Source organism: Paracoccus cavernae, assembly GCF_042430175.1.
GTDB classification, from domain to species: Bacteria; Pseudomonadota; Alphaproteobacteria; order Rhodobacterales; family Rhodobacteraceae; genus Paracoccus; species Paracoccus cavernae.
On sequence record NZ_JBHMDZ010000013.1, the window covers coordinates 55074 to 109451 of the forward strand.

Genomic DNA, 54378 nt, shown 5'->3' on the forward strand with positions numbered 1-54378 from the left:
GAGATCCCCCCCGCCCCCTCATCGCGTTTGTTGCGCTGGTACAGGATTGCGAAATCGGGGGGGCCGTCGGGGTTCGGCACCGCATCCACGGTGATCTTTCCCGCTCCGGCATCGAGAACCATGTCGAGAGGCTCGTCGCAAATCCCCTGCGCGCTCCCCATCCGCAGCGTGACCACCGCCCCGTCACCCGAGCCGCCCCCGGTGCGAAAGCGTGCCACCACCAGCAGATCGGCCTGACCATCGCCGCTGAAATCCTCGAGCCGGATCTGCTCTGGCGGGCTTTGATCGGGCGTGCCGCTTGAGGCCTCGTAGATCTGCGCGATCATCTGGGGCACCGGCAGCGCGGCGCACGCGCTTTCGGCCGCAGGCGTCTGCGCGCGCGCGGGTCCCGCAAGAACCAGACAGAAAGCGCAAAGCGCCAGCGCGCCATTGCCCGCGCGGCGCGGCAATTCAGCCGAAGGTCGAGCCGGTTTCATCACTGCTCCTTCAGGGCGGATCGAAGCGGAAGCTTCCGACAGTGCCGGAAATCGAGGGGTCGTCAAGGTTGAGCCGATAGGTCACGCCCAAAGCGATACCGTTGCGCTGCGGCAGATCGCTCCAGCCGCGGATGCTTTGGACATGGCCGACTGCAGGCCCGCTGGCGGCCCGTTCGATCGCTGTCATCGCCAGCTCTTCACGCGCCTGATTATGGGTCGGGTTGGCCCGCCCGATCGCGCCAAGCGCCGTGGTCAGGCGGTTGAGCGTGCTTGTCGTGTAAATATGCGCGCGATAGGCCATGGCGACCGCCTTTTCGCTGGTCAGGTAATCGCTGACCCTGCCGGTTCCGACGCGCGCCGCGAGAATGTTGGCGATCCTTTGGCGCGCGAATTTTCCGCAGGCGATCTGGAAGCGGTTGCTGGTCCGGTTCGCCATCTGCATCCGGTAGTAAAGCGGCCAGAGATGGCCGTAATGGTTGTCCTCGATCCCTTCCTTGCGGGTGGGATCGGCCCTGTAATTGGCTCCGCACAGCATAACCGGACCGCTTTCGCTCTCCATATGGATCGCCGAGAAATAGGCGCCGCCGCCCGCCGCAAGCGGCCAGGCCGAGGCCGCCGACATCCCGAACCGCCCGATGGTTTCGCGAAAAACCTGCGGCTCGACCGAGGCGATATAGGCAAAAAGCGCCCCCATTTCGCGCGCTTCCTCGACAGGGATCGTGCCCGAGCCGGAATGGCCGAGAACCGCCAGCGTCCAATGGCAAAGGCCGAAGGACAGGGTCACGCGGTCATAGGCGTTCAGGCTGTCGAAATGGCCCAGACATTCAAAATGGGAGGCCGCCCGCACCACTTTGAAGGTCGAGAGCTGCGCGGCCGAGAGCCCCGTGCCGGTATAGCCGCCGCTGCCGTAAATCGTCTGGGGCGTGACCTCGGTCGTCTCGAGGTTCCAGATATGCGAGCCGCCGGTCAGCTGGCCGCCATAGGTCACTCCACCCTGATTATAGCCCGTATAGCCGCCGATGGTGATCGGTTTGGGAATGGTCTGCCCGTCCATCTGGACCGTGGTGTTGATGGAGGCCGGCAAAGGATAGGTCGCGCTGAGATCGACCGCGAACATCCGCGGCGCATTGCTGTCGTAATCGTCGTACCGCCAGATGCCCTCCTGCACGACCGCCGCCGGATCCAGCGAGCGGGCAGCAGGACTGGCATAGACATGGACCGGACAGCGATAGGCCCGCTCGAGCCAGCTTTGCAACGCGCGGGCGGTTGCCGCATTCAGCCCGCCGCTGGCCAGACCGGCCTCGGGGTAGAGCGCATGGCCCGAAAGCACCTCGGGCGGGCGGCGGATGATGCGTTGGAGGTGGAGCTCGCCCGTCGAATGCAGATCCTCGACCGCGGCTTGCGGCAGTTTGGCGTGGCACTGGAATTCGCGCAAAGCCCATTGCGTGCTGCGCCCGAAAGCGCCGTCGAGCGTGCCGAAACGCCCGCCCGCCGCATTGGTCGCGCCGACTGCGGCGCTCGGGCCGAAAGCGGTAATCGTCCTGCCGCGCGCGCGTTTGCCTGCAATCAGCCAGAAGCCGGTCTCGAAGAGCGCGAATTGCAGCATATGGACCGGCTGCGGCAGGTTGACCCTGTTCTCGATCGGCGCCTCGCCCGAACCTTCGTTATAGGCACCAAGGCAAAGCTGGTAGCCAGGACGCGTGACCTTGATGCCCGGGTTCTTGCGACCTGCCCAGATGGCCTCGGGCCGGTCTGGTCTGGGGTCGCTGTCGTCGGTCCCGCCGGAAATGTCGTACGAGCCGCGTTGCAGCACCGCCGCGCCGAACATCCCTGCATCGGGCGCGCTCGAGGCGCCCCGCCGCAAGAGCGCCTCGGGCACTTCCAGCTCGGAAACCCGATCGGCGGGATGCGCACCATGCGCCTTGCGGACGGCCTCCATGACCTCGGCGGGAATACGGTAGGCCTGCCCGTCCAGAAGCTGGTCGTTCTCGCGCGCCGAGGCATTGCGGGTGAAGCGGTTCATGTGGATGCGTTTGAAAGCCCGCATGGCCCAAAGCGCGCGCCCGTCGAAAAACTCGGTAATCCCCGCGTAAAGCCCGAGATTGGTCAGGCGTCGCTGAAGGCCGGTCGGCTGATGGATCGCGGGCAGCTCGAAGGAGACATCGAAGGAATAGGTCGGACCGCTCTCGAGCGTGATCACCAGCTCGGCCTGCATGACCTGCGCCGGAACCTGCCGGTTGCTGGCGCGGTCCAGAACGATCTGGCCGTCCGCAGGTATGGGCTGGGGAGCCGTCATCCCCGGCACAAGCTGATAGCTGCCTTTGGGGACCTGATCGGGGTAAAAGGTCCAGCCGAGTTTCAGCCGAAGGCTACGCTCTGGACAGGTGGCGCAGCTCGCCGCGGGCGCATATTGGCTGCCCTGTCCCGTCGCTGCCGCCATCGCGGCCTGAACCGATCCGTTGGTCGTCGCGGAAGGCAGAGGGCCCGTCAGTTCGGCCGGTGTCTCGGGCATGTCCTCGATCGTTTCGCCGCCTTGCTGCTGTCCCAAAGTCATTTCTCGTCCTCCAGCCTGACGGCCGCGATCCTGCGCTGGTAGCTGTCGCGCAGCCCCTCGGTCAAAGCCCTGCGCCGCTCTTCGGAACGCGGCAATTGAAGGCTTTCCCGGATCCACGGGAAAAGGGGATCATGGCAAAGCCCGTGCCCCAATTGAAAAGACATACATGTCAGCAATGCGATCTCCGCGCGCGACAGATCCCATTGTGCTAATTGGTCTATCATGGCGTCGCAACAGTATTTCACCAGCTCCGGCCCCAGCCAGCGGGTACGCGCCGGCCAGACATGGCGGACCGCGTGATGGAGCACGGAACTGTCGGCCTGGCTCCAATCGTGGTCTCCCACATCCTCGAATGCCCAGAGAATGCGCGCGGCCTCGGTACGGTCATCGGCAACGGCTGCCTCGAACGCGTCGATCCCTTCGGCGAGATCGGCCAGCACAACCCCCAACTTTTGCGGCGCGGCGGGATAGGTTTCGGGCCAGCCGGCCTTGTTCAGGATCGCCCAATATTGCGGATCGGTGTCGAAATAGCTGCCCCAGCTGGCGACCATGACCAGATATTGAAGCTGGAGCCGGCTGCTGTTGGCCCCCGCCTCCTTGCCGCGTTCATGGGCCAAAGCGACCACCTCGCGGGTCCGCTCGTCGTCAAGTCCGGCAACGATCGGCGCGAAAATCTGGCGCAGAAATTCTACCGAGCGCAGGAAATGGCGGTGCAGCGCCTCGGCCTCGGCGGCGGCTTCTGCCTCCTTGCTGAAAAGACCGTCCCTAGTCAGCATGCCGCACACAAAGATCGAGGTAATCGCGCATCCGCACAAGATCGCGGCCGACCAGAACCGGCTGGGCCTCCCTCCCCTCGGTCAGCGCGAAAAGAAAGGGCGCGGAAAAGGCGGCAAAAGGAGCGGGTTTCATATGGGCGACCAATCCGCGCATCGCCTCGGGGGCATAAAAGCGGAAATAGTTCCAGCGCCCCTCGCCGGCATCGAAAATGCGCGTGAATTTGCGGAAATGGCGCAGAAGATCATCGAGCGAGGCCCTGCTGCGGATCAATGTGACCGAGCCCGAGCCCCAGAGCTGCCAATGCGCGTCATTGCCCGATTTCGGCGTGAGCAAGCGCCGCGCCAGCTGGTGGTCGGGCGGAAGCGCGATCAGATAGGGCGCGACATCGCGTAGATCCTCTGCCGCCTCGCCGCGCATCAAGGACGCATAGTCGAGCCCTGCCCCGTCCAGCTGTTCCGGAAAATCGGGAAAGCGCGCGGCTTCGAGCAACGCGAAACAGCCGGCCGGCGCTTCATCGCCGCCCCAAACCGCCGCTGGATCGCCGAATGCCAAGCTCGCGAGCACCCGCGAAAGACGGTCGCGGTCTTTTGCAACAGCGGCCTCCGCCTCGACCAGCCAGGAGCCGGCGGCGGGCAATCCTTCGGATAACGGCGCAATCATCGCCAAGCCCCCACCGGGCAGCACAAAACAAACAATCGAATCCCCGGCACGACGAGACAAGCCGTCCTTCCCGACAGCCGGCCCGTTGCGGGCCTGGGACGACAACGTGCAAACTCGCTTTTAGTTCAATATGATGGCGGGGGTCTTATGCTCTTTGACGCATGGCCGCAAAAGCCTGCGCGCGTAACGCCGAACGCCCGCAAGGATGCTGCTGCGCGGCCAATGAAAAAGGCCGACGCGGATGCGCCGGCCTCTCTTACATCGATTGTGACGGATCAGTTGCCTTTCGGCGACCCGAGGTCACGGAAATCGACATTGGCGCCTTCGGCACCCGATTTGCCGTTGAGGGTGATCAGCGTGCCGTCAGCCTCGTTATAGATCAGTTCCAGCGACTCGCCGTTGCGGGTACCGGTCGCGGTGATTTTGCCATCGGCACGGCTCACCGAGATATCCTGCATACCTTTTGTGGTCAGAAGGTCCTTGACCTGAACGTCGCTCAGGCCCTGCGCCGCAAGCGGGATCTGATCCGCCGGAACGGTAGTGGTGGTTGCAGTCTGCGCAAAAGCGGCTCCTGCCAGAAGCGCCGAAACGGCACCGGCTTTGACGACAGTGCCGACGATTGCAAATGCTTTGTTCATCATGGCTATCTCCATAACCTCATCACAGGGACGAAACGAGGAAACGAGACAACCGGTTCCAAACAAAACAAACCTTTTACGGCAACCTTTAGGTCGTAATCTCGACTCCCATATGCTTGGCGACCGTGAAAATGTCCTTGTCGCCACGCCCCGAGAGGTTGACGACCATCAGGTGATCCTTGGGCAGGGTCGGCGCGAGTTTGCGGACATGGGCCAAGGCGTGGCAAGGCTCCAGCGCGGGGATGATGCCCTCGGTCTCGCAGAGCAGCTGGAACGCACCGAGAGCCTCGGTATCGGTCGCGCTGACATATTCGGCGCGGCCCTGCTCCTTGAGCCAGGCATGTTCGGGACCGATGCCGGGATAATCGAGACCGGCCGAGATCGAATGGCCCTCGAGGATCTGGCCCTCCTCGTCCTGCAACAGATAGGTGCGGTTGCCGTGAAGGACACCCGGACGCCCGCCCGAGAGGCTCGCGCAATGCTCCATGCGGGCGTCGACGCCCTTGCCGCCCGCCTCGACCCCGATGATGCGCACCGAGCGGTCGTCGAGGAAGGGGTAGAAGAGGCCCATCGCATTCGAGCCGCCGCCGATCGCCGCGACAACGCTATCGGGCAAACGGCCCTCTTGAGCCATGAGCTGCGACTTGGTCTCGCGGCCGATTATGGCTTGGAAATCGCGGACCATTGCCGGATAGGGATGGGGGCCGGCCACAGTGCCGATGCAGTAGAACGTGTCGGCGACATTGGTCACCCAGTCGCGCAGCGCGTCGTTCATCGCATCTTTAAGCGTCCCGCGCCCCGAGGTGACCGGCACGACTTCGGCACCCAGGAGGCGCATGCGGAAGACGTTCGGCGCCTGACGCTCGACATCGGTCGCGCCCATATAGACGATGCATTTCAGGCCGAAGCGCGCGCAAACCGTCGCGGTCGCCACGCCATGCTGGCCCGCGCCGGTTTCGGCGATGATGCGGGTCTTGCCCATGCGGCGCGCCAGAAGGATCTGGCCCAGCACGTTGTTGATCTTGTGGCTGCCGGTATGGTTCAGTTCTTCGCGCTTGAGATAGACCTTGGCACCGCCGAGCTCGGCGGTCAGGCGCGGCGCGAAATAAAGCGGCGAGGGACGGCCGACGTAATGGGTCCACAGATCCTCCATCTCGGAGATGAAGGCCGGATCGACCTTCGCACGCTCGTATTCCTTTTCGAGGTCAAGGATCAGCGGCATCAGCGTTTCGGATACGAAACGGCCGCCGAAAATCCCGAAACGACCCTGTTCGTCGGGTCCGGTCATAAAACTATTCGCGAGATCTTCGGCCATGGCATTTCCTGTCTTGAATAGGGTCCCGCAACATCCTCGGGCCTAGAGTGTTTTCTTATATCCGATATGGGAGGGGGTAAAGCCAAGCCGCTCGTAGAAGCGGTGCGCCGCGCTACGGCTTTGGTTGGAGGTGAACTGCATCAGGCTGCATCCGGCAGCCCGCGCCCGCGCCTCGGCATCGGCGATCATCACCGCCCCGATCCCCTGCCCGCGCAACTCCGACGAGACGCGCAGGCTCTCGATCTGCGCGCGACGGCTGGCCGATAGCGACAGGCCCGTGATGAAGGTGATCTGGTAGCATGCGACCACCTGCCCCGCGCTTTCGCCGACGACCAGATGATTGGCCCCCTCGGCCTCCATCGCGCGAAAGGCCGCCTCGTAGCGAGCGGCATCCGCCAATTCGCGGCCCTGCCCCAGCACGTCGTCACGCAACAGGGCAACGACTGCTGGCACATCGGCCACCACGGCCTCTCGCCAGAGGATCACGCCCCGCCCTGTCCCGAGGCAGCCGCGACGAAGGCGCGGATCCGGTCGTGGTCCTTGACGCCCGGCGCGGATTCGACACCTGAGGAGACATCGACCCCCTGCGCTCCGGTCAGACGGATCGCCTCGGCGACATTGTCCGGAGTGAGCCCGCCGGCCAGCAACCAAGGCTTGAGCCAACGCCGCCCCACCAGCAGCCGCCAGTCAAAGGCAAGGCCATTGCCGCCCGGCAAAGCGGCATCCGGCGCGGCTTTGGCGTCGACCAAAAGCATATCGGCCACCAACCCGTAATCCCAAAGCTGGTCGAGATCCTCGGCTGCGGCGACGCCGACTGCCTTCATCACGGGCAAGCCGGTCAGGGCCTTGACCTCGGCCACGCGCCCGGGCGTCTCCCTGCCGTGAAGCTGGATGATGTCGAGCGGAACCGATTTGAGAACTTCGCCAAGCAAAGCATTGTCCGGATTGACGAATAGCCCGACCCGCGCAACACCCACCGGCACCTGCCCCGCCAGTTCGGCGGCTTGAGCGATGCCCACATGGCGCGGGGATTTCGGAAAGAAGACAAAGCCGACATAGCGTGCGCCTGCCGCAACCGCGGCCTCAACCGAGGCGGGATCGGAAAGGCCGCAGATTTTGACGGCTGCGGAATGGGCCGCGCTCACGACCGGCCTGCCGCTTTGCCGCGACCGGAAACCAGAGCTGTACCGGCAACCGCATTGCCGCTTTTGGCTTGTTCGAGAATGGCGAGAACTTCGTCCTGCGGACCGGAATGGGTAGTACGCAGATGACCGAGCTCACGCTCGAGCTTGGCCAGAGCCTGGGCGCGGCGGTTCGATTCCGCCCGCAGCCCCGCCTCGCGGAGCCATTCCCAGACCAGACCGATGACGACGCCGAACATGATCGCGCCGAAAAAAGCAATAAAGGCGGGCATGGTCAACGACCAAGACCCACCCAGAAACTGCCCGAACTGGGCAGGAAACAGACCGACAGTGATCAGCTGACGATTCGCCAAAGCTACGCCGATCAGGATGATGGCAAGCAGAACCACAAAAGCCAGTCTTATCGCACGCATGAAAAGTCCCTCAGTCCATTGCGCGCTTAATCTGACCTATTCGGCCAGCCCGTTCAACCTGTCGCGCAGCAATTTGCCCGTCTTGAAGAAAGGCACATGCTTTTCCTCGACACTGACGGAATCGCCGGTGCGCGGGTTCCGGCCGGTCCGCGCGTCGCGCTTCTTGACCGAAAAAGCACCAAAACCACGCAATTCGACCCGGTCGCCGCGTGCCATGGCATTTATGACCTCTTCGAAAACCGTGTTGACGATCCGCTCCACGTCGCGCTGGAACAGATGCGGGTTTTCTTCGGAAATTTTCTGGATCAGTTCAGAACGGATCATCTTCTACCCTGTGACTGGAACCAATGACGGAATGACCTAGGATCATGCCCAACCTCACAACACATTATGAACGCTTGGCGACTCATATAGTTGCAGAAATTTCACGCCAATTGAACAAATGTCTTACGAGAATGACAGAACCCGCCCCGGATGAGCCCAGAGCGGGTCCGCAAACGTCTGGCCGGACCCGAAAGGCTCCGGCCATCTGCATTAGTTGCGGCTCTTGAGAGCGGCGCCGAGGATGTCGCCGAGCGACGCACCCGATTCGGACGAACCGTACTGTTCGACGGCTTCCTTCTCTTCCGCGATTTCGCGTGCCTTGATCGACAGGCCCAGACGACGGGTCTTGGTGTCGATGTTGGTGACGCGCGCGTCGACATTGTCGCCGACCTGGAAGCGCTCGGGGCGCTGGTCCTGACGGTCGCGAGCAAGGTCCGAGCGACGGATGAAGGATTTCACGCCGTTGTACTCGACTTCGACGCCACCTTCTTCGATCGCGGTGATGGTGACGGTGACGACATCGCCACGTTTCACGCCATCAACAGCTTCGGTCATGGTGTCGTTTTCGAGAGCCTTGATCGAGAGCGAGATACGCTCTTTCTCGACGTCGACTTCCTGAACAACTGCGCGGACCATGTCGCCCTTGCGGAAGTCCTGGATGGCGTCTTCGCCACGGGCATCCCACGAGATGTCCGACAGGTGAACCATGCCGTCGATATCGCCTTCGAGGCCGATGAACAGACCGAATTCGGTGATGTTCTTGACTTCGCCTTCGATCTGCGTGCCGGTCGGATGGGTCTCTGCAAAGACTTCCCACGGGTTGCGCTGGGTCTGCTTGAGGCCAAGCGAAACGCGACGTTTCGCTTCGTCGATCTCGAGAACCATGACCTCAACCTCTTGCGAGGTGGACACGATTTTGCCGGGATGGACGTTTTTCTTGGTCCAGGACATCTCGGAGACGTGAACCAGACCCTCGACACCAGCTTCCAGCTCGACGAATGCGCCGTAGTCGGTGATGTTGGTGACGCGGCCGGTGTGAACCGAACCGATCGGGAACTTGTTCGCAACCGTATCCCACGGATCGGCCTGCAGCTGCTTCATGCCCAGGCTGATGCGGTGGGTGTCTTTGTTGATCTTGACGACCTGAACGTTGACGGTTTCGCCGATCGAGAGGATCTCGGACGGGTGGTTGACGCGACGCCATGCCATGTCGGTGACGTGCAGCAGGCCGTCGACACCGCCGAGGTCAACGAACGCACCGTATTCGGTGATGTTCTTGACGACGCCTTCGACTGCCTGGCCTTCGGTCAGGTTGGCGATGACTTCGGCGCGCTGTTCGGCGCGGCTTTCTTCGAGGATCGCACGGCGCGAGACAACGATGTTGCCACGGCGGCGGTCCATTTTCAGGATCTGGAACGGCTGCTTCAGACCCATGAGCGGGCCGGCGTCGCGCACGGGGCGAACGTCGACTTGCGAACCCGGAAGGAACGCAACAGCGCCGCCCAGATCGACCGTGAAGCCGCCTTTGACGCGGCCGAAAATGGCACCGTCGACGCGCTCTTCAGCTGCATATGCCTTTTCAAGGCGATCCCAAGCTTCTTCGCGGCGAGCTTTCTCGCGCGAGATCGATGCTTCGCCGCGGGCGTTCTCGACGCGGTCAAGGTAAACCTCGACTTCGTCGCCAACCGCGATTTTCGCATCTTCGCCGGGATTTGCGAATTCTTTCAGATCAACGCGGCCTTCCATTTTGTAGCCGACGTCGATGATGGCCTGGCCTGCCTCGATGGCGATGACCTTGCCTTTGACAACCGAACCCTCTTCGGGGGTGTCAATTTCGAAGCTTTCTTTAAGGAGGGCTTCGAATTCCTCCATTGCAGCTTTAGTGCTCATACGAACAGTTTTTCCTTTTCACGTGTTTTCTGGCCATGCGGTTGGCTCCGCCGGTCTTTATTCGCCACGCCGACAGTTGAACGGCAGATGCTCCAGCCCCCGAAAGGACCGGCCCACCAAGGCCCGTTCGCCGATTGACTTGCGCGGCGCTATAGCGCGCACTGACCATAAAGGCAAGTGTTTCCGCATGTCAGCCCCCGCCCGAGCAATCAGCGTAAAAGCGCCGGTCGCCCGTCGCGGCACGGTTGGCCCGTGCGGTTTCCCGTGTTTGGCCAAGCCGTTTCGCGGGCTTTGTCAGCGTGCGAGGCGCGTCCGGACCGTGGCGACGGCCTTCGCCACCGCTTCTTCGATCGAGAGATGCGAGGTGTCGATCAGAACGGCATCATCCGCCTGTTTCATCGGCGCGACATCGCGGACCGCGTCGCGGGCATCGCGTTCGCGGATCTGGGCAAGCATCTCGGCGGGATCGGCTCCAAGCTCGGCCGCGCGCCGCGCGGCGCGGGTTTCGTAATTGGCGACGACATAGAGCTTCACCTCGGCCTCGGGGCAAATCACCGTGCCGATATCGCGACCGTCGAGCACCGCGCCTGGCTCGGTTCGGGCGAATTTGCGCTGGAAGGCCAGCAAAGCGGCGCGCACTTCGGGGATCGAGGCCACGCGGGAGGCCGCCTGCCCCGCTTCGGCGCTGCGCAGATCATCCCGCAGAAGATCCTCCGGCTCGAGCCCCTGCGCCGTCGCCACCGGATCGCCGCCCTTCGCCCCGACCGCGCGGTAAAGCAGGCCGGTATCGAGATGGGCAAAGCCGAATTCGCTCGCGAGAGCACGGGCGATCGTCCCCTTGCCCGAGGCGGCAGGTCCGTCGATGGCGATGGTAAATGGCATATCCGTTCCGTTCCGTTGCCGCCAAGGCAGTCGGCGGTTGTCGCCGCATCTTTGCCACGCCCTTGCCCGACAGGTCCAGCCCCGTCTCGGCGCTGCGGCACGATCCCGCGAAGCCGATCACGCTCCACTCCCCACTCCGCGTTGCGCGGCAATGGGTCGCGCCCCTCGGCAAGACAATCAGACGAAATTGTGTGCATGAGGGGCATTTAGCCATTGCACTAGGCGGCCGGACGGGAAAAATGAAAAGGCAGGGAGCGGCCGGTGACAAGCGCCCTTCCCTCGCCGCAAAAGGGGCGCGGATGCTGAACGATGTCGAACGATTGATGTATGCGCCCTCGGTCGAGGATGTCTGGGCCTATCTGACCTCGGAGACGAAAAAGCTCGGCCTGCCCTATGTGCATTACACGATTTATCGCGTGCTCGAGGCCGACGGGCTGGATATGCCCAAAGAGGTCATGCTTTTGTCGAACCTCGACAAATCTCTGCTCGACCGCTTCGAAAACGAGGATTTCCTGATCGCGGCCCCGCTTAGCCGCTGGCTGCACAATAATGGCGGCACGATCTCTTGGGCCTGGGTTTTCGATCAATGGCAGCAAGGGCTTTTGTCGCAGCCCGAGGTCCGCGCGCTTCAGGCCTTCCTCGAAAAAGGCCATTTCGCGGGCTGGGGCATGAGCCTGCGCGGCATTGCGCCACGGCTGGCGGGCGGGATCGTCTTCGGCGGCCCGCTCGGAATGACGCAGCCGGAGCTTGACCGGATCTGGAACAAACATGCGCGCCGCCTGATCGCTTTGTCGGGCCTTGCACATATGCGCCTCGCCTCGCTGCCGAGCGAAAAACTGAGCGAGCAGCTTACGCCGCGCCAGCGCGAGGTGCTCGAATCCATTTCGGCGGGCAAGAGCAATGCCGAAGTGGCCGCGCGTCTCAACATCTCGCTGCCGACCGTCGAAAAGCACCTTCGGCTCGCACGGCAGGCCCTGGGGGTGCGCACCACTGCTCAGGCCATCGTGCTTGCGACCGTGCGCAACCAGATTTTCGTCACGCCGATCCGCCGCATCCACCGGCTCGCGGAGGCTGCCTGAGCTAAGAACCGCTCCCACCACAAGCGACCCCCATCACGCGCTCGGGCAACCCATGACTTCGAAAAAGCCCACTACGCCGCGCTACGGCAAAGCCTGCGGCATTTTCGACAATTCCAATGCAAAACGCCGGCCACAAGGGCCGGCGTTCCGTTTTTTCGGGATCGAAGCGGATTATGCGCTGCCGGCCATGGTTTTGGCGACTTCGGCTGCGAAATCTTCTTCTTTCTTCTCGATGCCTTCACCGACTTCGATGCGGGCATAGCCGGTGATTTCAACGCCTGCGTCTTTCGCGGCCTGAGCCACGGTGACATCGGGGTTGATGACGAATTTCTGGCCGAGAAGGGTCACTTCTTCCAGGAATTTGCCCATGCGGCCTTCGATCATTTTTTCGATCACGGCTTCCGGCTTGCCCGATTCACGAGCCTGCTCGGTGAGGACGTGCTTCTCGCGCTCGACCAGTGCCGGATCCAGATCGGCTTCCGACAGCGATGCCGGGTTGGTCGCGGCGATATGCATCGCGATCTGCTTGCCGATCTCTTCGGCTTTGTCCTTGCCGCCGTTCAGAGCGACCAGAACGCCAATTTTGCCCATGCCGGCAGCTGCAGCGTTATGGACGTAGGAAACGACGGTCTCGCCTTCCAGAACGTGCATGCGGCGCAGCGTCATGTTCTCGCCGATGCGGGCGATTGCTTCCGACAGAACCGTATCGACGGTTTTGCCGTTCAGCTCGGTCTGGCGCAGAACTTCGATGTCCTCGCCGGTGGTCAGAGCCAGATCGGAGATCTCGCGCACGATTTTCTGGAAATCGGCGTTTTTGGCGACGAAGTCGGTTTCCGAGTTCAGCTCGATCGCGACGCCGCGGCCGTCGACGACGGAGACGCCGATCAGGCCCTCTGCTGCAACGCGACCCGATTTCTTCGCAGCCTTTGCAAGGCCTTTCGTGCGAAGCCAGTCAACTGCTGCTTCCATGTCGCCGTTGGTTTCGGTCAGCGCCTTCTTGGCGTCCATCATGCCTGCGCCGGTCGTTTCGCGCAGTTCTTTCACCATCGCTGCGGTGATAGCCATCGGATGTCTCCTTGCTTCGCTTTGCAATGCGTCAGGCGGGGCTTATCCCCGCCTGATGTCAGTTCCGTGAATACCGTCGCGGTTGCGATCAGGCTTCAGCTTCGACTTCTGCTTCGTCGCCCAGCTCTTCGGCCGGAACGTCGGTCAGCGCGCCGAGGTCGACGCCAGCAGCGCCCATCTGAGCGGTCATGCCGTCCAGAGCCGCACGGCTGATCAGGTCGCAGTAGAGTGCGATCGCACGAGCAGCGTCGTCGTTGCCCGGAATGATGTAGTCAACGCCTTTGGGCGAGCAGTTGGTGTCGACAACTGCGACAACCGGGATGCCCAGCTTGTTGGCTTCGAGGATCGCGAGATCTTCTTTGTTGACGTCAACCACGAAGAGCATGTCCGGCAGACCGCCCATATCGCGGATCCCGCCGAGGCTCGCCTGCAGTTTCGACTGCTCGCGTTCCATGCCGAGACGCTCTTTCTTGGTCAGGCCTTCTGCGCCTGCGCCAAGGGTTTCGTCGATGGCCTTGAGGCGCTGGATCGACTGCGAAACGGTTTTCCAGTTGGTCAGCGTGCCGCCGAGCCAACGGTGGTTCATGAAGTACTGAGCCGATTTCTCGGCCGATTCGGCAATCGCCTTCTGAGCCTGACGTTTGGTGCCGACGAAGAGAACGCGGCCGCCTTTTGCGACGGTGTCACGCACTGCTTTCAGCGCCTGCTCCAGCATCGGAGCGGTCTGGGTCAGGTCGAGGATGTGGATGCCGTTACGCTCGCCATAGATGTACTGGCCCATGCGCGGGTTCCAGCGCTGGGTTTGGTGACCGTAGTGCACGCCAGCTTCCAAGAGCTGACGCATGGAGAATTCGGGAAGCGCCATGTTCGTTCCTTTCCGGTTTACGCCTTGGCGGGATCCTTCAGGGCTGCGCCCCAACCGGTGGACCGAAACAGATTTCTCCTGCTGCGGCCCGATCCCACCTGTGAAGTGAGCGCCAAATAATCGCACCGCGCATGAAATTCAAGCCCCATTCGTCGCGCTCCCGCCCGCCCTGCCCAAAGGCCGCTCTGGCATGCGCGGGCCGAAGGCGGTCGGAAAATACCCCGCATTTTAGGCGAAGGGCTTCAAAGCAGGCGAATTCGTGCAAGCTGGAGCTGTTCCGTAAACCGGGACTTAACCCTTTGCGGTCCATAACAGCCCTGACCAAGCGATGAAAGGAATTCCGTTGGGTGGCTTTAGCAAGACGAAACGGCAGGAGGCTGTGACGCTATGACCGTAATTACGCTCCCGATCCGGATGGATTTGACCGAATCGCTGCCGCTGACCGTGGCCATCAAGGATGTGGTCGGCCAGCCGCTGCGCCTCGACGCTTCTGCCGTCGACCATCTTGGCGCGCTTTGCCTTCAGGTCCTGATCGCCGCCGCGCGCCAGTGGCAGGCGGACCAGATCGCCTTCGAAATCGCCCCGATGTCCGAAGCGTTCATCAAGGCCCTGCACAATTTTGGCCTGCCCGGCTCCGCCCTCACAGAGGAGGCAGCATAATGTCGCTCAGCATTCTCGCCGTCGACGACAGCCGCACGATGCGCGACATGGTCCGCCTGTCGCTGTCGTCGGCCGGCATGGCGGTCACCCTCGCCGAAGACGGGATCGACGGCCTACGGGTTCTCGAAACCATGACCCCCGATGCGATCATTTCGGACATCAACATGCCGCGGCTCGACGGCTTCGGCTTTATCGAGGCGGTCCGCAAGATCGACCATCTGCGCGCCGTCCCGATTTTGGTCCTGACCACCGAAAGTGCCGACGAGCTTAGAACCCGCGCCCGCAATGCCGGAGCGACCGGCTGGATCGTCAAACCGTTCGACCCGCACAAGCTGATCAAGACGGTTCAGCTTGTGACCGGCTAAGGGAGGCGTCATGTCCACCGATCCGATGGCCGAAATCCGCGCCTCCTTCTTCCTTGAATGCGAAGAGCTTATCGAAAGCCTTCAGGACGCGCTTCTGATCCTCGAAAGCGGGGAAAGCGACACGGAGATAATCAACGTCGTCTTTCGTGCCGTTCACTCGATCAAGGGTGGCGCGGGGGCTTTCGGCCTGACGGCTCTGGTGAACTTCGCACACCGTTTCGAGACGGTCCTTGACGAGCTGCGCTCCGACAGGCTCGAACTGACTGCCGAGGCCGTAAAGCTGTTCTTCCAGGGCGCAGACGTCTTGCAAGACCACATCAAAGCGGCCCAGGTCGAAGGGCCCGAGCCCGACTGTTCCGACGTTGTCCTCGCAAATCTCGAGGCTTTGATGGGCGATGCTCCCCCTGTCGAAGAGGAAATCGTCGACTTCTCCCCCGCCGGCCTCACCTTCGACTTCAGCGATCTTGGAAGTGGTGATGACGGCGACAACTCCGACCTGCTGGAAGACAGCCCTCATGCCTGGCGGATCGAATTTCGCCCCCACGCCGGCCTCTTTCGTTGCGGAAACGAGGCACTGCACGTCCTGAACGCCGTGGCCGAACTCGGCGAAACCCAGGTGACATGCCTTTTGCCGAACGAACTTCCCCTCTCCGAAGAGCAGGCAGAGGAACCTCGCCTCGCATGGGAAATCATCCTGACCTCCGACTGTACGGAAGAGGACATCAACGAGGTTTTCGATTTCGTCATTGATGTTTGCACGCTCAGCATCACCCCGACGGCGGAGCCCTCCCAGATCCCTTTTGAAGAAGCAGGTGTTTCCGCCGAGGCACCTGCCGCCGCAGTCGAGCCCCTTTTCTCCGCCCCCCAACCGACCGAGGGTGACATGCAGCCCGAAACACCCGCCGAAGCGCAGTCTGACCAAACACCCCAAAACAGCGCAGCCATGGCCACCCCTGCCGGGCCTTCCGCGCGCACCCAGACGGCCGGCACGACGGAGCCCGCGGCGGCCACCGTTCGTGTCGACCTCGAGCGCATCGACCGTCTGGTCAATCTCGTTGGAGAATTGGTGATCAACCAGGCAATGCTGGCGCAAAGCGTTACCGAGGCAGGCATGGCCGAACATGCCGCCGTTGTGAGCGGCCTCGAAGAGTTCATGATGCTGACCCGGGACATTCAGGACAGCGTCATGATGATCCGCGCACAACCGGTGAAGCCGCTGTTTCAGCGCATGTCCCGCATCGTCCGCGAAGCATCAAACGCCGTCTCCAAAGACGTCCGCTTCAAAACCGAGGGCGAAACCACCGAGGTCGACAAGACCGTAATCGAACGCCTTTCGGATCCCCTGACGCATATGATCCGGAACGCGGTAGATCACGGGCTGGAAACGCCTGAAAAGCGGGAAGCAGCAGGAAAGACCCGAGAAGGCGTAATCACTTTGTCCGCCTCTCACCGCGCAGGACGCGTCCTGATCGAAATCTCGGACGATGGCGCCGGCATTAACCGCCCGCGCGTGCGCGAGATTGCGATTTCCAAAGGCCTTATTCCAGCCGAGGCAAACCTGACAGACGCCGAAATAGACAACCTCCTTTTCCTGCCAGGCTTTTCGACTGCCTCACAAATCTCCAACCTTTCGGGCCGGGGCGTCGGAATGGACGTCGTCAAAAGCTCAATCGCAGCTTTGGGCGGGCGCGTCTCGATTACCAGCGAACCCAATATCGGAACAACTTTTTCAATTTCACTGCCTTTGACCTTGGCCGTCCTTGACGGAATGGTGGTACGGGTTGCAAATCAAACTCTGGTCATTCCACTCAACGCCATTGTCGAAACAGCCACCCTGACGAGCGAAAATATAAAGCCAATCGGCCACAATACCGAGCTTCTACATATTCGCGGAGACTTCGTCCCGCTTTACGATCTCGGCATCCAGCTTGGCTTCCGTCACCACAAAGACCGTGCAGAAAATGCGATTGTCATCCTGACGACCCAAGAGGACGGATCACGCGCTGCTTTAATCGTAGATGCAATCATGGAACAGCGCCAAGTCGTCATCAAAGGTCTGGGAAAAAGTTACGATCGCATACCGGGCGTAGCGGCAGCGACCATTCTGGGAGATGGCCGCATCGCACTCATACTCGACCCGACCGGATTGACGAATACACCCATCTCCAAGTCGCCCGATCAGCCCCTATCTCTGGCAGGTTAATCAATGGAAAACCAATTTCAACAGACCAATACGAACGAAATAGAACTACTGGCATTTCGCTTGGGCGAGCAAGAATATTGCCTAGACATCATGTCGGTCCGAGAAATTCGCGGTTGGTCAAAAGCCACGCCCATCCCTTTCTCCCCCCCTCACGTCAATGGCGTAATCAACCTAAGGGGAACAGTGCTGCCCGTTCTTGACCTCGCTGTACGCTTAGGCATGCCTCCAGCACAACGCAGCGAGCTGAACGTCATCATTGTCGTAGACATCAACGGACACACCGCGGGGCTTCTGGTCGATGCCGTCTCCGACATCATTTCGGTCACCCCTTCCGACCTCCAACCGGCCCCTGAAATCAATTCGGAAGATGCATCAAGCTGCATCAAAGCCCTGACAATAATTGAAAATAGGCTCATTCGCGTGTTGGAGCTATCACTAGTCATGCCCTCCATCTCGACGGATGCGGCATGACCAGCTTGCATCGAATTTCGGCCAGCTTAAACACCAATGAAGATGAAATATACGTAAAGATCTCGAATATCCTTCATGACCTTTCAGGGATTAATCTTGGGCCGGAAAAAATAAACCTCATGAGGGCCAGGCTAATTAAGCGCATGCGCGAAACTGGTGTACAAAATATTGCCGACTACCTCGACCTCCTGAACAGTCCGTCAGCGCACGAAGAATTCCCTCATCTCATATCAGCCCTAACGACCAACTATACGAACTTCTTCCGAGAGCCACATCACTTCAAAGTCCTAATAGAGACAGTCCTGCCAGCTCTCGAAGCAAGAGGTGCTCGAACAATCAACATTTGGTCCGCGGGCTGCTCTAGCGGACAAGAACCTGTTTCAATTGCAATCACTCTGGCAGATCGCCTCGGCACAGCGTTTCATAGAGTGAGAATACTGGGCACGGACATAGACAGAGAAATACTAACAAAAGCATCAAGTTTCAGCTATCAGGAGCAGGAAGTCTCGGGGATTCCACGATCTTCGCTGATAAAATACTTCAGGGAGTCAAACAACAAATACCAACTAGAATCTCACATCAGTGAAGCGATAAATTATCGCGAACTCAACCTCACCTCCGCCTGGACGATGCAGAAAAAACATGATGTGATTTTTTGCCGAAATGTGGTAATTTACTTCAAGCAAAGATGTCAAATTTCTGTTTGGGAAAAAATCATAGACAACCTCTCATCAGGAGGCTTCCTTTTGATCGGTCACTCCGAGCGAATACCTGACGAACTTAGATCATCAGTCGAACAATTCGGCCCCAATTCGTATCGAAAACATTAAAACGGATTAACCCGATGAGCATCAAAGAGAAGATACACATTCTAGTAGTAGACGATATGTCGACAAGTCGAGGTTTGATAATCCAAGCACTGGAAGAAATAGGTATAAAAAACATTCACCACGCTGCCGACGCAAGTCAAGCCCTAGCAGTTATTTCGAAAACAAAAATCCACATCATTCTCTCTGATTACAACATGCCTCACATCACCGGAATACAGCTCCTTAACGCAATCCGCAGCAACCCGTCAACCAAATCAACTGGATTCATACTCATTACAGGCCGTGCAGACAAGACAATCATTGACACAGGAAAATCACTAGGCATGAATAATTTCATCAAGAAGCCATTCACCACAAGCGAACTAAAACTTTGCCTTGAGAGTGTCACTGGAAGTCTTAACTGACATGAATGAAAGCTCTGCCTCACTGAGATCATTCCTGAAGGCACTAAGTGCCGAGATGGAGATATGCATCTCCACTTGCGCCATCATAGAGAATGCATGGTGTAAGATCTCCGAAAACTTGGCTCTTCCCTCTCCACGAGGAATGCACAATCAGCCGCTTGAAATCCCCCCGCACATCATCGATATGCAACACGTCGATATGCTTACACAGCATTTGCATTTTATCTCCATCACAATTCCACATGAAATCCTAGAAAGGACACTTACCGAATCGGAAACTCAAGCCCTAATGGAATCTACAAATGCGATCAAAATCGCACAAATGCGCGAGCGCATTCTAGATGCTTGCTTCCCTGGCAATGACGTGATCCGGTAATCATCCCCTTTTTAACGGGGTTCTCGCGTAGAATTCATGCAGCCAGTTTTAGCTTTTGGGCTGGCGTCATGCCGCCAACGCCCATGTTGGGACGGTCATGATTATATGTCCATAGCCAGTTGGTGGCGACGTCCTGGACCTCCTGAATGCTATCAAAGATGTATAGGTCCAGCCACTCGTGCCGCACCGTGCGGTTATATCTCTCAACACAGGCGTTCTGCTGAGGCTTTCCGGGCTGGATATGGTTCAGCGCAATTCCTTGTTTTTCGGCCTAAATCATCAAGGTGGAACTGATATATTCCAGCCCGTTGTCGGCGTGTATCGACTGCGGCTTACCCCTCCATTCGATGATCTGGTTGAGGGCGCGAACGACACGCTCTGCGGGCAGCGAGAAGTCCACTTCAATGCCCAGTCCCTCGCGGTTGAAGTCGTCCAAGACATTCAGCAGACGGAATTGACGGCTATCGGCTATCCGATCTGCCATAAGTTCATCGACCAGGCGACATTTGGGGCGGTCGGCACCGCAAGCTCCTCGGGCTTGTCGCGCTTAATACGGCGCCGGGGCTTGATCCTCAGGTTCAGTTCCAGCTCGCAATAGATCCGACGAACGCGTTTATAGTTCCATGGATGTTCGCTGCGACGCGATAGATACCGGTATCGCTGTCGTCATAGAACGACCATGACGGAGCCGCGGCAGCGCCTGTGCTCGCCTGAGACTGGGCAGCGATGAATCGCAACACTCCGCCCGCATTAGTGCCCGACGTTCCGCCAAGCGAGTAGATCCGCGTGTCATAGTCGGTGCTCGTGTCGACCCATTGCTGTGGAAGTCGATCAGCGATAAACCCTCGGCAGACCGGGCGGCGACCTCCACCCTCGTGATATGGATGCTGTCAACCTCGAGGCCAGAGCCTTTGAACGTCGCGACGTTACTACCGCCCGCCGAGACCCCACTTCATCCGCCCCAGCACGATAGAAGCCCGTATCGGGGTCGTTGCTGGACGAAAACGCAGGCGTCAACATGGTTCCGGCCGGCGCCTTGACGTTGCCCGTGAAGGGCTGCGTTTGGTTCACGATGGCGTTCATTCCGGCAACCATGCCGTCCATTTCGGCATCCATGCGGGTGGCGTCGATCGTGATGTCGTTGTCGCGGTCGATGACCCATTTCTCGCATTTCAGAGTCTGTTTCTGATGCAGAGTTTGACGAAGAAATTGTTGCCCATTTCTTCACCTCAGCCCTACATCGCCCATCTCTTGCGGAGATCGGCGCCTCAGAGGGCTCAATATTTGATCGCATTTCGCGAATGCTGCCTTAACCACTCTTCCCAGACACCTTCGCAGCGCTAAGTTGAGCGGATGAGCAGATCAGCAGCCCTGTCGGACTACGTAATCGAGTGGCACGGAAAGCCGGTCCAAAATATCCGCAAGGGGTTTGCTCGCGCGGTCGCCAGTGCCGGACTTCGGGACGTGGGGATGCACACTTTGCGCCACACCGCCGCCGTCCACATGGTCGAGGGCGGAACCGTCATCGGCGAGGTCATCCAGTTTCTGGGCCATTCAAATCCGTCGATCACGTTTCGCGTCTATGCCCGCTACAGCCCGACACATCTGCGAAAGGCTGCGTCGATTCTCGATTTCTCGGCGGGTCCAGATAATTCGCGCTAGGTTCAACGAACTGTGGCGCTCTTCCTTACGATGACGTAGAATCAACCATAACGGATTGTTGTTTCAAAGAAAAACTGGTGGGCGGTGAGGGACTCGAACTTCGAATTACTCACCTAAAATCAATAACTTACACGACATTTTGCAACGGTGTAACGGCCCTAAAAATGGCCTTTTTGCCACACCCGAATTCGCTCTTTCTGCAATGCAGAAAGGCGAGGCAGTTGCCCGCCTCGCCCGTTCACAAAGTAAGTGCTTCGGCACCGCGCGACCGGAGATAAGGCCGCCGTGCCGTCTCGGGGTTAAGGGCTAAAGGCAACCCGCGCACTGTCCGAGTAATCGCAGCCGTTAGTCACCCGAAGCGTGTGACAGGGACGGCCAGCCCCTTGATTTAGTTATACGGCAGGAAAGCCACGTTCTCCGGTGGGATCAGGCCGTTTTCTTGAGAGCCAGCCAATGATCAAAGGTTTTGGGATCATTTACCCACGCCTCTGCCTCGGCACGGTTCCCTTGCTCCAACGCAACGACAACGTGAGCCAGAGCGCCAATTGCAGAGCCGCGCGACACCTCACCGCTCGCACAAGCGTCGAAAATCTTACCCAGCAGAGTGTCGAGCTTTCCGTGATTGATAGCCATTATGCCGCCTCCACTTCACCAAGATCGCGCAGCAGCTTCTTTGCAGCTTCGAGCTTTTTGAGTTTTTTATCCAAGCCCTTCTCAAGCCATTCCCGATGCCGAACCGCGAGAATCTTTTCGGAAAGCGTCAAAGGCTCATGAGCGTGATACCTCACAGACGTATAGAGCCGGAAAGGGCAATCCCGGCTGCCAGACCTGTCACCGATCAGCAGCAGCAGATGCTTTTTGTCCAGTTCCGGCCACGGGTCATAGTCAGGGGCGATATCCTTGGCGATTTCGCGCATGACTTCATCCATGACAAGCGACATGGCGTCGGTGTCGTCCTGCCATGTTACGCCGAAGGCATTGGGGAAGTCAGAAGCCGAAATACATTTCAAAACGTCCTCAAGCGTCGCCTCCGGGGTCGGGCGGAAGCTGTCCGGGTCGTGGTAGGGTTCAAGCTTGTCGGCTTCATCCGCCGCAGCTGCCATTTGGTTGCGCGCATCCAAAATGCGCTGAATGCGCTGGCCCAAGGTTGCCCCAATCGGGGCGGTCGTGTTAACTTCATTCGTCATGGTAGGTAGCTCCTAAAGTATCCTGCTTGGCAATGGAGGCGGTGGTCGTGGAACATCAGCCGCCTTCATTACCTACTGAACGGTGCGCAGGTTGCCGTTCAGCCCGTCACCTTCCATTGCGGGAAGGTCCAGCGAACCTGCTTATCAAGCTGGTCCAGCATCTTGTTGAGGCGCGTGGCCTCTTTCAGCGCCGCCTTTTTCGTGGCCGGGTCCGACAGGTCGGAAGCCTCGATTTCGGCAAGGCGGGCTTTAATCTCGGTGCGCTTGTATTCCTTAATGTGCCATGCAAGGTCCGCCGTTGCGTCGAGTAGACAATCGACCACAAGCTCGGCCCGTCCAAGCGATCCGACCGAATCCGCAAAAAATGGTTCGTCGTTATCCTCAAGGATACCATTGAGGGCGAAAGCCTTGGGGCCGCGATCATCTTCGAAAGATGGAGCCTCAATACCGGCTGGCGCTAGCAGCTCATCCATTGCGGAGCCAGATTGCGCCATGAACTCAAAAAACGGTCTGCGAAACACACTTTTCGACACCTCAAGGTTTGCTTTCTCATCGCGCAACTTCACCCGTTCGCGATATTCCCGTTGCCGCTGCGCGGTAGATTTCGCCATGCTCACACCATCGTCGTCATCGTTACATCACCAGTAACGATAACGCAAACGTTCCGCAACAAGAAAGCTCTCACACAGCCTGCGACATTCCGCCACACCTAGGCCACCAACACCAAGCCAACAGGCTCCTTGCACACCTCGGGCAGCACACCGGCCAAGGCCAGCGCCTCAGGCACCCACGCCAGCGCGGGCCTTTCCCATTCGTCAAAGGCAAAACCCTCGGCGGGTGGTGCATCCATCAGGGCCAGCAGCACCGCGCCCGCGATTTCCTGCGCCACGTCCGAGCCGTCATCAACGGCCCAAAGGTGCAGCATCATGCGCACCTCGGCCACCACCTGACCGCCAGAGGCACGGCCCAGCACGTCGACATTGCCAGCACCAAGCAGAATGGCGGGCATGGTCTCGGGACGGATCACTCCGGCACGGATACGTTCGGGTGCGACATGCGCGACAACGCCCGCTGTTGCGGCAAGCGCGTCACCGACAGCTGTTTGGAGGGCAAGACTCGGCTCAATCATTGGCGGCCTCGCGGAAGGCTTTGCGCAGGGCGCGGTTGATACGCTGTTGCGCTTTGCGCCTGTTCAACCGCCATGCGGGGTTGAAGAACGGCCTTGCGGGCATTGCACCGGTGCTGGTGCCGTCCTTGTGCTGGCGCTCCACCGTGCCGCCTTCGACCAGATGCGCGTGGCGGGCCTTGGTATTGCCCGCCGTAATCAGCACCTCGAACGGCCGCGCCGTGCGCTGCCCGCCATCGGTGCTATGTGCGGGCGTTGTCTCGCCGGGGCCAGTGACGTGAATGCTTTCGATCAGACTGCCGGAGCGCCGCGACGCCTCGGCCAAGGTGCGGGCATCGGCTGCGACTTCCTCGCCGGATTTGACCAAGACAGGCCGGATTGCCTCGGGCACTTTGTCGCGAAGTGCTTCCAGTTTACGGGTCAGGGCCTCCACGCCCTCCACCATTTTAGCCATCGGTCGAAACCTCCGGCTCAGGAACGTAGCTGATAACCTGCCGTTTCAGGCCGGAAAGCAGATCATAAACGCCAAAGGGAAGCTGGTAAGCGCTGGAAAAGGTGACAGCCTCACGGGCTTCATACTGGTGCGCCACCAGCAAAAGCGCCGCCTGCATCATTAGAGCATTGTCGGCATCGAACGGAAGGCCGGTGAAGGCCGAAACCCAAGCCACGGCGACATTGCCGTAATGGTTCAGGATTTCGGTTTCATCCGTTCGTTCGTCGGCCTGAAAGTTCAGATGCGCCCGAACAAGGGCGATAGGAAGGGACATGATAACTCGCAACACTCATAACTGAATGTTACGTTATCACATCATATTTCCAAGAAAAAGTTATATTCGCCCTGTCTCGCGCGTGCCTCCCCCCGCCGGTTCCCGAAAAAGGGCGGAAGTTCAGGGATACCCCCCGCTATTGCGTGAGAGCGGCTTCCGTGCTGATGTGGTTTCAAGGCTCCACCCAATCAACACCTAAGAGAATTTCGCATGATCAATAAAAGATTGCAAAAATACGCCGCCTATTCAAAATCATTCCGTGGCGCACCTGATGGTTGGCACAACATAAGATCATGCAATTTTCTTGTAGGTGAAAACAGCACCGGCAAATCAAGCTTTTTACAACTCCTCGAAATACTTGACTCCAGAGAACACCTAATCCTTATGGACATCACGGGGGTAGTTGACGGATTAGATTCACCAAATGACATTTGCTCCAGAATATCAAAAAGCCAAGAGGTTACGATTGGCTTTATGTTGAAAAGATCCGCTGGGCCAAAAGAGCCGAGCGACGGGCAAAACTTCGGCCGCATGGTCACATACCGCCTGAAGAAGGGCGAACTACTTATCGACAAAGTTACAATCCTCACGGGCAACCGAATATTAAGGATTAAAAAATCCAACGGAGACCTACCCCATCGCTTCGAGTCCTTCACTTATCTAGACAGCCTCACGCACACCGAAAATGCAATGAGACTAGAGAAAATACACTTTTCCAGCTCTCGATTTAAAAGAACGTTTGACGATGATGAGCACGAATATCAAGATGGAAACATCTACTGGCTGAATGCACTGCGGGCTGCGATTGCAAAAGGATCAGCCCGCAGGGGAGGTGACTTCTTTCCGAACTCGCCTCCCCTCAACTGCCTGCAGTATGGCCCAATGAGAGCCAGGACGAGGCGACTTTATCATGGTGCAATGAGTAGGTTCTCCTCATCAGGTGAACATATCGCCTACGTTCTCAAAGACACCCTTGGAAACAACTCAAACCTAGATGACGCTATAAATAAATTTGGCCGAGAGAGCGGTTTATTCGATTCTATATCGATATCGTCTGTCACCACAAAGGTTAAGGACAACCCATTCGCCCTTCAGATCGAAAAGGGCTCCGTGACCTATTACGTTGACGAACTCGGTTATGGAGTAGGGCAGATACTGCCGATCGTTGCCGATGTCGCATTTACGGGAGGAAATAATGGGTTCTCGATTCAACAGCCAGAGCTACACCTTCACCCCCGCGCTCAAGCCGCACTAGGGGATGTGTTTTTCGAGTCTTCATCGTTAGGCGCCACGTTGATCGTCGAAACGCACAGCGATTTCATAATTGATCGGTTCAGAATGAAATTCAAAGGAAGCGACGGTGATAACAGGGCTCAAATCCTTTACTTTGACAAAACCGAGGAGGGCCGCAATATCGCAGTTGAGATCGAGCTGTTTAGAGATGGAAACATGAGCGAGGAGCCCGAAGGGTTTAGAAGCTTTTTTCTAAACGAGAGCATCGATAAACTTGAGGCGCTACTTTGAAGGAGTTCATCATCGATAAAAACGTTGACGTTAATCCGCTTGACGCAGAGCACCCAAAGTATTTCTTTGACGACTTGAGGAAGTCGAAGAAAATAAGAATTGTATCAGGAGGAACAAATTACAAGAAAGAAATCATCAGCAAGAAGGCACTGAGGACGCTTTTCGCTGAGCTTCTGTCAGCCGGAAAAATCAGATCGGTTTCGAATGAAAGTGTGGACAGACACGAAACCGACCTCATGAGCAGAATCATTGAAGTTATGAAATCATGTCCGCAGGAATGCGATGATCCCCATATTGTCGCCCTCGCTCATGTAAGTGGCTGCTTGAACATCGTGACGAAAGACAAGCGCATGTCAGCTTGGCGCGATAAGGTTAGGAAGCAAATTGGGCATGATTATTGTCCTGAACTTCGTTTGATAATGACCGAGGCAGCTTACAAGGACACTCTTTAGAAAAACGCGCCATTTTCAACCCGCTCCACCCTCTGCTTGTCCCTGTCATGGCAGGGCTTGCAGAGCGCTTGCAGGTTGTTCCAGTCCCAAAACAAAGCCTTATCGCCCCGATGCGGCTTGATATGGTCGACAACCTGCGCATCAACGCCGCAGAACGCACAGAACGGATGAAGGCGCAGGAACTCGGCCCGCGCCTTTTCCCATTCCCTTGTATAGCCGCGCTGGCGGCTGTTCGGGCGGGTGCGGTCAAAGCGGCGCTTGCGTTCACGCTGACGTTCGATCTGGCAGGCGCACAACACACCTGCCGGAACGATAGCACCGCAAGAGCAAAGGCGGGGCGGCTTCGGCACGTCAGACCTCTTTCGTTACGATATTGAGTGCGCCCGAAATCATGGTGCCGCCGGTCCAGACATGCCCGTAGATGATCGGAACAATACCGCCCTCTCGGGTCGTGTTCTGCGGACCCGTCATGGTGAAGGACTTGGTATCATCAGGGCTTTTCATCTCGGGTGCGAGCAAGGATGAAACACCCGTCAGCAACATGCCCGAACCCATTGTCCCAGCCAGCGCACCGACATTCAGACTGCCACCGCTAAGGAAGGCTGTGCCTGCCAGCGGTGCGCCACCCGTCACAGCCGAAAGCCCGAGCAGGGCGATTCCGGCGATGATTTTGCCGATACCGCCACGCTTGGAGCCGGCAATTACAGGGATGACGTGCAGGGACTGATTGCCAAGCTTGAGACCGGGCATGTCAACCTCAGCTATTTCCATACCGTCGCGGGCCGTCTTACCGATCACGACGCGAAAGTAACCAAGGCGAAGCTCGCGCGTGATGCGTGGAAAGTTCGCTATCAGAGCTTGGAATGCCTCGATTGCCTCATCAATGACAAAGCGATGATGACGGCCAAATTCCTTGCCGAGCGAGCCGTGCAGGTAGACGTTATTCATTTGGGATCTCATTTAACGGTTGCCTGCTTGATCCATACGCCGGGGCGGACGGTTCATCCGGCAGGATCAGGCATTATGTCGGGCTTTGAGCGCTTGCAGGCCCGCGCGGTCGAACTCGGGATCAAGACCGGCCTCTAGGTTCGCTTGGCGTTCGGCTTGGCTCATGCGGTGCTGTTTCTTGCCGCCTTCGCCTGCCATCATCAGCAGGCGGTCAGATTCTGCCTCAAGCGCTGCGATGATCTCGGCAACGCTGGCTTGCCAGACTTCGGACGGTGGCCAGTGCAGGAAGCTGGTCGCCTGACAGAACAACTGCTTGAAGAACTCCGATAGCGGAATTTGCGGGCCGGTGGCGCTGCCCTGTCCCTCGCGCTGTGACGGCATCACGATTGCCGCCAGCACATCAAGGCAAGCCGCCTGCGCCCGACCAAGGAATTGCGCAAGCGGCTTGTCGGAGAGGGACGCCAGAAGGGATAGCGCCCCCGTCCTGTCCGTCGCGGTGGCGAGGATCACCGCACGGATTCCAGAATAGGATTGACGCATGAGGCTTTCCCATGCGCCGGAGATGCCGCCCGGAAGGTCATCCAAGGCGACGGCAGCCCGCAAAGACGCCCGCAGCGTCACGACATGGGTGCCGTGGCGCAGGGTCGTTTCATATGCGGGCTGCAAGGTCATTAGACAGCCATAACAAGCTTGCGGAAGGCCGCAGGGCGCACAACAGCCGCACCAACGCGACGGCGGGCGTGGTAGCGCATCAGGCCGTCAATGCGGACGCTGTAGGGGTCGGCAAGCACAGCCATCTCGATGCGGTCATAGATGCGATAGCCGCGCTTGAAATCGCCAAAGATGATCGGCTGCGCATCGGCGGCAACGTCATCCATATCGACAGCCTCGACCACCGGACGGCCCAGAATGGTCTCGGGCTGGCCCGCCTGATAGGACGGCTGCCACAGATAGTTGCCGTGGCCGTCTTTCAAAGTGCGGATCGCGGCCAAGGTGCTGCCGTTCATCACCCAAGATCCAGCCGCGCGGTAGGTCGCGGGCAGGCTATACATCATCGCAATCAGCGAATCCGCCAACAGGTCGGTTGCATGGGCGTTGTTGTGGGTGGCGATTTCGGTGTTTGCCATGAAGCCGGACGGCTCAAGCGCGGTGCTGCCCTTCACGAAGGAAAGGGCCTCTTTCTGGCCAAAGTCCTCGGCAAGCGCCAAGTTGACTTCGGAAAGCACGTTGGCGCTATCCTCGGCCAGTTGCAGCGACAGGTCGACAAAGGTGGCGATTTCCTTCACGTCGATTTCGGCTTGGTCAAAGGTCGGCTGGCTTGCCGTGCGCTTGGTCGTTTCACCAACCCAGACAGCATTTGTGATGCCGGTGCGGTGCGGAAGGATCATTTTAGCAGCCGGTGCAGGGCGCACATCGGCAATCGCACGGATCGGGCTGAACTCCACCAGATTGCGAATAAACTCGCCGCTGACTTCCTCGGGCGCAAGGACGTGGTTCGCGGTGTCGCTGGCCGTGGTCAGCGCCTTGGCATCGGTGCTGCCGGTGCGCAGGTATTCCACGAATGCCTTTTTCTCGCTCGCATCGTCTTGGATGATTGCCGGTGCGCCAAGGCGGTTGCCCTTCGCTTCGAGGTGATCGAGCCGCGACAGCACCGCGCCAAACGCCTTTGCATCAATCGAGGCCGCATCATTGGCGGTTTCGGCTTTCTGGGCCAGTTCTTCATTTTCCATGTCAACACTTTCACTGGTTACGGAATGGGATTTTACAGCGGTGATCCGCGCTTGCGGATGAACCGGATTCTTGCAGATAGAGATTTCGGTGATCGGCACCGACTTAAAGAGCCGCTTGCCATCGGGCAGGCGTTGAAAGAGCGCGTTCTTGAAGCTGATGGACAGGCCCGAAATTGCCCCTGCCTTGATATAGCGGTGCGCGGATTTCGCGGGGTCGATGCCTTCGACAAAAAGCCGCCCTTTGACCTCAAGGCCATCGGCGGTTTCCGTGAAGCTTTCCCAGATACCGACAACCTGGCTCTGGTCATGCTCCATGCAGATCGGCAGGGCATCGGGGATGATGAACGCACCCGGTTCGATCATGTCGCCAACGCTATCGGGGCCGGAGAAAGGCCAAGCGATACCCTGCACAATGCCGGTGTCGGCAACGGAAAGCTGGGCTTTGGTTTCGATCAGGTCCAGCGTTTCGAGGTTATCAGCCATTGGCCTGCACCTCATCAACGCCTAGCCAGCGGGCGGCAAGGATTTCGGTTGCGAGCGGCAGCACCTCGGCAATCGGGCGGTTGCGGGCGTAGCTGTTCACCAGCCGCTCGGCCTCTTGGGGGTTTGCGCCGCCGCCGATCAGGCCCAGCCGGATAACCTCGGCCAGATCGCCCAGCTTGAACGCCTGCGCCATGAGGCGCTGAAACAAGGTGCCGATGCCCGTGCCGGTCGTGGTTTCCAGTTCCGTGACTAGTTCGTCGGTCAGGGTAAAGGGGCGCTCTTTGTCGCCGAAAAACACGGTCGCGGTGATCATGCTGCACCATTGGCGGGCAGTCCGATCAGGCCGCGCAACTCGGCAGCGGTCAGCACACCGGCATTGACCAAGGCCAAGGCGATTTCCAGCGCCGCCAGCATTTCGAGCGGGCTTTGGGTCGTGTCATTCATCAGGGGATTCCTTCGGGGATGCGGGCGCGGTCGTGCCGCCCGAGGTGGTGTAGGGATTGGCGAGTTCGTCGCCATCGGGGTGCGGCGGAAGGTTCAACCCGTGGCGCACATCGTTTGGCGACATGGCGCGCATGGCGATAAACTGGCTATACGCTGTGGCTTGCGCGACGAAATCGACAGAGAGCACCGCCTTGGGCTCTGCTTCGACTTTGATTTCGTCGTGATCCGCTGGCGAAAACAAAGCGCGCGCATAGGCGGCTTTCCATCTAGCGAGCCAAGGCAACATCGTGAATTGCATGAATTGAAGCGCAAGCTGTTCGGTATTCGCCATTGTCCCGTGGCTCAACTCCCACAGCATTGTGGTAGGGATACGAAAGACCCGTGCGATCTCGCGGATTTGCTCGATCCGGTTATTAAAGAACTCAGCGTCGGTGTTGCTGGTGGCGAGAGGGAAATACTTGACGCCTTTGTCAAAAATCGCCGGTCGCCCCGCTGCCTCGCCGGTGTGACCATCTTGGAAGGCTTTCAGGATATTCTGGGCCTCATCGGCTAGTAGCTTGTCATCCGTCGCCAGATAGCCACCGGGACGCCCGGAGCGGCTGTGCCAATTGGCAAGGTGGCGCTCGGAAGCCAGAGCAAGGCCAATGGCTTCCCTGCCGTGGTCAATCGGGCTGATGCCGTCCAAAGTGCTGATATGCAGGATTTCGGTGAACGGCAGAACCGTAGTTCCGCCATTCTTCAACTCAATGCGGTATGAAGGTTCGCCGTAATCGTCACGTTCGATTGTTACCGCAGAAGGCGCGATGCGCAAAAGTTCAATCGGGTGCCCTTGGTTGTTCCGCGCGACCTGCGCGAAGCCGTTGCCGGTCAGCAGGGCATCAAAGGTCAGTTGCCCGCGCAGTTCTCCGGCTGATGTCCAACCGTTTGCCCGCTTGTGAATCAGCTTATATGCGCGGTGATCGCGCTGGATCTCGTCCGTTACCTCTTTGTGCAGCTTGAATGGAATAACAGCGCAGGCTTCCGAAATGAACCCGACAGCGCAGGCAACGGCAGGGACGCGCAAGGCGGTGGCGCTGGTGACTGTGACGCCGGATCGCACCGGCAGCCCAGCGAACAGGCCGAAAGCCTCGGGGCTGGTCAGCGTCACCGCCTTGGATTCGGTGACGCCCTGCCCGAACAAGCGGGCAAGGCGCTGGGTGATACTCATTAACAAAACACTCGCAACACTTGGTTATGTAATAACATAACATATCAATGAATCGCGCCGCAAGCGATATTGTTCTGCTTTTATTCGGTCAGGTTGTAAGCGGGCAGAAGATCAATCACGCGGGCCTTGGCGATCAAGGAAACGTCGCCGTATTCATCCGAAGCCGTGCGCCCAGCGTGGCCTTGGATGCCATCGACTACGCGCATATCCGCCCCGAGATCGCGGGTCACCGTCTTGAAGCGATGCCGCCAAGCATGTGAAGGCTGAACGCCGTCGGGCTTGATCTCATTCAGCCGCAGCCAGTCTGCAATCTGGTTCGACATACGTTGCGCCTTGGCGGCAAATTTGTCGGGGTCTTTGCCGTTATGGAAAAGCGGCCCCTGCCCTGCTTGCTCGACAAACTGAATGAAGCCTTCCGTGACGATTTGACTGTGCAACGGCACATCCCGATAGTGCCCCGCCTTCATGGTGCCTGCCTCGGGCGTCACGCGCAAAACCCAGCGCTCGCCCTCTTTGCGCACATCCTCTTTCCGTAGCTGGGTGATTTCTGAAACCCTCGCCCCAGTAAAAGCGCAGATCAAAGGAACCCAGCGTTTGGCGTTGACGGATTCCGGCGTCTCTCGAACCCGCCCGAACTCATCTTCCTTCGGCTGGTAGGTTCGCGAAGCTTTCAGCACGGCCACGGCCTCAGCATCGGTATAACCGGCCTCTCTGGTGCGCTGACGCTTCGGCTTGGGCTGCTTGACGGTTCCCGCGACGTTCTCGGGCAAGCGTTCGTTCTCATAGGCCCAGAGGAACAGAGACCGCACCGCCGAAAGATACACATCATTGACCGTCTTTGCGGCAAGGCGCGTCAGAAGGTGGTCGCGCCATTCAAGCAGGTCTTTCTTTGTGATCTTCCGTGCATCCCCATGTTTGAGGAACTTGCGCAAATCATCAATCACCCCATGCGCTCGCTTGCCTTTGTCCTTCATGAAACCGGCAGCGGTTCGAGATTTGATATAATCGTTCAGCAGCTTGGCAAGACTGACCGGCTCCGGCTCATCTTCCGCCGCCCGTGCATTCGCCAGAATGGGCGCGCTAGGCTGGCCGGTGAAGTCGCCTTCATCACGCTCCACGAAACGAGAAAGGGCTTCTAGCTCGGCTGAACAAAGCGCACAGGCTATAGTGCGCCACTCATCGGAACCCGCCTGTGCATCAAGGTTGCCTGATGCACGAAAGCGCTCGATCCGCTCGCCCATAAGATCGGCCAGTTCCTGATTGCTTAACCGGCCCGCGACCCCTGCCCGCAGATGGGCGACGTAATGGTCATTGATACCGACCGCAGAATAAGCAGGGTTGCCCCGCAATTGCTCATCCAGCACCAAGCGCTGATTGTAATGGCTAAGGGCGATCTGGTCCGGTGCCAGTGGATAGCGCGCAAGCGCCACACTGGGCACCACCTGCCCCGCCTTCCGCTCGGCCAAGCCGATTTCGTGTTGAAGCTTGGCAATCGCACCGGGCAACAATTTGGTTGCGGTGCGCCGATCAGGCCCCAGAGGTTCCCGCAGTTCGGTCTTGCCGATAAGCTTGCGCAGGTCTTTCGGCACCACCAGACGGGCAAAGAATCTGCCGTCGCGGTTCAAAAGATATTGCTGTTTCCGTGCCATCACATCGCCCATTTTGTAACAGGTCTTGTAACGGAAGATTGTGAGAAAGCCCAGCAATACAAGGGAATTATAGCAATTGCTGGGAAAAAACTGGTGGGCGGTGAGGGACTCGAACCCCCGACATCTTCGGTGTAAACGAAGCGCTCTACCAACTGAGCTAACCGCCCGCCTGAAGCCGCTCTTAGAGCATGGGCTTTAGCCTTGCAAGACACCAGCTTGGCCAATGTGCAAAACAAATCCGCGGCCTGCGCCGAGGATCGGGTCGCGGCGCACCGGCAGGGGAAAGGGCGCGATCGCACCCGAACCGTTGTGAATATCGGGCCGCAGACCGCCGGGATAGGCGCCGATCACCTCGAAGTCGTCGGTGGCCTCGATCAGACAATGGGCGCAGGCGGCGGGAATGACGATGGCGTCTCCGGCATGAACGGTCTCGACCCTACCCTGCGGTCCGTCGAACTGAAGCCGCGCCGCCCCTGATACCACGCCCAGAACCTCGTGGGTGTTCATGTGGTAATGGTGCCATTCATGAACGCTGCCCAGCCAATCGCCGCTCCAGCCGTTGAGCGCAAAGGTCATGCGGAACCATTGCGCGGCCGAAGGGCCGCGCATCGGTGGATGAGCGCCCCCGCCACCGCTTAGCGCCGCAGCCGCGCGATCAGCGAGGAAGTATCCCAGCGCCCGCCTCCCATGCCCTGCACCTCCTTGTAGAACTGGTCGACCAAAGCCGTCACCGGCAGGCTCGCACCGTTCTCGTTGGCGGTCGAAAGGCAAATTCCCAGATCTTTGCGCATCCAGTCCACCGCAAAGCCGAAATCGAAGCGGTTCTCGGCCATGGTCGCGTGACGGTTCTGCATCTGCCAGCTGCCGGCCGCGCCCTGACTGATCACCTCGACGACATCCGTGATCGAAAGCCCCGCTTTCTCCGCAAAATGCAGCGATTCCGAGAGGCCCTGAACCAGACCCGCAATCGCGATCTGGTTGCACATCTTGGCGAGCTGTCCCGCACCAACCGGCCCCATCAGACGGCAAATCCGCGCGTAAGCCGCAATCACCGGCTCGGCGCGGGCGTAATCGGCCGCCTCGCCGCCACACATGACCGAGAGCACGCCGTTCTCGGCGCCCGCCTGTCCGCCCGAAACCGGCGCATCGACAAAGGCCAGCCCTTTTTCGGCGGCAATCGCGGCCAGCTCGCGCGTGACCTGCGCCGAAACCGTGGTGTGATCGACATGGACCGCACCGGCCTTCATCCCCGCGAAGGCTCCGTCGGGCCCAAGGCAGACCTGCCGCAGATCGTCGTCATTGCCGACGCAGCTCATGACGAAATCGGCGCCTTCGGCGGCTTTGGCGGCCGTCGACGCGCTTTCTCCGCCATGCTTTGCGACCCAGGCCTCGGCCTTGGCCGGTGTCCGGTTCCAGACCGTCACCTCATGCCCCTTGGCCACCAGATGTCCCGCCATCGGGAAACCCATCACCCCAAGCCCCAGAAATGCCACGCGCGCCATCTTGTCCTCGTTTTCTTTACCGAATCTTTATCGCTGGCGCGTTGATCTGTCGCACGCCCTGCCCTATCAACCGCTAAGATTTCCACCCAAGGACGCGCAGGTCAACCTCCTGCCGCCCCAGAACTCAGGATGCGCCCGAAACCATGCTGACAACTTTCCGCTGGCTGGTGCGCCTGACCGTTGGGCTGATCCTCGTTTCGCTGATCCTCATTCTGCTCGCCTGGTATTTCGCGGTACGCTCGCTGCCCGATTATGGCGCGACCTTCGAGGTCGAGGGCATCGCCGCCCCCGTGGAAATCGTCCGCACGACCGAGGATGTGCCCCATATTTTCGCGCAAAACGACCGCGACGTCTTTTTCGCTTTGGGGCTCGCCCATGCGCAGGACCGCCTGTTCCAGATGACGGTGCTTCGGCGCGCGGCTCAGGGGCGGTTGTCGGAAATCTACGGCATGGGGGCTTTCGCCTCGGATGATCTCGCGCGCAGATTGGGGCTTTACCGCAATGCCGTCGATTCGGTCGCGGCGCAGGACGACGCGACCAAAGAGGCGCTCGAGGCCTACGCCGACGGCGTCAACGAATGGATCCGCCAGATCAACATTGGTGCGCGCGGACGCGGCGCGCCCGAGTTTTTCCTTTATCCCGACGACATCTCCTATTGGGAGCCCGCCGATTCCCTCGCCATCCTGAAGCTGCTCGCCGCCACCTCGACCGTACAGCTGCGCCGCGAGGTCCTGCGCGCACGTCTGTCTCTGACCCAGCCCGAGCGCGGGCAGGAGATCGTGGCGACCGGCCCCGAGCCGCAGATGCCCGCCTATGCCGCGCTTTTCGAGGGCAGCAAGCTTGCTCCGCCCGACCGGGCCATGCAGCCGCGCGATTGGGTGACGGGCCTTGCGGGCTATCTCTCGCCCTCCGCGGGTGCGAGCGCGAACGGCTGGGCGGCCGCCGCCAACCGCACCGCAGCCAATGGCGCGCTTCTGGCCAATGATCCGCAATTCGCGCTGACCGCGCCCGGCCTATGGTATCTCGCACGGATCGAGCTTTCGAGCGGCGGCGTCATCGGGGGCACGATCCCCGGCATTCCCGCGATCCTCTCGGGTCGCAACAGCAAGATCGCTTGGGGGATCACCCCCGCGCAGATCGACGATCAGGATATCTTCGTCGAGGAGGTCCAGCCGGGCGAGCCCAACCGCTATCGCGGCACCGAGGGCTGGACCGAATTCGACACCCGCCGCGAGGTGATCCGCGTCAAGGATGCCGCCGAACAGGTGATCACGCTGCGCACCACCGCCAACGGGCCGGTCATTCCGGGCGGGCATCTCGGGCTTGGCACGATCCTGCCGCCCGGCCATGTCGCGGCGCTTTCCTGGACGGGCGGCCAAGGCGGCGACCGCACCATGAGCGCGCTGGTCGCGCTGATGCGCGCGCCCGACCGCGCCCAGGCGGCAGATGTCTTGCGCAACGTTACCGCCCCCGCAATGGTCTATACGCTCGCCGATCGCGACGGCATCGGCGAGACGCTTGCCGGCGCGGTTCCCGACCGGCCGGCGAGCCATGCCACCTCGGGCCGGATGCCGGTTCCGGGCTGGATTGCGGGCAACCGCTGGCAGGGCATTTCCCCCGCCCCTACCGCTTTGACCGACCTTGCCCCGACCGAAGGCATCATCGCCGAAACCGGCGGCGGCGCTCTGGTTGCCGAGGGGCGCTCGTTGGGCTTCGACCGCCTCGACGACCGTCGCATCGAGCGTCTCAAGCTGCTGATCGCCAGCCGCGAGATCCATTCGCGCGACAGCTTCATCGCGACCCAGAACGATATCGTAAGCCCCGTCGCCCGCGATCTTCTGCCCTTGATCGGGGCCGAGCTGTGGTACACCGGCGAGCCCGCCGCCCCCGGCACCCCCGAACGTCAACGTCAGGAGGCGCTCAACCTTCTCGCCAATTGGGACGGTGCCATGAGCGAGCACCTGCCCGAGCCGCTGATCTACTCGGCCTGGATGAAGGCGCTTCAGGACCGGCTCGTGCGCGACGATATCGGACCGCTCGCCGATGATCTGACGCGGCTCTATCCCGATTTCATCGAGCGCGTGTTCCGCAATACCAATGGCGCGGCAAGCTGGTGCGACATCCGGCAGTCGAGCGTGGTCGAAACCTGCGCCGTCATCGCGCGTCAGGCCCTCGATCAGGCGATCTTCGACCTGACCGCGCGCTTTGGTCCCGATGTGACGAGCTTCCGTTGGGGAGATGTCCATCGCGCGCGCCATACCCATCCCGCGCTCGGCGACATGCGGGGCCTGTCCTATGTCGTCAACCTGATCCAGCCGACCTCTGGCGATGACACCACGGTCGCGCGGGCCGGCATGCGCGGGACCGGCGTGAACCCCTGGCTCAATGTCACCGGTGCGACCTATCGCGCGGTCTATGACCTCGCCGACCCCGACAGTTCGGTCTTCGTGATCTCGACCGGCCAGTCGGGCCATCCGCTCTCGCGCCATTACGACGATATGGCGGAGCTGTGGCGGCGCGGCGAATATGTCGGCATGTCGCTCGATCCGCAGCTTGCGCGGGCGGCAGCGACCGGCATCACCCAGCTCGAGCCCGTCGCGCCGTAAAGCCGCCCGATGCGGCCCGATCCCCGCTCGGGCCGCGACTTGCCAGCGCGGCGCTTTCGCGCTTAGCTCTCGCCATATCATCAGCTCGGGGGCCCCATGGCACGCAAGATCATCATCGACACCGATCCCGGTCAGGACGACGCGGTTGCGATCCTTCTGGCTCTGGCCAGCCCCGAGCTCGATGTGCTGGGGTTGAGCGTGGTCGCAGGCAATGTCCCCCTTGCCCTCACCGAACTCAATGCGCGCAAGATCTGCGAGCTCGCGGGCCGCGCCGATCTGCCGGTCTATGCCGGCTGCGACGCGCCCCTGATGCGCAAACTGGTCACCGCCGAGGAGGTCCACGGCAAAAGCGGTCTCGACGGGGTCGAATTGCCCGCGCCAGTGATGCAGCTCCAGCCGCAACATGCCGTCGATTTCATCATCGACACGCTGCGCCGCGAGCCGCCAAAGACCGTGTCGCTCGTGCCGGTCGGGCCGCTGACCAATATCGCGACCGCCTTCGACCGAGCCCCCGACATCATCGAGCGCGTTCAGGAGATCGTGCTGATGGGCGGCGCCTATTTCGAGGTCGGCAACATCACCCCCGCCGCCGAGTTCAACATTTTCGTCGATCCCGAGGCCGCCGATATCGTCTTCAGATCCGGCGCCGATCTGACAGTGGTCCCGCTCGACGTCACCCATCAGGCGCTCACCAGCCGCGATTGGGTCGAAACCATGCGCAAACTCGGGCCGCTCGGTCAGGCCGTGGCGAGCTGGACCGACTTCTTCGAGCGCTACGATACCGCGAAATACGGCTCGCAAGGCGCGCCGCTCCATGATCCCTGCACCATCGCCTATCTGCTCCAGCCGGAGCTGTTCACCGGACGCTTCATCAATGTGGTGATCGAGACCGGCGGCGCGTTCACCACCGGCATGACGGTCGCCGATTGGTGGCGCGTGACCGACCGTCCGGCCAATGCGAATTTCCTTCGCACCATCGATCGCGACAGCTTTTACGCCCTGCTCACCGACCGCCTGACGGCACTGGACGCCCGCCTAAGGGGCTAAACGCAGCCGTCGGCCGGAACGACAAAGGGCCGCGTCTTGCGCGGCCCTTTCCGTATCGCGAATCATGCCGCCCCTATTCCGCAGAATCTCCGCTTTCTGCGGACTGGCCGGGCGCGTCGGGCAGAATGTCGCTGCCGCCTTCGGGCGCAGCAGGTACGGCAGGCGCAGGCGTTTCGGGCGCCGCGGCATCATCTGGACCTGCAGCAGGCCCACTCATGGGACCGGCACCGGCGACGGCATCGACCTCTTTGATCAGATCATCGGTGACATCGATCGCATCGGCGGACACGAAGAGCACGCGCAAATCGAGCACCGCAACCGCGCCGCGTTCCTGCATCATCCGTGCGAGGATCGGCAGAACCGCCTGCTGGAAAGCATCGCGTTCGCTATCGGCGTAATGCTGGAGCTCGGTCGCCTTGGTATCGCGTTCGCGGCGGACCTCGACCACGCGCTTGTCGAACTCGTCGGCACGGGCACGGAATTCGTCGGCCGGAAGGGTCTTGCGCAGCTCGGTCAGTTCTTGCTCTTCGCGCGACAGGGCCTGCGCCAGAGCCTCGTTCTCGGCCGCAAGCTCGCGGCCGCGGCGTTCGAGCTCGGCCTGCGCACGCTGCCCCCAGGCCGAACGCAGGAACAAGGCATCCTGATCGATCGTCATCAGCGGGATCTGCACCGCAGGCGCGGGGCTCGGGACGACAAGGCCCGGAACGGCCGGCGGCTGCGTTACGGAAGGCGGCTGCGCGATTTCCGAGGCGGTGGGGGCCAGCGGAACATGCGTCTGCGCCGAAGCAAAGCTTGCGGCGCAGCACAGGGTTACGGCAATGGCAGTCAGCCCGCGCATCAGAACTTCGTCGAGATCGTCAGGTCGAAGTTCTGCTCTTCGTCGTAATCTTCTTTCTTCACGGCTTTCGAGAAGTTGAAGCGCAGCGGCCCGATCGGCGTCGTCCAGAAGAGCGATGCCCCGACAGCGGCACGCACATACATGCCGTCATCGATCCGGTCGGCGCCATTGCCGCTCAGCTCGAAGGCGCGGCCGTTGCGGTCGTCAAGACCCCAGACCGAACCCGCATCGGCAAAGAGACCACCGGTGATGCCGTATTCCTCGGGCAGACCCAGCGGGAAGCGGGCTTCGGTGCGCAGGGCCCAGAAGTAGTTGCCGCCGAGCGCGTCTTCGTTCGGCGCCGCCATATCGCGCGGACCGATGCCGTTGGGCTCGAAGCCGCGGATCTTGCTGTTGCCCGAAAAGCGGTCGAAGCGGCGGCTGTCCTGATCGCTCAGCATATGGAGCATGCCCAGCTCGAATTCGGCCATCAACGTGACCTCCTCGCGCCATGCGTTGCTCTCGACACCTGCGTAAAGCAGGCTGTTGATCGATTTGATGTCGCCGCCCAGACCCGCAAAATCCTGGCTGAAGGTAAAGCGGTAGCGCGTCAGCGGATCGAGACCGGTGATGCGGCTGTCATAGGTATAGGTATAGCCCAGAGCCGAGCTGATATAGCCACCCTGATCGCGGTAGAGGATCGGCGAGGAGCCCGAAAGCTTGCCGGTTTCCGCATCCGGATGGATCGGCTCGACGCCCGAAAGCGAATCCTTGCTGACCTTGTAGCGCAGCTCCAGACGGCCGTTTTCCGAGATCGGGAATTCGAAACCGGTCAGAGCGCCCACGCTGCGGGTGCGGTAATCCGAATTGTAGCGGTCGGTGGTGTTGTACCAGACCTGGAAACGCGCCTTGAGGTCGCGACCGAGGAAATAGGGCTCGACGAAGGTCACGCCCGACGAACGCGTGCCCTCGCCGGTGGCGAAGGACAGGCTCACCTGCTGGCCGCGGCCGAGGAAGTTCTGCTCGGAAAGCGAGAAGTTGAAGCCCATACCGGCGCTGACGCCGTAGCTGACGCCGAAGTTGAGGCTGCCGGTCGGCTGCTCCTCGACGTTGACGTCGACGATCACCTGATCGGGGCTGGTGCCCTCGCGGCTTTCGATCTGCGCATCGGCGAAATACCCCAAAGCGCGGACGCGCTCGGCAGCATTGCGGATTTCACGCGGGTTGAAGGGGTCGCCTTCGACCGTGCCGAACTGGCGGCGGATCACGGCGTCGAGCGTGGTGGTGTTGCCCTCGATGTCGATGCGCTCGACAAAGACGCGCTGGCCGCGCGTCAGGGCAAAGGTCAGATCCAGCGTCTGGCTGCGCGGGTTGCGGGTGATCCGCGGCTCGATCGTGACGAAATCGAGGCCCTTGCGCAGCGCCAGCGCCTCCATGCGGCGGATGGTGTTGTCGACGACCGAGGGGTTGTAGACCTCGCCCTGACGGACGCGGTTCTGGGCCGCGAATTCGCCGGCATCCACGCCCGGAATTTCGCTGATCGTGTTGACGTTCGCGAAAGTGTAGCGCGGGCCTTCCTGGATGTTGAAGGTGATATAGAAGGCATCACGCTCGCGCGCGACTTCAGGCGCGACGGCCTGAACCTTGAAATCGGCATAGCCGCGGGCGCGGTAGAAATCGGTCAGCAGGTTTTCATCGACCGAGGTGCGCTCGGGCGCGAAAGTGTCGCGCTTGATGAAGTTGCGCAGGAAGCCCGCCTGTTTGGTCTGGAGCACCTGACGCAGACGGCGGTCAGAGAAAGCGCGGTTGCCGACAAAGCCGATACGCTCGATTTCGGTGACGTCGCCTTCGCGGATCTCGAAGGCGAGATCGACGCGGTTGCCTTCGCGGCGGATGATCTTGGGATCGACGCGGGCGGCAAGACGGCCCTGCGAGGCATAGACCTGCGAGATCACATCGGCATCGGCCTCGGCCTGGGCGGGCGAATAGACGTGGCGCGACTGGCTTTTGATCACGCCGGCGAGGACCTCGTCCTTGACGCGGTTGTTGCCCTCGAAGTTGATGACGTTGATCGTGGGATATTCGCGGACCTTGATGACCAGAGTGCCGCCGCGCGGCTCGACCTCGACGGTCTCGAACAGGCCCGAGCCCTGCAGACGCTGGACCGCCTCGTTTAGCTCGCCCGCCGAAACGTCGCGGCCGCGCGCGATATTGGCATAGGACAGGATCGTCGCGCCTTCGATGCGCTGAGCGCCTTCAATCTGGACGTTGTTGAACACATAGGCCGATGCAGGCGAGGCCAGAAAGCTCGCGGGGGTGGCAACAGCAAGCGCCGAAATCAGCGCCATCGCGCCTTTGCCCAGTCTCGTATCGGTCATGGCCGCCCTCATTCCAGTTTTGCCGATTTCATCGGTCCGATTTGTGCTGATGGATACAGTCAATTTAACCATACTGTCAAAACAGAAGGCATACTCAACGGCAGAAAAGATCATTCGAGAGACCGAAAACCATCAAAGACAGCACAAGTGCCAGTCCGATGACATTCAGGATCGACATCACCCTCTCCGAGGCGGGACGCCGCGCGATCGCCTCATAGGTGAAAAAGACCAGATGCCCGCCGTCCAGAACGGGAACCGGCAGAAGGTTGAGAAAGCCGATTGCCGTCGACAGGACCGCAATCCACCAGATGAAATTCGCGCCCCCCGCCGAAGCCGCCTGCCCCGTGGTTTCCGCAATCGAGATTGCGCCGCCGATGTTGCAGCTGCTGATCTGGCCGGTGACCGTCGCCCAAAGGCCGGTGATCGACGAGCCGATGATGTCCCAGGTGCGCGTCACGCCCGTGCCCAAGGCCTCGCCCGGACCGGTCGGACGGGTTGCCGGATCAAAGAAACTGCCACCGGTCACCCCGATCAGCCAGCGCCGCTCGAAGCCGGTCGCGGTCGGCAGGTCCTGCTCGCGCGCGGCCAAAGTATATTCGGCAACGCCCGCGCCGGGACGCCAGACCTGCAAGAGCACCGGACGCCCCTCGGCCGCGCCGACCTTGTCGCGCAATTCGACAAAACGCGTCACCGGCGTGCCGTCGATCGAAAGGATCACATCGCCCGCCTCGAGTCCCGCGGCAGCTGCCGCGCTGCGCGGCGCGATGCCGCCGACCACGGCCGGAAAGGGATCGGGCCCCGCCACCGTCAACTCGGCGCCGTCCCGGCGCACATGCCATTGCTGGACGGATGCGGCGGGAACCGCCTCGGCCGCTTTGCCGAGATCCGCCCAGGTCGCGACCGGCGCATCGCCGATGCCCAGAACCACATCGCCGCTTTTCAATTCGTTGGTCTGGCTTTCGGGCAGCGCATGGATGCGCCCGATCTGGACATCCTCGACCGGCGTGCCCTGCCAAAAGGCCATCCCCGCGAAAACCGCAATCGAAAGGATGAAGTTGAAGATCGGCCCGGCAGCAACCGTGGCGAACCGCGCCCAAAGCGGCGCTCCGCCGAGGGTTTGGCGCACAAGAGCGGGATCGACCGCCTCCGAGCCCGCGCTCGCGGCATTGGCGTCCCCCAGAAAGCGGACATAGCCGCCAAGAGGCAAAGCCGCGACCTGCCAGAGCGTGCCGTGCTTGTCGCGGCGCGAAATCAGCTTGGGGCCGAAACCGACGGAAAAGACCTCGGCCTTGATGCCCGAAAGCCGTCCGATGATGTAATGGCCGTATTCATGGACGGTCACGATGATCGAAAGCGCGACCACAAAGGCCAGCACGTTCCAGATCACCCCGCCAAACTCGCCCAGAAACGCCATTACGCGGCCCCTTTCCATGAATGTGCCGCGCGCCGCGCCAACCCGTCCCATGCCAGAGCGGTCTGCAGATCGGCAGGGCTTTGCGTGAAACCGGCCTCGCCCGCCGCGTGATCGAGCGCATGCTCGACCGCGGCCGCCATATCGGTAAAGCGGATGCGTCCCGCCAGAAAATCGTCGAGCGCCTGCTCTTTGGCGGCATTGAGCACCGCCCCTGCCGCGCCGCCCGTCGCGATGACCTCGCGCGCCAGCCGCAGCGCCGGCCAGCGGATCTCGTCGGGCGCGCGGAAAGTCAGCTGCCCGAGCGCCACGAGATCAAGTCGCGCAACCGGCAGCGGCGCGCGTTCGGGCCAGTTGAGCGCATAGCCGATGGCATGGCGCATATCGGGCATGCCGAGATGCGCGACCGAGCTGCCGTCGGTGAAGGACACCATCGCATGGATGATCGATTGCGGATGGATCACCACTTTGATGCGGTCTGGCTCGGTGCCGAAAAACTCGCGCGCCTCGATGACTTCGAGCGCCTTGTTGAACATGCTGGCGCTGTCGACTGTAATGCGCTGGCCCATTGCCCAATTGGGGTGGCAGGAGGCCTCGGCCACGGTCGCGAAAGGCAGCTTCTCGAGCGGCCAATCGCGGAACGCGCCGCCCGATGCGGTAATGGTCACGCCCTCGACAGAGGATGAGCTTTCGGCGTCAAGCAATTGAAAAATTGCGGAATGCTCAGAATCGACCGGCAGGATGCGCGCCTTGGTCCGCTCGGCGGTCGTCATGACCAGACGGCCTGCGGCCACCAGTGTCTCCTTGTTGGCAAGCGCCAAAGTGCCGCCACGTTCGAGCACCTGCAGCCCCGGCGCGAGCCCCGCCGCGCCGACGATCGCCGACAAGGTCCAGTCCGAGGGGCGCGCCGCCGCCTCGTCGATTGCCGCCGCACCGGCGCTGGCGGCAATGCCGCTGCCCTGCAGGGCCTGCCGCAGATCGGCCAGCAATTCGGGATAGGCGGTGACGGCGAGTTCGGCGCGCAAAGCCTTGGCCATTTCGGCCAGTCGCGCGATATTGCGTCCGCCGGTCAAGGCGACGGTGCGCCAAGCCTCCGGACCGCCCGCGCGCATCAACAGATCGAAAGCGCTTTCACCGACCGAACCGGTCGCTCCGAGGATCGTAACGCTGCGCATGGCTCAGCCTCCGATTTGCGGCAAAATGCCCAAAATCATCGCCAGAAGCGCGGCAAGGAAGGCCCCCGACATTGCATCGAAGCGATCCATCAGCCCGCCATGACCGGGGATGAGATCCGAGCTGTCCTTGACGCCCACGCGGCGCTTGAGCCAGCTTTCGGCGATATCGCCGGCCTGTCCGAAGATCGCGATAACCGGCGCGACCATAATGACACCCCAGCCCGCCTGCCCGCTCAGGACCAGCGCGAGCCCCAGCACAACCGCACCGAGCCAGCCCGCGACGGTCCCGCTCCAGGTCTTTTTCGGGCTGACGGCAGGCCAGAATTTCGGGCCGCCCAATTTGCGGCCGACGAAATAGCCCAGCACATCCGATGCGACGACCGTGCCGACGATCCAGAGCGTGGTCTCGAGGCCCATGACCTCTCGCACGACCACCACCGAATAGCAGGCCAAAAGGATCGCGAAGGTGAAAATCAGATAGGGCCAGCGGTTGCGCACATGGGTGCCCCCCCAACCGGCCAGAACCGGCACGACGGCCAGAAGCATCGGCCAATCGCCGGGCAGCATCAGCATCGCCAGCAGCGTCAGGCCGCCCAACACCCCGATCAGGACCGGATGGCGCGGGCTATGGAATTCCGCATGGCGCCAGGCGGTCAGCCGCGCCAGCTCCCAGATCATGCCGCCGCAAAGAATGGAGACGCCAATTGCCAGCCAGATCCCCGAAGAAAGGACCAGCAGCGCACCCAGAAGAACCAGAACCACCGCCGAGGCGATTCTCGTCCCGAGATCGGACCAATTCCCGCTGATCCCGCGCGGCGCACCCTCGGTCGAGGGGCCGACCTGCGGATGACGTTTCGGAGGCTCGTCGCTCATGCGCCACCAAACCTGCGCTCGCGCATTCCGAATTTGTCGAGAATCTCGGCGAGATGATCGGGCGTGAAATCGGGCCAAAGCGTCGGCGTGAACTCGTATTCGGCATAGGCCGCCTGATAGGGCAGGAAATTCGAGGTCCGCGTCTCGCCGCTGGTACGGATCACCAGATCGGGGTCGGGATGACCGGCCGTATCGAGAAAATCCGCCAGATCAAGCTGGGCGTCGGGCCCGAGATAGCCTTTGGCGATCCGTTCGGCCATCAGGCGGGCGGCGCGGTTCAGCTCGTCGCGGCCGCCGTAATTGATCGCGACGGTCAGATTGAGGCGGGTATTGCCCGCAGTCCGCCGCTCGATCCCGTCCATGAGCTGCGAGAGCTTGCCGGTCAGACGGTCGCGCGCGCCGATAAAGCGCAGGCGCACACCTTCGGCAGCCATGGAATCGGCCTCGCGCTCGATATAGCGGGCGAAAATACCCATCAAACCAAGGACTTCCTCGGTCGAGCGCTTCCAGTTCTCGGTCGAGAAAGCATAGACCGTGAGCCAGTTCACCCCCAGATCGGGGCAGGCCCGTACGATTTGTTTGACGCGTTCGGCGCCACGACGGTGGCCGACCAGACGCGGCCAGCCCTTGTTCTTGGCCCAGCGACCGTTGCCGTCCATGATGACGGCAACGTGACGCGGTCGGGCTTGCCCGGATTGGCTCGACATAAGGCTAGCTGCGGGATCGGCCACCGGATCAAACCTGCATGATTTCGGCTTGCTTGCCCTCGAGCGCCTTGTCGATCAGGGCGATGTTCTTATTGGTCAGATCCTGAACCTCAGTTTCCCAGAACTTCTGGTCGTCCTCGGACATGCCGGCGCCTTTGGCCTTCTTGATCTGGTCCATGCCGTCGCGGCGCACGTTGCGGATCGCGACGCGGGCGCTTTCGGCATATTGCGCCGCGACCTTGGTCAGCTCGCGGCGACGTTCTTCGTTCAGCTCGGGGATCGGCAGCATGATGATCGTGCCGTTCAGCTGGGGGTTAATGCCCAGACCCGATTCGCGGATCGCTTTTTCGGCTTTGCCAACGAGGCCCTTGTCCCAGACGTTGATCGTCACCATCCGCGGCTCGGGGACGTTGACGGTCCCGATCTGGTTGATCGGGGTCATCGAACCGTAAGCATCGACCATGATCGGCTCGACCATCGAGGCCGAGGCGCGACCCGTCCGCAACGAGGCGAATTCCTGTCTCAGCGAATCCATCGCGCCTTTCATCCGGCGTTCGAGATCGTCGGTGTCGATTTGAATTTCGTCAGACATACGCTGTCAGGGCCTCATATAAGTGTTTCAGGCGTTTCTATCCGAGAGACGCCCGCATAGCAAAGGATATGGCGGTATTTTAACCGTGAACGCGGGTATAGGTCCCCTGCCCGGCCAAAATCCCCTTGAAGCCGCCGGGCTCGTCCAGCGAGAAGACGATGATCGGCAGATCGTTGTCGCGGGCAAGCGCGATGGCGGAAGCGTCCATGACGCCCAGATGCTTTTGCAGCACCTCGTCATAGGTCACGTTCTCGTAACGCTTGGCATCGGCGAACTTCTTGGGGTCCTTGTCGTAAACGCCGTCGACCTTGGTGCCTTTGAAGATCGCCTCGCAGTTCATTTCATTCGCCCGCAGGGTCGCCGCCGTATCGGTGGTGAAATAGGGGTTGCCCGTCCCTGCCGCGAAGATGATGACGCGTTTCTTTTCGAGGTGGCGCACGGCGCGGCGACGGATATAGGGCTCGGCGACCTCGTCCATGCGGATGGCCGAGATCACGCGGCAATGGATGCCGAGCGCTTCGAGCGCCGCCTGCATGCCGAGCGCGTTCATCACGGTCGCGAGCATGCCCATGTAATCTGCGGTCGCGCGCTCCATCCCCTGGGCCGAGCCCTGCAGGCCGCGGAAGATGTTGCCGCCACCGATCACCATGCAGATCTCGACGCCGAGATCATGAACCGACTTCACCTCTTGCGCGATCCGAGCCACGGTCGGCGGATGCAGGCCGTAGCCCTGATCGCCCATCAGGGCCTCGCCCGAGATTTTCAGGAGCACACGGTTGTAGCTGCTGCTCGTTTGGTTTTGTTGTTCTGACATCGCGCGCTTCCACCGAGTTTTAGACCGACTGTTTCATTGCCGCATAAAATGTCGCAAAGAGGCCCCATGTTCAACCGGAAGATAGCTGATGGGCGCCACACTGCCGCCGGGTCTCGACCCTGACCGCCATATTGTCATCGCAGGCCCCACCGCCAGCGGGAAATCCGCGCTTGCCCTCGCCATTGCCGAGGCGCAGGGCGGCACGATCGTCAATGCCGATGCGCTCCAGATCTGGTCGTGCTGGCGCATTCTGACCGCACGCCCCCCCGCAAGCGACGAGGCCCGCGCGCCCCATGCGCTTTACGGCCATGTCGCGCCGGGACAGGCCTATTCCGTCGGCGACTGGCTGGCCGAAGTCTCGGGGCTGATGGCGCGCGCTTCCGGCCGGCTGATCATCACCGGCGGCACGGGGCTTTACCTCAGCGCCCTGACGCGCGGGCTTGCGGTGATCCCGCCCGTCCCTGCACAAATCCGCGCCGAAGCCGATGCGATCCTTGCGGCGGGCGGCCTTGCCCGCATGATCGGCGATCTCGACACGACCAGCCGCGACAGGATCGACTTGCAAAACCCCGCCCGCGTCCAGCGCGCATGGGAGGTCCTGACCGCGACCGGCCGCGGCATCGCGGATTGGCAAGCCGAGACCCCGCCCCCCCTGATCGGCGCGGATCAGGGCCAGTTTCTGGTGATGAACAGCGACCGCGACTGGCTGGCCGAGCGTATCGCGCGCCGTTTCGCGCAAATGATGGCGCAGGGCGCACTCGACGAGGTTCGCGCCATTCTGCCGCAATGGGACCCGCGCGCCCAATGGGCCAAGGCGATCGGCGCGCCCGAGCTGATTGCCCACCTCGAGGGCCGGCTGGAGCTCGACGAGGCGGTCGAACGCGCCATTATCGCGACCCGCCAATATGCCAAATCCCAACGGATCTGGTTTCGCGGCCGCATGAAGGATTGGCGTCACATAAATATCGGAAGTTGAAAGAAATTTCACCAATAGGTCCAATTAACCCTTCCAAAGGTCCGGAAGGCGGAGCATCCTATCAAAAGTTAGATTCGCCGCTCTCCGAACGAGATGAAAACCCCTCTTCGCCAGATGGATTGGTTGCCCGCATGGGTACGCCGTGACCAACAGTCCAGCACGCATGATCCGCTCGTCGCGCGGCTGCAAAAGGCGTCGGTCGTCGCGGAAGGCATTCAGGCTCCGGCGCGCCGCGATCCGCGTCTGGACCACCTGCAGGCAGAGCCGCCGCCCCTCTCCGCCAATACTCCCGCGTCTCCTGCCGCCAGCCGGCCCTATGGCGCGCGACCGACCACGGCGCGGGGCGGGATGCGGCTCCTGCCGATTTCGGACTTCAGCTGGGGCGGTGCGGCAAAAGGCCTAGGGAGTGCGGCCACGCCACGGGTCTGCGCGGATCATCTGCTGATCTGGCTGGGGACCGGCAGCCTCAGGATCGAGCTGCCGCGCCAGCACCGCATGCAGCGCGCGGGATATCTCGCCTTCGTGCCCGCCGGAACGGCTTTTTCGCTGTGGCACGGTCCGGGCGCCGAGGGCGATGTCGTGAACCTTCCGACCGCGCTCACCCGCCGCCTCGGGGTGGCTTTGCCGCAAAAGCTGATCCTCGGCCGCCCCGTCGAAACCGATGCCGAAATCCTGCAACGCGCCATCCCCCAGCTGACCCTGATCGGCCAGCCCAATGACGCCGCCTCGCGGCGCGCGGCGGGGGCGCAGCTCAGCGTGATCGGCTCCGCGCTGTCGCGGCTGCGCGAGGAAGAGGCTCCGAAGGTCCATCCCAAGGACGACCCGCGCGCCGCGCGACCGCTCAGCGACCGCTATATCGCGCTGGTGCGCCGCGATATGGGCCGCGGGCTGACGATTGCGGATTTCGCCCATGCGCTCGGGGTGACGGCGGCGACACTGGACCGCGCCTGCCAATGTTGCCGCGGCCGCGCGGCGCTCGAGCTGCTTTACGACCTGCGCCTCGAGCGGTCGGTGGCGCTTTTGCGCGAAGGGCGGCTCTCGCCGGTCGAAATCGCGGCCGAGACCGGCTATGTCAGTCTCTCGCACATGAACCGCGCTTTCATGGCGGGAACCGGTCGCGGCGTCGATTATTTCCGCCACGAGCCGCGCTGATACCACAGGCAGGCGCGTTGGGCGGGCGGGCGGGCAAAGAAAAAGGGCATGCCCGCCTTTGTGACGACCATACCCCCGTTTGTCTTTCCCGATGGTTTCGCCCTATTCGGCCTCGACGCCTTCGGCTTCCCGATCGGCCGCACGGCCACGAAAGCCCTGTGCGACGACGAATTTTTCCGAGGAATCAGAACGGCTTGCCGGCGGCTTCACATTCGCGACTTTGGTGAAGTTGCGCTTGAGCAAAGCCTGCATCTCGTTCTCGGCCCCGCCTGCCAGCACTTTGGCGACGAAGGTCCCGCCCGGCTCAAGCACATCGAAGGCAAGCTGGGCCGCCGCTTCGATCAGCGCGACGATGCGCAAATGGTCGGTGCCTTTATGCCCCGAGGCCGAGGCCGCCATATCCGACATCACCACATCGGCGCGCCCGCCCAGCCAGGCCTTGACCTGATCATCGGCCCCCTCGGAGAGGAAATCGAGCTGGTGGATCTCGGCGCCCGCAATCGGATCGACCTCTTGCAGATCGATCCCGAGAACCGTTCCGACCTTCTTGCCCGAACGTTCACCCAAGGAATTGACGCGACCGACCGCGACCTGACACCAGCCGCCCGGCGCACAACCCAGATCCACGACCCGCGCACCGGGGACGAGGAATTTGTACTTGTCGTCGAGCTCGAGGATCTTGTAGGCGGCGCGGCCGCGAAAACCTTCGCGTTTGGCCCGGATGACATAGGGGTCGTTCAATTGGCGATCCAGCCAAAGCGTACTCGACAGCTTCCGCCCCTTGGCGGTTTTGACGCGCACACGCAGGTCGCGCTGGCCGCGTCCCGAACTTCCCTTGCCCGCACGGCTGCTGCCGCCCGGTTTCTTGCCTTCAGCCATCAGGCCACTCCGTTCAAACTCTCCGGCGCGAGAACGCCGTCCCGCACCATCTGTGCATATAGCAAACCTTCGCGCAGACCGCGATCCGCAACCGACAGACGAGTCGTCGGCCAGATCCGCATCAGAGTCTGCAGGATTGCCGCTCCCGACATGATCAGCGCATGACGCTCGCGCCCGATGCGTGGATCGGCGCGCCGCCCCTCTGGGCCGAGCATCAAATAGTCGCGGATCACACGATCGATCTGGGCCGAGGTCATGGTCAGACCATCGACTTTGGTGCGGTCATAACGGCGCAACCCGAGATGGCTCGCCGCAACCGTAGTGACCGTGCCCGAGGTTCCGATGATCTGGAAGCCGTCCTCGGGCGCACCCGCATTCATATAGGGGGCGAAGCTCGTGAGCTTCTCCTCGAAATGCCACGACATCAGCGCGAAGCGGCCCTGATCGTCCTCGACATCCTCGAACTGGTCGCGCAGCGTCGCCACGCCGAGCGGGACCGAAATCCAGTCGACCACCCGCGCGCCGCCCGGCACCGAATTGCGGAACCCGTCCGAGAGCCGCATGATCGCCCGCGCACGCTCGGTCAGCGGCACGTCCTCAAGGTCGATCCAGACCAGCTCGGTCGAGCCGCCGCCGATATCGACGACCAGCAACTGCTCGGTGCGGTGGCTGACCAGAGGCGCGCAGGAAATCACCGCAAGCTGCGCTTCTTCCTCCGCGCCGATCACCTCGATCGGCAGGCCGGTTTCGCGCCGGATCATCCGCATGAAGTCGCGGCTGTTGCGCGCGCGCCGGCACGCCTCGGTCGCGACCAGACGCATATGCGAGACATTGTGCAGATCCAGCTTGCGCTTGCAGACCTGCAAAGCATGCACCGTTCGGGCCATCGACGAACGCGACAGCCTTCCTGATGCTTCCAGCCCGTGACCAAGCTGAACGGGCTTGGAAAAGCTGTCGACGACCTGAAACTGATTGCCCTTGGGACGGGCAATCAGCATCCGGCAACTGTTGGTGCCGAGATCGAGGGCAGCATAAAGCTCCCCCTCCTCGGCTGGGCGGGCGGCAGACGGCTCAACCGGCAGATTCGGGAACGCGTCCGCACCCGCGGGACGCTTGGGCGTCATGACACACGCCCTCCGATTTTCAAGTTACCCCAAAAGTAGCCACGCAACCGGATGCGTTCAAGTCCCAACCCGCAGCTTCGACACGAGCGCCCGCGAGGTCACGTCACAGCGCGCGGCGCAATCGACCCTTCCCCCTCTGCCCGCGATAGGCTATGGCGCAGATATGATCGTGATAGCTTTTCTTCTCATCGGCGCGGCCTACGGCTGGTTTCGTGCCGGCAAGCTCGGCGGCACCCGTGCCGACCGCGTGCAATATGCTGCGGGTTTCGGCCTCGCCTTTACCGTGATCGGCCTGATCCTCGCCCTTGTGATCACCCGGTCGTTCTGATGTTCCGCCCCTTTCTCGACAGTCTGCGTCGGCATGGTGTGCCGGTCAGCCTGCGGGAATATCTGGATCTGCTTGGCGCGATGCAGGCAGGTCTTTCGGATTGGGCGGTCGACAATTTCTATCACCTCGCCCGCACCGTTCTGGTCAAGGACGAGGCCCATATCGACCGGTTCGACCGCGCTTTCGCGGAAAGCTTCTCGGGACTCGAAGAGCTGCCGATCGAGGCTCTGGTTTCGGAGCAAGCCCTTCCCAAGGAATGGCTGGAGAAGCTCGCCGAAAAGTTTCTGAGCCCCGAAGAGCGCGCCGCCGTCTCCGGCCCCGGAAGCTTCGACGAGCTGATGAAACGCCTGCGCGAGCGGCTGGCCGAGCAACAGGGCCGTCATCAGGGCGGCAACAAATGGATCGGCACGGCCGGAACCTCGCCCTTCGGCGCTTACGGCTACAACCCCGAGGGCGTGCGCATCGGACAGCACGAAAGCCGCCACCGCCGCGCCGCCAAGGTCTGGGACAAGCGCGAATTCCGCGATTTCGACGATCAGGTCGAACTGGGCACCCGCAACATCAAGGTCGCGCTGAAACGCCTGCGTCAATGGGCGCGCCACGGGGCAGCCGACGAATTGGACCTGCCCGGCACGATCCGCGCCAGCGCCGAACACGGCTATATCGATGTCCAGACCCGCCCCGAGCGGCGCAATGCCGTCAAGGTTTTGCTGTTTCTCGATGTCGGCGGGTCGATGGACGACCATATGCGGCTGGTGGACGAGCTTTTCTCGGCGGCGCGGGCCGAGTTCAAACATCTCGAGCATTTCTATTTCCACAACTGCCTCTACGAGGCCGTCTGGAAGGACAACCGCCGCCGCTGGAATGAAACCACGCCGACTTGGGAGGTGCTCAACCGCTTCGGGCGCGACTACAAGGCGATTTTCGTCGGCGATGCCGCAATGTCGCCCTATGAAATCGCGGTACCGGGAGGCGCCAACGAGCATTGGAACCCCGAATCCGGCGAGACATGGCTCAGGCGCGCCCGCGAGGCATGGCCCGATCATGTCTGGCTCAATCCTGTTCCCGCCGAGCATTGGCATCACACCCAATCGACCCGCATGATCCAGGAGATTTTCGAGGGCCGCATGGCACCCCTCACGCTTCAGGGCCTGTCGCAGGCGATGCGCATTCTGGGCTAAGCCGCCGCATTGACGCCCCCGCAAGCTGCGCGGATAATGATCCATGCTTCGCTATTTGCCCTTCATCCTGATCGCGCTCTATCTCGGGGCGATGTATTTCTTCTCCAGCTGGCGGCTGCGGCAGGAGCTGAGCAGCAATTCGACGCCCCTTACCCATCCGCGCCTGACGCCGATGCTCGAACGGCTGGGCCGCGCGATGGAGCTGCCGCCGATCCGCGCCCATGTCTACGAGATCGCCCAGGTCAACGGCCTGGCCGCGCCGGACGGGCGGATTTTCCTCACGCGCGGCTTTCTCGACAAGCTCGACGCGGGTCAGGTCACCGAAGCCGAACTCGCCTCGGTCATCGCCCACGAGCTCGGTCATGTCGCCCATGGTCACGGCAAGCGGAGGCTGGTCGATTTCGCGGGACAGAATGCCGTCCGGATCGCCCTCGGCACGCTGCTCGGCCGCTTCGTGCCCTTCATCGGCCGCTGGCTCGCCGATCTTGCAACCATCGCGATCGTCTCGCGCCTGTCGCGCGACAACGAATACGAGGCCGACGCCTTCGCCAGCGCCCTGATGATCAAGGCGGGCCTCGGCACCGGTCCGCAAAAAAGCCTGTTTCGCAAGCTGGAGGCCCTGACCGGCAGCCGCTCGACCACGCCCGCCTGGCTTTTGTCCCATCCCCAGACCGCCAAACGCATCGCCGCAATCGAGAAACTCGAAGAAAAATGGCAAGGCTCGTGACTTGCCCAAGCCGCGCAGGCGTTTAATATCCTCCCAGATCCTTTTGGCCTCGCAAAGTTTTTCCTCTGGATGCCCCGCCGATGACCCGTCCTTTCCGCCGCAGGGTCCTCTACCTTCCCGGCTATGATCCGATCCCGCCACGCCGCTACCGCGAGCTCTATCGCCGCGAGGGTCTCGAACAGGCGGCGATCTCGGGCTACGGACTGACCTTCGGCCCCAGACAGGACCGCACCGGTTTCGGCTGGGGCATCGGCGGCGATTTCGACGGCGGGAAAACCGAAGTCGAGGTCGAGGTCCTTCTTTGGGCCGATCTGGTGCAGGGCTCGATGGGGCAATCGATCGCCGCGACCTATGGCCAGCTCTTGCGTACGGCATGGATCTATATCGGCTCGGGTGCGCTCTTCCGGCTGATGCAGCTCAGGCGCGGGCCGGTTCTGGCGGCGCTTTATCCGGTTGTCGTGCTGATCCTGCAGCTGCTGGCGGCGCTGACCTTGGGCGCGGTTCTGGGCGGTTTGACCGGCTGGGGGGCGGCGCGGTTGCTGCCCTATGGCGGCTGGCTCGGCTTGCCGGTCGCGCTAGGCGTGATCTGGGCGGTGCTCGCGTTTTTCCGCCGCATCGACGGCAAGCTTTTCGCTTATTACCTGATGCATGACTACGCCTTTACCGCCCATCTGAACGGCGCCTATCCCGCCGCGCTCGACGCCCGCATCGACTGGTTTGCGAACCGGCTGGCGCGCATCCTGCGCGATGACTGGGACGAGGTGTTGTTGGTGGGCCATTCCTCGGGAGCCTATCTGGCCGTTTCGGTACTGGCCGATCTCCTCCGCAAGGGCCCGCTGCCCGAGAACGGGCCGAAGCTCTCGCTGCTCACGCTTGGCCATGTCGTGCCGATGGCCGCTTTTCTGCCCGATGCGGCACGGCTGCGGCGCGATCTGCACGACCTCTCGGCCAGCGCGGCGGTAAGCTGGGTCGATGTCACGGCGCCCGGCGACGCCTGCTCCTTCGGGCTTTGCGATCCGGTCGCGGTCTCGGGCGTCGAGCCCGACACGCGTCACGGGCCGCTGGTCCTCTCTGCCGCCTTCCGCCAGACGCTTTCTCCCGAGAAACAGCGCGCCTTGCGCGGTCATTGGTTCCGGCTGCATTTCCAATATCTCTGCGCCTTCGACCGGCCGAAAGATTACGATTACTTCGCGATCACCGCAGGCCCGCTGACGCTGGCCGAGCGCTTCGCCAATCGCCACCATTCACCGGGGCGGATCGCCAAACCCGTCAACCGCTACAGATCGAAAGTGGTTGAATGATTCCCCCCAAGCCACCGTCACGAAAAGGAAAACCATCGGTATGGCGCTTCCTGAGGGATTTCCGCAAAGACATCCTCTCCGCGCAATCGGGCAAGCTCTACCGCGCATGGATGGCCGAATTCCGCAGCCCTTTCATCCATAGTTTCACCTGCAATGATCCCAAGCTGATCGCGCTCATCCTCAAAGAGCGGCCCGAGGATTTCCCGAAATCGGGCCGGAT

At 61.3% G+C, this 54378-nt stretch carries 59 protein-coding genes, 1 tRNA gene and 1 pseudogene (2 of these 61 running past the window's edge); 19 read left to right on the plus strand and 42 right to left on the minus strand.

Annotated features, from left to right (window positions below):
* The 12 genes from ACFFUC_RS10000 to ACFFUC_RS10055 form a co-directional block, all read right to left on the minus strand.
* Positions 1-476 carry the 5' portion of a hypothetical protein gene (locus ACFFUC_RS10000; protein ID WP_377685854.1) on the minus strand. 85 nt of this gene lie to the left of the window's left edge, so only the first 476 of its 561 coding nucleotides appear in the window; its start codon is at positions 474-476; its stop codon lies beyond the left edge, outside the window.
* Between the two features lie 10 nt (positions 477-486).
* The gene (locus ACFFUC_RS10005) at positions 487-3030 is read right to left on the minus strand and encodes a hypothetical protein (protein ID WP_377685856.1); all 2544 of its coding nucleotides are present in this window, start codon (positions 3028-3030) and stop codon (positions 487-489) included.
* On the minus strand, positions 3027-3806 hold the full coding sequence (locus ACFFUC_RS10010) for a hypothetical protein (protein WP_377685858.1): 780 nt from the start codon (positions 3804-3806) through the stop codon (positions 3027-3029). Before ACFFUC_RS10010 ends, ACFFUC_RS10005 begins: the two co-directional genes overlap by 4 nt.
* Positions 3796-4467 carry a DUF4123 domain-containing protein gene (locus ACFFUC_RS10015; protein ID WP_377685860.1) on the minus strand — a complete coding sequence of 224 codons (672 nt, stop codon included), beginning with the start codon at positions 4465-4467 and terminating at the stop codon, positions 3796-3798. The genes ACFFUC_RS10010 and ACFFUC_RS10015 overlap by 11 nt, the downstream gene beginning before the upstream one ends.
* A gap of 275 nt (positions 4468-4742) precedes the next feature.
* Positions 4743-5108: a hypothetical protein gene (locus ACFFUC_RS10020; RefSeq protein WP_377685862.1), complete on the minus strand. Its 366-nt coding sequence runs from the start codon at positions 5106-5108 to the stop codon at positions 4743-4745.
* A gap of 85 nt (positions 5109-5193) precedes the next feature.
* Complete coding sequence (gene trpB, locus ACFFUC_RS10025) at positions 5194-6420, minus strand: tryptophan synthase subunit beta (RefSeq protein ID WP_377685864.1); 1227 nt, start codon at positions 6418-6420, stop codon at positions 5194-5196.
* A gap of 42 nt (positions 6421-6462) precedes the next feature.
* Positions 6463-6906, minus strand: a complete 444-nt coding sequence (locus ACFFUC_RS10030; protein ID WP_377685865.1) for a GNAT family N-acetyltransferase — start codon at positions 6904-6906, stop codon at positions 6463-6465.
* Positions 6903-7565: a phosphoribosylanthranilate isomerase gene (locus tag ACFFUC_RS10035; protein WP_377685866.1), complete on the minus strand. Its 663-nt coding sequence runs from the start codon at positions 7563-7565 to the stop codon at positions 6903-6905. Before ACFFUC_RS10035 ends, ACFFUC_RS10030 begins: the two co-directional genes overlap by 4 nt.
* The gene (locus tag ACFFUC_RS10040; RefSeq protein ID WP_377685868.1) at positions 7562-7975 is read right to left on the minus strand and encodes a LapA family protein; all 414 of its coding nucleotides are present in this window, start codon (positions 7973-7975) and stop codon (positions 7562-7564) included. Before ACFFUC_RS10040 ends, ACFFUC_RS10035 begins: the two co-directional genes overlap by 4 nt.
* Positions 7976-8011: 36 nt before the next feature.
* A complete protein-coding gene (gene ihfB / locus ACFFUC_RS10045; RefSeq protein WP_377685870.1) occupies positions 8012-8299 on the minus strand; it encodes an integration host factor subunit beta in 288 nt (95 codons plus the stop codon).
* Between the two features lie 210 nt (positions 8300-8509).
* Entirely contained in the window at positions 8510-10189 is a 1680-nt protein-coding gene (gene rpsA, locus ACFFUC_RS10050; protein ID WP_377685871.1) for a 30S ribosomal protein S1, read from the minus strand.
* A gap of 294 nt (positions 10190-10483) precedes the next feature.
* Complete coding sequence (locus ACFFUC_RS10055; protein WP_377685873.1) at positions 10484-11071, minus strand: (d)CMP kinase; 588 nt, start codon at positions 11069-11071, stop codon at positions 10484-10486.
* 299 nt (positions 11072-11370) lie between these two features.
* Between ACFFUC_RS10055 and ACFFUC_RS10060 the strand changes: the two genes are divergently transcribed.
* The gene (locus ACFFUC_RS10060; RefSeq protein WP_377685875.1) at positions 11371-12150 is read left to right on the plus strand and encodes a helix-turn-helix transcriptional regulator; all 780 of its coding nucleotides are present in this window, start codon (positions 11371-11373) and stop codon (positions 12148-12150) included.
* Positions 12151-12321: 171 nt separating this feature from the next.
* On the opposite strand, the gene tsf is transcribed toward ACFFUC_RS10060, so the two are convergent.
* Positions 12322-13215: a translation elongation factor Ts gene (gene tsf / locus ACFFUC_RS10065; protein ID WP_377685877.1), complete on the minus strand. Its 894-nt coding sequence runs from the start codon at positions 13213-13215 to the stop codon at positions 12322-12324.
* An 88-nt stretch (positions 13216-13303) separates the two neighbouring features.
* Positions 13304-14080, minus strand: a complete 777-nt coding sequence (rpsB, locus tag ACFFUC_RS10070; RefSeq protein WP_377685879.1) for a 30S ribosomal protein S2 — start codon at positions 14078-14080, stop codon at positions 13304-13306.
* A gap of 387 nt (positions 14081-14467) precedes the next feature.
* On the opposite strand from rpsB, the gene ACFFUC_RS10075 reads away from it, so the two are divergent.
* From ACFFUC_RS10075 to ACFFUC_RS10100, 6 genes are read left to right on the plus strand one after another with little or no spacing between them, the layout of a single operon-like run.
* Positions 14468-14740: an STAS domain-containing protein gene (locus ACFFUC_RS10075; protein WP_377685881.1), complete on the plus strand. Its 273-nt coding sequence runs from the start codon at positions 14468-14470 to the stop codon at positions 14738-14740.
* Positions 14740-15105: a response regulator gene (locus tag ACFFUC_RS10080; RefSeq protein ID WP_377685883.1), complete on the plus strand. Its 366-nt coding sequence runs from the start codon at positions 14740-14742 to the stop codon at positions 15103-15105. Before ACFFUC_RS10075 ends, ACFFUC_RS10080 begins: the two co-directional genes overlap by 1 nt.
* A gap of 10 nt (positions 15106-15115) precedes the next feature.
* Positions 15116-17308 (plus strand): chemotaxis protein CheA, encoded by a 2193-nt coding sequence (locus ACFFUC_RS10085; protein WP_377685885.1) that lies wholly within the window; start codon positions 15116-15118, stop codon positions 17306-17308.
* 3 nt (positions 17309-17311) lie between these two features.
* Positions 17312-17779, plus strand: coding sequence for a chemotaxis protein CheW (locus ACFFUC_RS10090; protein WP_377685887.1), 468 nt, complete (start codon positions 17312-17314; stop codon positions 17777-17779).
* Positions 17776-18609 carry a CheR family methyltransferase gene (locus tag ACFFUC_RS10095; protein WP_377685888.1) on the plus strand — a complete coding sequence of 278 codons (834 nt, stop codon included), beginning with the start codon at positions 17776-17778 and terminating at the stop codon, positions 18607-18609. The genes ACFFUC_RS10090 and ACFFUC_RS10095 overlap by 4 nt, the downstream gene beginning before the upstream one ends.
* Positions 18610-18623: 14 nt before the next feature.
* A complete protein-coding gene (locus tag ACFFUC_RS10100) occupies positions 18624-19013 on the plus strand; it encodes a response regulator (RefSeq protein WP_377685890.1) in 390 nt (129 codons plus the stop codon).
* A gap of 410 nt (positions 19014-19423) precedes the next feature.
* On the opposite strand, the pseudogene ACFFUC_RS10105 reads toward ACFFUC_RS10100, so the two are convergent.
* Positions 19424-20022 (minus strand): annotated as a pseudogene (locus ACFFUC_RS10105) (IS3 family transposase); the annotation flags it as partial.
* Positions 20023-20742: 720 nt separating this feature from the next.
* Between ACFFUC_RS10105 and ACFFUC_RS10110 the strand changes: the two are divergent.
* On the plus strand, positions 20743-21051 hold the full coding sequence (locus ACFFUC_RS10110; protein ID WP_377685892.1) for a tyrosine-type recombinase/integrase: 309 nt from the start codon (positions 20743-20745) through the stop codon (positions 21049-21051).
* Between the two features lie 426 nt (positions 21052-21477).
* On the opposite strand, the gene ACFFUC_RS10115 is transcribed toward ACFFUC_RS10110, so the two are convergent.
* The 6 genes from ACFFUC_RS10115 to ACFFUC_RS10140 all read right to left on the minus strand — a co-directional run bounded on the left by ACFFUC_RS10115 (position 21478) and on the right by ACFFUC_RS10140 (position 24131).
* Positions 21478-21684 carry a hypothetical protein gene (locus ACFFUC_RS10115; protein WP_377685893.1) on the minus strand — a complete coding sequence of 69 codons (207 nt, stop codon included), beginning with the start codon at positions 21682-21684 and terminating at the stop codon, positions 21478-21480.
* The gene (locus ACFFUC_RS10120) at positions 21684-22238 is read right to left on the minus strand and encodes a hypothetical protein (protein WP_377685895.1); all 555 of its coding nucleotides are present in this window, start codon (positions 22236-22238) and stop codon (positions 21684-21686) included. Before ACFFUC_RS10120 ends, ACFFUC_RS10115 begins: the two co-directional genes overlap by 1 nt.
* Positions 22239-22336: 98 nt before the next feature.
* Positions 22337-22849, minus strand: a complete 513-nt coding sequence (locus ACFFUC_RS10125) for a hypothetical protein (protein WP_377685896.1) — start codon at positions 22847-22849, stop codon at positions 22337-22339.
* 98 nt (positions 22850-22947) lie between these two features.
* Complete coding sequence (gene gp17, locus ACFFUC_RS10130) at positions 22948-23367, minus strand: tail completion protein gp17 (RefSeq protein WP_377685898.1); 420 nt, start codon at positions 23365-23367, stop codon at positions 22948-22950.
* A complete protein-coding gene (locus ACFFUC_RS10135; RefSeq protein ID WP_377685900.1) occupies positions 23360-23818 on the minus strand; it encodes an HK97 gp10 family phage protein in 459 nt (152 codons plus the stop codon). Before ACFFUC_RS10135 ends, gp17 begins: the two co-directional genes overlap by 8 nt.
* Positions 23811-24131 (minus strand): head-tail connector protein, encoded by a 321-nt coding sequence (locus tag ACFFUC_RS10140; protein WP_377685902.1) that lies wholly within the window; start codon positions 24129-24131, stop codon positions 23811-23813. Before ACFFUC_RS10140 ends, ACFFUC_RS10135 begins: the two co-directional genes overlap by 8 nt.
* Positions 24132-24341: 210 nt before the next feature.
* Here ACFFUC_RS10140 and ACFFUC_RS10145 point away from each other — a divergent pair, with 210 nt between their 5' ends.
* Positions 24342-25655 (plus strand): AAA family ATPase, encoded by a 1314-nt coding sequence (locus ACFFUC_RS10145; RefSeq protein ID WP_377685904.1) that lies wholly within the window; start codon positions 24342-24344, stop codon positions 25653-25655.
* A complete protein-coding gene (locus ACFFUC_RS10150; RefSeq protein WP_377685906.1) occupies positions 25652-26107 on the plus strand; it encodes a hypothetical protein in 456 nt (151 codons plus the stop codon). Before ACFFUC_RS10145 ends, ACFFUC_RS10150 begins: the two co-directional genes overlap by 4 nt.
* On the opposite strand, the gene ACFFUC_RS10155 is transcribed toward ACFFUC_RS10150, so the two are convergent.
* The 11 genes from ACFFUC_RS10155 to ACFFUC_RS10205 form a co-directional block, all read right to left on the minus strand.
* On the minus strand, positions 26104-26457 hold the full coding sequence (locus ACFFUC_RS10155) for an HNH endonuclease (protein WP_377685908.1): 354 nt from the start codon (positions 26455-26457) through the stop codon (positions 26104-26106). The two genes, ACFFUC_RS10150 and ACFFUC_RS10155, sit on opposite strands and share 4 nt — an antisense overlap.
* A gap of 1 nt (position 26458) precedes the next feature.
* On the minus strand, positions 26459-27055 hold the full coding sequence (locus ACFFUC_RS10160) for a tail assembly protein (protein ID WP_377685910.1): 597 nt from the start codon (positions 27053-27055) through the stop codon (positions 26459-26461).
* Positions 27056-27121: 66 nt separating this feature from the next.
* Positions 27122-27727, minus strand: coding sequence for a hypothetical protein (locus ACFFUC_RS10165; protein WP_377685912.1), 606 nt, complete (start codon positions 27725-27727; stop codon positions 27122-27124).
* Entirely contained in the window at positions 27727-29268 is a 1542-nt protein-coding gene (locus tag ACFFUC_RS10170; RefSeq protein ID WP_377685914.1) for a phage major capsid protein, read from the minus strand. The genes ACFFUC_RS10165 and ACFFUC_RS10170 overlap by 1 nt, the downstream gene beginning before the upstream one ends.
* Positions 29261-29581, minus strand: a complete 321-nt coding sequence (locus ACFFUC_RS10175; RefSeq protein WP_377685916.1) for a gene transfer agent family protein — start codon at positions 29579-29581, stop codon at positions 29261-29263. The genes ACFFUC_RS10170 and ACFFUC_RS10175 overlap by 8 nt, the downstream gene beginning before the upstream one ends.
* Positions 29578-29712 (minus strand): hypothetical protein, encoded by a 135-nt coding sequence (locus ACFFUC_RS10180; protein ID WP_377685918.1) that lies wholly within the window; start codon positions 29710-29712, stop codon positions 29578-29580. The genes ACFFUC_RS10175 and ACFFUC_RS10180 overlap by 4 nt, the downstream gene beginning before the upstream one ends.
* Complete coding sequence (locus ACFFUC_RS10185; protein ID WP_377685920.1) at positions 29705-30919, minus strand: phage portal protein; 1215 nt, start codon at positions 30917-30919, stop codon at positions 29705-29707. The genes ACFFUC_RS10180 and ACFFUC_RS10185 overlap by 8 nt, the downstream gene beginning before the upstream one ends.
* Before the next feature lie 80 nt (positions 30920-30999).
* Positions 31000-32580, minus strand: coding sequence for a tyrosine-type recombinase/integrase (locus ACFFUC_RS10190; RefSeq protein ID WP_377685922.1), 1581 nt, complete (start codon positions 32578-32580; stop codon positions 31000-31002).
* A 79-nt stretch (positions 32581-32659) separates the two neighbouring features.
* A tRNA-Val gene (locus ACFFUC_RS10195) sits at positions 32660-32735 on the minus strand.
* Positions 32736-32763: 28 nt separating this feature from the next.
* Positions 32764-33144: a cupin domain-containing protein gene (locus ACFFUC_RS10200; RefSeq protein ID WP_377685925.1), complete on the minus strand. Its 381-nt coding sequence runs from the start codon at positions 33142-33144 to the stop codon at positions 32764-32766.
* Between the two features lie 59 nt (positions 33145-33203).
* Positions 33204-34070, minus strand: coding sequence for an NAD(P)-dependent oxidoreductase (locus ACFFUC_RS10205; protein ID WP_377685926.1), 867 nt, complete (start codon positions 34068-34070; stop codon positions 33204-33206).
* A gap of 143 nt (positions 34071-34213) precedes the next feature.
* Here ACFFUC_RS10205 and ACFFUC_RS10210 point away from each other — a divergent pair, with 143 nt between their 5' ends.
* On the plus strand, positions 34214-36676 hold the full coding sequence (locus ACFFUC_RS10210) for a penicillin acylase family protein (protein WP_377685927.1): 2463 nt from the start codon (positions 34214-34216) through the stop codon (positions 36674-36676).
* Positions 36677-36772: 96 nt separating this feature from the next.
* Entirely contained in the window at positions 36773-37723 is a 951-nt protein-coding gene (locus ACFFUC_RS10215) for a nucleoside hydrolase (protein ID WP_377685928.1), read from the plus strand.
* A 73-nt stretch (positions 37724-37796) separates the two neighbouring features.
* On the opposite strand, the gene ACFFUC_RS10220 is transcribed toward ACFFUC_RS10215, so the two are convergent.
* The 8 genes from ACFFUC_RS10220 to pyrH form a co-directional block, all read right to left on the minus strand.
* Complete coding sequence (locus ACFFUC_RS10220; RefSeq protein WP_377685929.1) at positions 37797-38561, minus strand: OmpH/Skp family outer membrane protein; 765 nt, start codon at positions 38559-38561, stop codon at positions 37797-37799.
* Positions 38561-40918, minus strand: a complete 2358-nt coding sequence (bamA, locus tag ACFFUC_RS10225) for an outer membrane protein assembly factor BamA (RefSeq protein WP_377685931.1) — start codon at positions 40916-40918, stop codon at positions 38561-38563. Before bamA ends, ACFFUC_RS10220 begins: the two co-directional genes overlap by 1 nt.
* Positions 40919-41012: 94 nt before the next feature.
* Positions 41013-42332 (minus strand): RIP metalloprotease RseP, encoded by a 1320-nt coding sequence (rseP, locus tag ACFFUC_RS10230; RefSeq protein ID WP_377685933.1) that lies wholly within the window; start codon positions 42330-42332, stop codon positions 41013-41015.
* Positions 42332-43504: a 1-deoxy-D-xylulose-5-phosphate reductoisomerase gene (gene dxr, locus ACFFUC_RS10235; protein ID WP_377685935.1), complete on the minus strand. Its 1173-nt coding sequence runs from the start codon at positions 43502-43504 to the stop codon at positions 42332-42334. Before dxr ends, rseP begins: the two co-directional genes overlap by 1 nt.
* Before the next feature lie 3 nt (positions 43505-43507).
* A complete protein-coding gene (locus tag ACFFUC_RS10240) occupies positions 43508-44377 on the minus strand; it encodes a phosphatidate cytidylyltransferase (RefSeq protein ID WP_377685937.1) in 870 nt (289 codons plus the stop codon).
* Positions 44374-45084: a polyprenyl diphosphate synthase gene (uppS, locus tag ACFFUC_RS10245; RefSeq protein ID WP_377685940.1), complete on the minus strand. Its 711-nt coding sequence runs from the start codon at positions 45082-45084 to the stop codon at positions 44374-44376. The genes ACFFUC_RS10240 and uppS overlap by 4 nt, the downstream gene beginning before the upstream one ends.
* Before the next feature lie 28 nt (positions 45085-45112).
* The gene (gene frr, locus ACFFUC_RS10250) at positions 45113-45676 is read right to left on the minus strand and encodes a ribosome recycling factor (RefSeq protein WP_377685941.1); all 564 of its coding nucleotides are present in this window, start codon (positions 45674-45676) and stop codon (positions 45113-45115) included.
* 79 nt (positions 45677-45755) lie between these two features.
* Positions 45756-46490 carry a UMP kinase gene (gene pyrH / locus ACFFUC_RS10255; protein ID WP_377685943.1) on the minus strand — a complete coding sequence of 245 codons (735 nt, stop codon included), beginning with the start codon at positions 46488-46490 and terminating at the stop codon, positions 45756-45758.
* An 88-nt stretch (positions 46491-46578) separates the two neighbouring features.
* Between pyrH and miaA the strand changes: the two genes are divergently transcribed.
* The gene (gene miaA, locus ACFFUC_RS10260; protein ID WP_377685945.1) at positions 46579-47466 is read left to right on the plus strand and encodes a tRNA (adenosine(37)-N6)-dimethylallyltransferase MiaA; all 888 of its coding nucleotides are present in this window, start codon (positions 46579-46581) and stop codon (positions 47464-47466) included.
* 93 nt (positions 47467-47559) lie between these two features.
* A complete protein-coding gene (locus ACFFUC_RS10265; protein ID WP_377685947.1) occupies positions 47560-48618 on the plus strand; it encodes a helix-turn-helix transcriptional regulator in 1059 nt (352 codons plus the stop codon).
* A 102-nt stretch (positions 48619-48720) separates the two neighbouring features.
* Here the strand turns inward: ACFFUC_RS10265 and ACFFUC_RS10270 are convergent, their stop codons facing one another.
* Complete coding sequence (locus ACFFUC_RS10270) at positions 48721-49497, minus strand: RlmE family RNA methyltransferase (RefSeq protein ID WP_377685948.1); 777 nt, start codon at positions 49495-49497, stop codon at positions 48721-48723.
* Positions 49497-50621, minus strand: coding sequence for a Ppx/GppA phosphatase family protein (locus ACFFUC_RS10275; RefSeq protein ID WP_377685950.1), 1125 nt, complete (start codon positions 50619-50621; stop codon positions 49497-49499). Before ACFFUC_RS10275 ends, ACFFUC_RS10270 begins: the two co-directional genes overlap by 1 nt.
* Before the next feature lie 169 nt (positions 50622-50790).
* Here ACFFUC_RS10275 and ACFFUC_RS10280 point away from each other — a divergent pair, with 169 nt between their 5' ends.
* The 5 genes from ACFFUC_RS10280 to ACFFUC_RS10300 form a co-directional block, all read left to right on the plus strand.
* Positions 50791-50949: a hypothetical protein gene (locus ACFFUC_RS10280; protein ID WP_377686166.1), complete on the plus strand. Its 159-nt coding sequence runs from the start codon at positions 50791-50793 to the stop codon at positions 50947-50949.
* The gene (locus tag ACFFUC_RS10285; RefSeq protein WP_377685951.1) at positions 50949-52130 is read left to right on the plus strand and encodes a vWA domain-containing protein; all 1182 of its coding nucleotides are present in this window, start codon (positions 50949-50951) and stop codon (positions 52128-52130) included. Before ACFFUC_RS10280 ends, ACFFUC_RS10285 begins: the two co-directional genes overlap by 1 nt.
* 43 nt (positions 52131-52173) lie before the next feature.
* Positions 52174-52857, plus strand: coding sequence for a M48 family metallopeptidase (locus tag ACFFUC_RS10290; RefSeq protein WP_377685952.1), 684 nt, complete (start codon positions 52174-52176; stop codon positions 52855-52857).
* An 80-nt stretch (positions 52858-52937) separates the two neighbouring features.
* Positions 52938-54158 carry a hypothetical protein gene (locus ACFFUC_RS10295; protein ID WP_377685954.1) on the plus strand — a complete coding sequence of 407 codons (1221 nt, stop codon included), beginning with the start codon at positions 52938-52940 and terminating at the stop codon, positions 54156-54158.
* Positions 54155-54378, plus strand: partial view of a cytochrome P450 gene (locus ACFFUC_RS10300; RefSeq protein WP_377685955.1) — the start only. 1123 nt of this gene lie beyond the right edge of the window; 224 of the gene's 1347 nt are visible here — the first part of the coding sequence; its start codon is at positions 54155-54157; the stop codon falls past the right edge of the window. Before ACFFUC_RS10295 ends, ACFFUC_RS10300 begins: the two co-directional genes overlap by 4 nt.

What these genes read in the sequence shown, in the direction of transcription:
- ACFFUC_RS10285 (WP_377685951.1), top strand. Translation starts at nt 50,949, where the DNA reads ATGTTCCGCCCCTTTCTCGACAGTCTGCGTCGGCATGGTGTGCCGGTC.
- ACFFUC_RS10170 (WP_377685914.1), bottom strand. Translation starts at nt 29,268, where the DNA reads ATGGCTGATAACCTCGAAACGCTGGACCTGATCGAAACCAAAGCCCAG.
- ACFFUC_RS10185 (WP_377685920.1), bottom strand. Translation starts at nt 30,919, where the DNA reads ATGAGTATCACCCAGCGCCTTGCCCGCTTGTTCGGGCAGGGCGTCACC.
- ACFFUC_RS10270 (WP_377685948.1), bottom strand. Translation starts at nt 49,497, where the DNA reads ATGGCTGAAGGCAAGAAACCGGGCGGCAGCAGCCGTGCGGGCAAGGGA.
- ACFFUC_RS10135 (WP_377685900.1), bottom strand. Translation starts at nt 23,818, where the DNA reads ATGGCTAAAATGGTGGAGGGCGTGGAGGCCCTGACCCGTAAACTGGAA.
- ACFFUC_RS10120 (WP_377685895.1), bottom strand. Translation starts at nt 22,238, where the DNA reads ATGACGAATGAAGTTAACACGACCGCCCCGATTGGGGCAACCTTGGGC.
- rpsA (WP_377685871.1), bottom strand. Translation starts at nt 10,189, where the DNA reads ATGAGCACTAAAGCTGCAATGGAGGAATTCGAAGCCCTCCTTAAAGAA.
- ACFFUC_RS10145 (WP_377685904.1), top strand. Translation starts at nt 24,342, where the DNA reads ATGATCAATAAAAGATTGCAAAAATACGCCGCCTATTCAAAATCATTC.
- ACFFUC_RS10240 (WP_377685937.1), bottom strand. Translation starts at nt 44,377, where the DNA reads ATGAGCGACGAGCCTCCGAAACGTCATCCGCAGGTCGGCCCCTCGACC.
- uppS (WP_377685940.1), bottom strand. Translation starts at nt 45,084, where the DNA reads ATGTCGAGCCAATCCGGGCAAGCCCGACCGCGTCACGTTGCCGTCATC.
- ACFFUC_RS10190 (WP_377685922.1), bottom strand. Translation starts at nt 32,580, where the DNA reads ATGGGCGATGTGATGGCACGGAAACAGCAATATCTTTTGAACCGCGAC.
- ACFFUC_RS10015 (WP_377685860.1), bottom strand. Translation starts at nt 4,467, where the DNA reads ATGATTGCGCCGTTATCCGAAGGATTGCCCGCCGCCGGCTCCTGGCTG.
- ACFFUC_RS10005 (WP_377685856.1), bottom strand. Translation starts at nt 3,030, where the DNA reads ATGACTTTGGGACAGCAGCAAGGCGGCGAAACGATCGAGGACATGCCC.
- ACFFUC_RS10160 (WP_377685910.1), bottom strand. Translation starts at nt 27,055, where the DNA reads ATGAATAACGTCTACCTGCACGGCTCGCTCGGCAAGGAATTTGGCCGT.
- ihfB (WP_377685870.1), bottom strand. Translation starts at nt 8,299, where the DNA reads ATGATCCGTTCTGAACTGATCCAGAAAATTTCCGAAGAAAACCCGCAT.
- ACFFUC_RS10210 (WP_377685927.1), top strand. Translation starts at nt 34,214, where the DNA reads ATGCTGACAACTTTCCGCTGGCTGGTGCGCCTGACCGTTGGGCTGATC.
- ACFFUC_RS10140 (WP_377685902.1), bottom strand. Translation starts at nt 24,131, where the DNA reads ATGTCCCTTCCTATCGCCCTTGTTCGGGCGCATCTGAACTTTCAGGCC.
- trpB (WP_377685864.1), bottom strand. Translation starts at nt 6,420, where the DNA reads ATGGCCGAAGATCTCGCGAATAGTTTTATGACCGGACCCGACGAACAG.
- ACFFUC_RS10100 (WP_377685890.1), top strand. Translation starts at nt 18,624, where the DNA reads ATGAGCATCAAAGAGAAGATACACATTCTAGTAGTAGACGATATGTCG.
- rpsB (WP_377685879.1), bottom strand. Translation starts at nt 14,080, where the DNA reads ATGGCGCTTCCCGAATTCTCCATGCGTCAGCTCTTGGAAGCTGGCGTG.
- ACFFUC_RS10180 (WP_377685918.1), bottom strand. Translation starts at nt 29,712, where the DNA reads ATGAATGACACGACCCAAAGCCCGCTCGAAATGCTGGCGGCGCTGGAA.
- ACFFUC_RS10215 (WP_377685928.1), top strand. Translation starts at nt 36,773, where the DNA reads ATGGCACGCAAGATCATCATCGACACCGATCCCGGTCAGGACGACGCG.
- dxr (WP_377685935.1), bottom strand. Translation starts at nt 43,504, where the DNA reads ATGCGCAGCGTTACGATCCTCGGAGCGACCGGTTCGGTCGGTGAAAGC.
- frr (WP_377685941.1), bottom strand. Translation starts at nt 45,676, where the DNA reads ATGTCTGACGAAATTCAAATCGACACCGACGATCTCGAACGCCGGATG.
- ACFFUC_RS10265 (WP_377685947.1), top strand. Translation starts at nt 47,560, where the DNA reads ATGAAAACCCCTCTTCGCCAGATGGATTGGTTGCCCGCATGGGTACGC.
- ACFFUC_RS10295 (WP_377685954.1), top strand. Translation starts at nt 52,938, where the DNA reads ATGACCCGTCCTTTCCGCCGCAGGGTCCTCTACCTTCCCGGCTATGAT.
- rseP (WP_377685933.1), bottom strand. Translation starts at nt 42,332, where the DNA reads ATGGCGTTTCTGGGCGAGTTTGGCGGGGTGATCTGGAACGTGCTGGCC.
- ACFFUC_RS10110 (WP_377685892.1), top strand. Translation starts at nt 20,743, where the DNA reads ATGAGCAGATCAGCAGCCCTGTCGGACTACGTAATCGAGTGGCACGGA.
- ACFFUC_RS10080 (WP_377685883.1), top strand. Translation starts at nt 14,740, where the DNA reads ATGTCGCTCAGCATTCTCGCCGTCGACGACAGCCGCACGATGCGCGAC.
- ACFFUC_RS10085 (WP_377685885.1), top strand. Translation starts at nt 15,116, where the DNA reads ATGTCCACCGATCCGATGGCCGAAATCCGCGCCTCCTTCTTCCTTGAA.
- ACFFUC_RS10095 (WP_377685888.1), top strand. Translation starts at nt 17,776, where the DNA reads ATGACCAGCTTGCATCGAATTTCGGCCAGCTTAAACACCAATGAAGAT.
- ACFFUC_RS10055 (WP_377685873.1), bottom strand. Translation starts at nt 11,071, where the DNA reads ATGCCATTTACCATCGCCATCGACGGACCTGCCGCCTCGGGCAAGGGG.
- gp17 (WP_377685898.1), bottom strand. Translation starts at nt 23,367, where the DNA reads ATGATTGAGCCGAGTCTTGCCCTCCAAACAGCTGTCGGTGACGCGCTT.
- ACFFUC_RS10090 (WP_377685887.1), top strand. Translation starts at nt 17,312, where the DNA reads ATGGAAAACCAATTTCAACAGACCAATACGAACGAAATAGAACTACTG.
- ACFFUC_RS10060 (WP_377685875.1), top strand. Translation starts at nt 11,371, where the DNA reads ATGCTGAACGATGTCGAACGATTGATGTATGCGCCCTCGGTCGAGGAT.
- pyrH (WP_377685943.1), bottom strand. Translation starts at nt 46,490, where the DNA reads ATGTCAGAACAACAAAACCAAACGAGCAGCAGCTACAACCGTGTGCTC.
- ACFFUC_RS10290 (WP_377685952.1), top strand. Translation starts at nt 52,174, where the DNA reads ATGCTTCGCTATTTGCCCTTCATCCTGATCGCGCTCTATCTCGGGGCG.
- bamA (WP_377685931.1), bottom strand. Translation starts at nt 40,918, where the DNA reads ATGACCGATACGAGACTGGGCAAAGGCGCGATGGCGCTGATTTCGGCG.
- ACFFUC_RS10020 (WP_377685862.1), bottom strand. Translation starts at nt 5,108, where the DNA reads ATGATGAACAAAGCATTTGCAATCGTCGGCACTGTCGTCAAAGCCGGT.
- ACFFUC_RS10275 (WP_377685950.1), bottom strand. Translation starts at nt 50,621, where the DNA reads ATGACGCCCAAGCGTCCCGCGGGTGCGGACGCGTTCCCGAATCTGCCG.
- ACFFUC_RS10175 (WP_377685916.1), bottom strand. Translation starts at nt 29,581, where the DNA reads ATGATCACCGCGACCGTGTTTTTCGGCGACAAAGAGCGCCCCTTTACC.
- ACFFUC_RS10220 (WP_377685929.1), bottom strand. Translation starts at nt 38,561, where the DNA reads ATGCGCGGGCTGACTGCCATTGCCGTAACCCTGTGCTGCGCCGCAAGC.
- ACFFUC_RS10200 (WP_377685925.1), bottom strand. Translation starts at nt 33,144, where the DNA reads ATGACCTTTGCGCTCAACGGCTGGAGCGGCGATTGGCTGGGCAGCGTT.
- ACFFUC_RS10040 (WP_377685868.1), bottom strand. Translation starts at nt 7,975, where the DNA reads ATGCGTGCGATAAGACTGGCTTTTGTGGTTCTGCTTGCCATCATCCTG.
- ACFFUC_RS10125 (WP_377685896.1), bottom strand. Translation starts at nt 22,849, where the DNA reads ATGGCGAAATCTACCGCGCAGCGGCAACGGGAATATCGCGAACGGGTG.
- ACFFUC_RS10115 (WP_377685893.1), bottom strand. Translation starts at nt 21,684, where the DNA reads ATGGCTATCAATCACGGAAAGCTCGACACTCTGCTGGGTAAGATTTTC.
- ACFFUC_RS10075 (WP_377685881.1), top strand. Translation starts at nt 14,468, where the DNA reads ATGACCGTAATTACGCTCCCGATCCGGATGGATTTGACCGAATCGCTG.
- ACFFUC_RS10165 (WP_377685912.1), bottom strand. Translation starts at nt 27,727, where the DNA reads ATGACCTTGCAGCCCGCATATGAAACGACCCTGCGCCACGGCACCCAT.
- tsf (WP_377685877.1), bottom strand. Translation starts at nt 13,215, where the DNA reads ATGGCTATCACCGCAGCGATGGTGAAAGAACTGCGCGAAACGACCGGC.
- ACFFUC_RS10205 (WP_377685926.1), bottom strand. Translation starts at nt 34,070, where the DNA reads ATGGCGCGCGTGGCATTTCTGGGGCTTGGGGTGATGGGTTTCCCGATG.
- ACFFUC_RS10010 (WP_377685858.1), bottom strand. Translation starts at nt 3,806, where the DNA reads ATGCTGACTAGGGACGGTCTTTTCAGCAAGGAGGCAGAAGCCGCCGCC.
- miaA (WP_377685945.1), top strand. Translation starts at nt 46,579, where the DNA reads ATGGGCGCCACACTGCCGCCGGGTCTCGACCCTGACCGCCATATTGTC.